Origin of the sequence: Streptomyces sp. NPDC008238 (genome assembly GCF_042956445.1) — a bacterium.
Taxonomy (GTDB): Bacteria; Actinomycetota; Actinomycetes; order Streptomycetales; family Streptomycetaceae; genus Actinacidiphila.
Genome location: NZ_JBIBGK010000027.1, coordinates 57,333 through 103,600 on the forward strand (window position 1 = coordinate 57,333; position 46,268 = coordinate 103,600).

General features: G+C 74.6%; 37 protein-coding genes and 1 pseudogene (1 of these 38 only partly in view). 16 read left to right on the forward strand and 22 right to left on the reverse strand.

What is annotated here, in order from left to right:
* A protein-coding gene (locus tag ACFZAU_RS34610; protein ID WP_500555456.1) for a GNAT family N-acetyltransferase crosses the window boundary here: on the reverse strand, positions 1 to 68 show its 5' end (the start). It extends 775 nt beyond the left edge of the window; only the first 68 of its 843 coding nucleotides appear in the window; the start codon lies at positions 66 to 68; its stop codon lies off the left edge, out of view.
* Between the two features lie 148 nt (positions 69 to 216).
* On the opposite strand from ACFZAU_RS34610, the gene ACFZAU_RS34615 reads away from it, so the two are divergent.
* Entirely contained in the window at positions 217 to 1,332 is a 1,116-nt protein-coding gene (locus tag ACFZAU_RS34615) for a S1 family peptidase (protein ID WP_500555457.1), read from the forward strand.
* Between the two features lie 103 nt (positions 1,333 to 1,435).
* On the opposite strand, the gene ACFZAU_RS34620 is transcribed toward ACFZAU_RS34615, so the two are convergent.
* Positions 1,436 to 1,726 carry a hypothetical protein gene (locus ACFZAU_RS34620; RefSeq protein WP_500555458.1) on the reverse strand — a complete coding sequence of 97 codons (291 nt, stop codon included), beginning with the start codon at positions 1,724 to 1,726 and terminating at the stop codon, positions 1,436 to 1,438.
* A 274-nt stretch (positions 1,727 to 2,000) separates the two neighbouring features.
* Here ACFZAU_RS34620 and ACFZAU_RS34625 point away from each other — a divergent pair, with 274 nt between their 5' ends.
* Positions 2,001 to 3,227 carry an amidase gene (locus ACFZAU_RS34625; RefSeq protein WP_500555459.1) on the forward strand — a complete coding sequence of 409 codons (1,227 nt, stop codon included), beginning with the start codon at positions 2,001 to 2,003 and terminating at the stop codon, positions 3,225 to 3,227.
* Between the two features lie 338 nt (positions 3,228 to 3,565).
* Here ACFZAU_RS34625 and ACFZAU_RS34630 read toward each other — a convergent pair.
* Positions 3,566 to 4,138, reverse strand: a pseudogene (locus ACFZAU_RS34630) (nuclease); the annotation flags it as partial.
* A 125-nt stretch (positions 4,139 to 4,263) separates the two neighbouring features.
* Here ACFZAU_RS34630 and ACFZAU_RS34635 point away from each other — a divergent pair.
* From ACFZAU_RS34635 to ACFZAU_RS34645, 3 genes are all read left to right on the forward strand, one after another.
* Positions 4,264 to 7,734 carry a DNA polymerase III subunit alpha gene (locus ACFZAU_RS34635; protein ID WP_500555460.1) on the forward strand — a complete coding sequence of 1,157 codons (3,471 nt, stop codon included), beginning with the start codon at positions 4,264 to 4,266 and terminating at the stop codon, positions 7,732 to 7,734.
* The gene (locus ACFZAU_RS34640) at positions 7,731 to 8,771 is read left to right on the forward strand and encodes a DNA polymerase Y family protein (RefSeq protein ID WP_500555461.1); all 1,041 of its coding nucleotides are present in this window, start codon (positions 7,731 to 7,733) and stop codon (positions 8,769 to 8,771) included. Before ACFZAU_RS34635 ends, ACFZAU_RS34640 begins: the two co-directional genes overlap by 4 nt.
* A 169-nt stretch (positions 8,772 to 8,940) precedes the next feature.
* Positions 8,941 to 9,885 (forward strand): esterase/lipase family protein, encoded by a 945-nt coding sequence (locus tag ACFZAU_RS34645; RefSeq protein ID WP_500555462.1) that lies wholly within the window; start codon positions 8,941 to 8,943, stop codon positions 9,883 to 9,885.
* Positions 9,886 to 9,894: 9 nt separating this feature from the next.
* Here the strand turns inward: ACFZAU_RS34645 and ACFZAU_RS34650 are convergent, their stop codons facing one another.
* The 3 genes from ACFZAU_RS34650 to ACFZAU_RS34660 form a co-directional block, all read right to left on the reverse strand.
* Complete coding sequence (locus ACFZAU_RS34650) at positions 9,895 to 10,908, reverse strand: lytic polysaccharide monooxygenase auxiliary activity family 9 protein (RefSeq protein WP_500555463.1); 1,014 nt, start codon at positions 10,906 to 10,908, stop codon at positions 9,895 to 9,897.
* 339 nt (positions 10,909 to 11,247) lie between these two features.
* A complete protein-coding gene (locus ACFZAU_RS34655) occupies positions 11,248 to 12,003 on the reverse strand; it encodes a DUF2637 domain-containing protein (protein WP_499603768.1) in 756 nt (251 codons plus the stop codon).
* Between the two features lie 54 nt (positions 12,004 to 12,057).
* Entirely contained in the window at positions 12,058 to 12,372 is a 315-nt protein-coding gene (locus ACFZAU_RS34660; RefSeq protein WP_499603767.1) for a hypothetical protein, read from the reverse strand.
* Positions 12,373 to 12,490: 118 nt separating this feature from the next.
* Here ACFZAU_RS34660 and ACFZAU_RS34665 point away from each other — a divergent pair, with 118 nt between their 5' ends.
* The 3 genes from ACFZAU_RS34665 to ACFZAU_RS34675 all read left to right on the forward strand — a co-directional run bounded on the left by ACFZAU_RS34665 (position 12,491) and on the right by ACFZAU_RS34675 (position 15,824).
* Positions 12,491 to 14,020, forward strand: coding sequence for a carboxyl transferase domain-containing protein (locus tag ACFZAU_RS34665; RefSeq protein ID WP_500555464.1), 1,530 nt, complete (start codon positions 12,491 to 12,493; stop codon positions 14,018 to 14,020).
* Positions 14,021 to 14,286: 266 nt separating this feature from the next.
* Entirely contained in the window at positions 14,287 to 15,453 is a 1,167-nt protein-coding gene (locus ACFZAU_RS34670; protein WP_500555465.1) for a methyltransferase domain-containing protein, read from the forward strand.
* Positions 15,450 to 15,824: a GntR family transcriptional regulator gene (locus tag ACFZAU_RS34675; RefSeq protein ID WP_500464503.1), complete on the forward strand. Its 375-nt coding sequence runs from the start codon at positions 15,450 to 15,452 to the stop codon at positions 15,822 to 15,824. Before ACFZAU_RS34670 ends, ACFZAU_RS34675 begins: the two co-directional genes overlap by 4 nt.
* Before the next feature lie 16 nt (positions 15,825 to 15,840).
* Here the strand turns inward: ACFZAU_RS34675 and ACFZAU_RS34680 are convergent, their stop codons facing one another.
* The gene (locus tag ACFZAU_RS34680) at positions 15,841 to 16,383 is read right to left on the reverse strand and encodes a TrmH family RNA methyltransferase (RefSeq protein ID WP_500555466.1); all 543 of its coding nucleotides are present in this window, start codon (positions 16,381 to 16,383) and stop codon (positions 15,841 to 15,843) included.
* Positions 16,383 to 17,498, reverse strand: coding sequence for a DUF5925 domain-containing protein (locus ACFZAU_RS34685; RefSeq protein WP_499603759.1), 1,116 nt, complete (start codon positions 17,496 to 17,498; stop codon positions 16,383 to 16,385). The genes ACFZAU_RS34680 and ACFZAU_RS34685 overlap by 1 nt, the downstream gene beginning before the upstream one ends.
* 130 nt (positions 17,499 to 17,628) lie before the next feature.
* On the opposite strand from ACFZAU_RS34685, the gene ACFZAU_RS34690 reads away from it, so the two are divergent.
* On the forward strand, positions 17,629 to 19,050 hold the full coding sequence (locus ACFZAU_RS34690; protein ID WP_500555467.1) for a GH39 family glycosyl hydrolase: 1,422 nt from the start codon (positions 17,629 to 17,631) through the stop codon (positions 19,048 to 19,050).
* Between the two features lie 169 nt (positions 19,051 to 19,219).
* On the opposite strand, the gene ACFZAU_RS34695 is transcribed toward ACFZAU_RS34690, so the two are convergent.
* The 7 genes from ACFZAU_RS34695 to ACFZAU_RS34725 form a co-directional block, all read right to left on the reverse strand.
* Entirely contained in the window at positions 19,220 to 19,423 is a 204-nt protein-coding gene (locus tag ACFZAU_RS34695; protein WP_499603755.1) for a hypothetical protein, read from the reverse strand.
* Positions 19,424 to 19,540: 117 nt separating this feature from the next.
* Positions 19,541 to 23,299 (reverse strand): lipopolysaccharide biosynthesis protein, encoded by a 3,759-nt coding sequence (locus tag ACFZAU_RS34700; RefSeq protein WP_500555468.1) that lies wholly within the window; start codon positions 23,297 to 23,299, stop codon positions 19,541 to 19,543.
* The gene (locus ACFZAU_RS34705; protein ID WP_500555469.1) at positions 23,292 to 24,116 is read right to left on the reverse strand and encodes a polysaccharide deacetylase family protein; all 825 of its coding nucleotides are present in this window, start codon (positions 24,114 to 24,116) and stop codon (positions 23,292 to 23,294) included. Before ACFZAU_RS34705 ends, ACFZAU_RS34700 begins: the two co-directional genes overlap by 8 nt.
* 52 nt (positions 24,117 to 24,168) lie before the next feature.
* On the reverse strand, positions 24,169 to 25,131 hold the full coding sequence (locus ACFZAU_RS34710; RefSeq protein ID WP_500555470.1) for a glycosyltransferase family 2 protein: 963 nt from the start codon (positions 25,129 to 25,131) through the stop codon (positions 24,169 to 24,171).
* Positions 25,128 to 25,925: a glycosyltransferase family 2 protein gene (locus ACFZAU_RS34715; RefSeq protein ID WP_500555471.1), complete on the reverse strand. Its 798-nt coding sequence runs from the start codon at positions 25,923 to 25,925 to the stop codon at positions 25,128 to 25,130. The genes ACFZAU_RS34710 and ACFZAU_RS34715 overlap by 4 nt, the downstream gene beginning before the upstream one ends.
* Positions 25,926 to 26,338: 413 nt before the next feature.
* Positions 26,339 to 27,436: a GNAT family N-acetyltransferase gene (locus tag ACFZAU_RS34720; protein ID WP_500555472.1), complete on the reverse strand. Its 1,098-nt coding sequence runs from the start codon at positions 27,434 to 27,436 to the stop codon at positions 26,339 to 26,341.
* Between the two features lies 1 nt (position 27,437).
* Positions 27,438 to 27,764 carry a hypothetical protein gene (locus tag ACFZAU_RS34725; protein WP_499603746.1) on the reverse strand — a complete coding sequence of 109 codons (327 nt, stop codon included), beginning with the start codon at positions 27,762 to 27,764 and terminating at the stop codon, positions 27,438 to 27,440.
* 460 nt (positions 27,765 to 28,224) lie between these two features.
* Between ACFZAU_RS34725 and ACFZAU_RS34730 the strand changes: the two genes are divergently transcribed.
* Positions 28,225 to 29,016: an SGNH/GDSL hydrolase family protein gene (locus ACFZAU_RS34730; protein WP_500555473.1), complete on the forward strand. Its 792-nt coding sequence runs from the start codon at positions 28,225 to 28,227 to the stop codon at positions 29,014 to 29,016.
* Positions 29,017 to 29,121: 105 nt separating this feature from the next.
* On the opposite strand, the gene ACFZAU_RS34735 is transcribed toward ACFZAU_RS34730, so the two are convergent.
* The 4 genes from ACFZAU_RS34735 to ACFZAU_RS34750 all read right to left on the reverse strand — a co-directional run bounded on the left by ACFZAU_RS34735 (position 29,122) and on the right by ACFZAU_RS34750 (position 35,621).
* On the reverse strand, positions 29,122 to 30,765 hold the full coding sequence (locus ACFZAU_RS34735) for a serine/threonine-protein kinase (protein ID WP_500555474.1): 1,644 nt from the start codon (positions 30,763 to 30,765) through the stop codon (positions 29,122 to 29,124).
* 83 nt (positions 30,766 to 30,848) lie between these two features.
* The gene (locus tag ACFZAU_RS34740; RefSeq protein WP_500555475.1) at positions 30,849 to 32,519 is read right to left on the reverse strand and encodes a nickel transporter; all 1,671 of its coding nucleotides are present in this window, start codon (positions 32,517 to 32,519) and stop codon (positions 30,849 to 30,851) included.
* The gene (locus tag ACFZAU_RS34745) at positions 32,516 to 33,871 is read right to left on the reverse strand and encodes a tetratricopeptide repeat protein (RefSeq protein WP_500555476.1); all 1,356 of its coding nucleotides are present in this window, start codon (positions 33,869 to 33,871) and stop codon (positions 32,516 to 32,518) included. Before ACFZAU_RS34745 ends, ACFZAU_RS34740 begins: the two co-directional genes overlap by 4 nt.
* 178 nt (positions 33,872 to 34,049) lie before the next feature.
* Positions 34,050 to 35,621 (reverse strand): DUF4331 domain-containing protein, encoded by a 1,572-nt coding sequence (locus tag ACFZAU_RS34750; RefSeq protein WP_500555477.1) that lies wholly within the window; start codon positions 35,619 to 35,621, stop codon positions 34,050 to 34,052.
* A 175-nt stretch (positions 35,622 to 35,796) separates the two neighbouring features.
* Between ACFZAU_RS34750 and ACFZAU_RS34755 the strand changes: the two genes are divergently transcribed.
* Both ACFZAU_RS34755 and ACFZAU_RS34760 read left to right on the forward strand, forming a co-directional pair.
* On the forward strand, positions 35,797 to 36,615 hold the full coding sequence (locus ACFZAU_RS34755; protein ID WP_500555478.1) for an anti-sigma factor: 819 nt from the start codon (positions 35,797 to 35,799) through the stop codon (positions 36,613 to 36,615).
* Positions 36,616 to 36,730: 115 nt separating this feature from the next.
* Complete coding sequence (locus ACFZAU_RS34760) at positions 36,731 to 36,994, forward strand: hypothetical protein (RefSeq protein WP_500555479.1); 264 nt, start codon at positions 36,731 to 36,733, stop codon at positions 36,992 to 36,994.
* A 125-nt stretch (positions 36,995 to 37,119) separates the two neighbouring features.
* Here ACFZAU_RS34760 and ACFZAU_RS34765 read toward each other — a convergent pair whose 3' ends face one another.
* From ACFZAU_RS34765 to hmgA, 3 genes are read right to left on the reverse strand one after another with little or no spacing between them, the layout of a single operon-like run.
* Positions 37,120 to 38,352, reverse strand: a complete 1,233-nt coding sequence (locus ACFZAU_RS34765; protein ID WP_500555480.1) for a type ISP restriction/modification enzyme — start codon at positions 38,350 to 38,352, stop codon at positions 37,120 to 37,122.
* Positions 38,353 to 38,366: 14 nt separating this feature from the next.
* On the reverse strand, positions 38,367 to 39,128 hold the full coding sequence (locus tag ACFZAU_RS34770; protein ID WP_500555481.1) for a GntR family transcriptional regulator: 762 nt from the start codon (positions 39,126 to 39,128) through the stop codon (positions 38,367 to 38,369).
* Positions 39,125 to 40,450: a homogentisate 1,2-dioxygenase gene (hmgA, locus tag ACFZAU_RS34775; protein ID WP_500555482.1), complete on the reverse strand. Its 1,326-nt coding sequence runs from the start codon at positions 40,448 to 40,450 to the stop codon at positions 39,125 to 39,127. The genes ACFZAU_RS34770 and hmgA overlap by 4 nt, the downstream gene beginning before the upstream one ends.
* A 66-nt stretch (positions 40,451 to 40,516) precedes the next feature.
* On the opposite strand from hmgA, the gene ACFZAU_RS34780 reads away from it, so the two are divergent.
* The 4 genes from ACFZAU_RS34780 (at position 40,517) to ACFZAU_RS34795 (ending at position 46,113) form a co-directional block, all read left to right on the forward strand.
* The gene (locus ACFZAU_RS34780) at positions 40,517 to 41,173 is read left to right on the forward strand and encodes a TetR/AcrR family transcriptional regulator (RefSeq protein ID WP_500465534.1); all 657 of its coding nucleotides are present in this window, start codon (positions 40,517 to 40,519) and stop codon (positions 41,171 to 41,173) included.
* A 121-nt stretch (positions 41,174 to 41,294) separates the two neighbouring features.
* A complete protein-coding gene (locus tag ACFZAU_RS34785) occupies positions 41,295 to 43,529 on the forward strand; it encodes a molybdopterin oxidoreductase family protein (RefSeq protein WP_500555483.1) in 2,235 nt (744 codons plus the stop codon).
* Between the two features lie 88 nt (positions 43,530 to 43,617).
* Positions 43,618 to 45,012 carry an aldehyde dehydrogenase family protein gene (locus tag ACFZAU_RS34790; protein WP_500555484.1) on the forward strand — a complete coding sequence of 465 codons (1,395 nt, stop codon included), beginning with the start codon at positions 43,618 to 43,620 and terminating at the stop codon, positions 45,010 to 45,012.
* A gap of 18 nt (positions 45,013 to 45,030) precedes the next feature.
* Positions 45,031 to 46,113 (forward strand): zinc-binding dehydrogenase, encoded by a 1,083-nt coding sequence (locus ACFZAU_RS34795; RefSeq protein WP_500555485.1) that lies wholly within the window; start codon positions 45,031 to 45,033, stop codon positions 46,111 to 46,113.
* Positions 46,114 to 46,268: the final 155 nt, after the last annotated feature.

A 46,268-nucleotide genomic window follows, 5' to 3' on the forward strand; every position in this document is an offset into this window, starting at 1 on the left:
GCGCGCAACTGCCGGTCGTAGGCGGCGCGGTACTCCAGCGCCACGGGGGAGGGGTCGAAAGTGCTCATCGGGCGGATTCCACCACAACCGCGAACGCGGACGCGAGCGGATCGGCGGTGGTGAACGCAACGGGGCGGGCCTGCGTATGTGGGACGGAACGACGCTTCCCCCTGCGCCCGACGATCCGGCCTGTATCCCCCCACAGGAGGTCACGAGTTGCAGCACAAACAGATAGCCAAGAGGAAGATCGTGTTCGTCACGGCCGGTGCCGCCGCCATCGCGGCAGCGGCCGTGCTGCTGCCCAACGCCAACGCCTCGCAGTCCCCGTCGCAGGACCGTGAGGCCACCGCGCCGAAGAAGTTCAGTGCCGCGTCCGCCGCGGAACTCGCCTCCCGGCTGGGCGCGGAGTTCGGCCCGTCCGTCGCCGGGGCGTACTACGACAAGGCGAGCGGGCGGCTCGTCGTGAACGTGGTCGCCGGGGACAACGGCGACGTGATCGCACAGGCACAGCGGGCGGGCGCCGAGACCCGGACGGTCGAGAACAGCGCCGCCGAACTGACCTCCGCCGCGCGGATCTTGAAGCAGCGCGCCACGATCCCCGGCACCGCCTGGGCCGTCGACCCCCGGACCAACCGGATCCTGGTCACCGCGGACCGCACCGTCACCGGCGGCAAGTGGGACACCCTGGAGTCCACCGTGCGGTCCCTGGGCGGCGGCATGGCCCGGATCCGGAAGTCCGCGGGCGAGTTCAAGCCCCTGCTGGCCGGCGGGGACGCCGTCTTCGCCGACGGGGCGCGCTGTTCGCTGGGCTTCAACGTCGTCAAGGACGGCGCTCCGGCCTTCCTCACCGCGGGCCACTGCGGGGTCGCCTTCCCGAACTGGTCGGACAGCCAGGGCGGGGCGCCCGTCGCGACCGTGCGGCAGGCGGTCTTCCCGGGGGACGGCGACTTCGCCCTCGTGACGTACGACGACCCGGGCACCCAGGCGCCCAGCCAGGTGAACCTCGGCAACGGCCGGGCCCTGGCGGTGGGCGGGGCCGCGGAGGCGGCCGTGGGCCAGGAGGTGTTCCGGATGGGCAGCACCACGGGGCTGCACGGGGGCACGGTCCTCGGGCTCGACGCGACGGTCAACTACCCGGAGGGCACCGTCACCGGGCTGATCCAGACCGACGTCTGCGCGGAGCCGGGCGACAGCGGGGGCGCACTGTTCACCCGTGACGGCAGCGCGATCGGCCTCACCTCCGGCGGCAGTGGGGACTGCCAGGCGGGCGGGGAGACCTTCTTCCAGCCGGTGACCACGGCGCTGGCCGCGGTCGGGGCGCAACTCGGCTGACGCCCACGTGATCCGGCGGGCCCCGGGCTGCGGCGGAGTCCGGGGCCCGGCCGTGCGCGGCCGGGGGAGCCGCACCGGGTGCCGGGCGGCCGGGATCGGGGGGTCAGTGGAACCGGCGGTGCAGGGGGAAGGCCATGACCGTCGCGCCGACGTGCACGGCCCGGTGCGCCGGGCGCGGCGCCTTGGCGTCCTCGTGCAGGCCGACCAGCAGCGCCGCGAGCCGGTGCCGGAAGTCGTCCCAGACCTCGGCGTCCTCGTCCTCCGGGTACCGCGGGGGCCGTGCGCCGCACGGCGGCTCCACCAGGCCGGCGGCCGCGAGGCGGCGCAGGCGGCTCACCATGCGCAGCCGGCCGGGGTGCGCCACGGGTCTGGAGAGGATGTCGGTCGCCGTCATGGCGGTCAGTAAATCGTGCCGTCCCCTTGCCTTCGCAACCCCTGAGTAGCCACTGGGGTGACGTGCGCGTGACGCGGGTTGACGGATGGGGCGAGGGAGCATCCACGTGACATCGGGACGTGACGAATCTCGCACCGACGCGGTGTTTGGGGCGCCCGGGAGGGCGCGTACCCTCGCCCCCTTCCGGGCCGGGCCGCCGGTCCCGCCCCGCGGGGGCCCGCGGGGCGGGGCGATGACGCCGTGTCCGGGGAAGGCCGGGGCTTTTCGGCGTAGCGTGGCGGCCGTGACGGATCTGGTGGCACGGACTTGTGACCGCATCGACCGGCTCGACGCCCGGATCAAGGCGTTCGTACGGGAACCGGACCGGCGGGGCCGGCTGGCGGCGGAGGCGGCCGCGGCGCCACCGGGTGCGCTGTCCGGGGTGATGGTGGGCGTCAAGGACATCGTCCGGATCGACGGGATGGAGACCAGGGCCGGGTCCGCGGTGCCGCCGGAGGCGCTGGCCGGGCTGCAGGCACCGCTGGTGGACCGGCTGCGGGCGGCCGGGGCGCTGGTCGCGGGGAAGACGGTGACGGCCGAGTTCGCGGTGACCGCCCCGGGGCCGACCCGTAATCCGCACAACACCGCCCACACGCCGGGTGGTTCGAGCAGCGGTTCGGCGGCCGCGGTGGCGGCGGGCATGGTGCCGCTGGCGGTCGGGACGCAGACCGTCGGCTCGGTGGTCCGGCCCGCGGCCTACTGCGGGGTGGTGGGCTTCAAGCCGACCTTCGGACGCGTACCGGTGGACGGGGTGATCGCCAACGCCCCGAGCTTCGACACGGTCGGCGTGCTCGCCGTCGACGTGGCCACGGCGGCGCGCGGCGCGTCCGTCCTGTGCGACGACTGGCGGGAGCCGCCGGCCGGCGAGGGCCGGCCGGTGCTCGGCGTCCCCGTCGGCCCCTACCTGGACCGGGCCGGGGCGGAGGCCCGGGAGGCCTTCGCGGCCCAGGTCAAGCGGCTGGAGGCGGCGGGCTGGACGGTCCGCGAGGTGCCGGTGATGGCGGGCCCGGGCGAGTTCGACGCGGTCGTACGGCAGTTGTACGTCATGAACCGCTACGAGGCGGCCCGTACGCACGCCGACTGGTTCCCCCGGTACGGCCACCTGTACCGGGAGCAGACGGTCGCCGCCATCCGCGAGGGCCACGCCGTCGGCCGCGACGACTACGAGCGGGCCGAGGGCGAGCGCCGGGTCTTCCGCGAGCGGCTGCTGGCGGCCATGGGGGAGGTCGACGTCTGGCTGGCGCCGTCCGCCACCGGCCCCGCCCCCTTCGGGCTGGGCAGCACCGGCGACTCGGTGATGTGCCTGCCGTGGAGCAACGCCGGCTTCCCCGCGGTGAGCCTGCCCGCCGGGTTCGCCGCGAACGGCCTGCCGCTCGGTCTGCAGGCCGTCGGACGCCCCGGCGAGGACGAGGAACTGCTGCGGTGGGCGGCCGGGTTCGCCCCGGTCGTCAGGCCTCGGTGAAGACCAGGTCCTCGATCGGGACGGTCATCCGCACGGTGTGGTCGCCGGTCACCTCGACGACCCGGTGCAGTCCCCGCACCTGCGTGCGGGGGGTGTCCGAGGACAGGATCCGGTAGCTGTCCGCCGCCCCGTAGATAGGCGCGGAAGGCGGCGAGGGAGGGCTCGCCGAGCGCGAGGTAGTCGAAGAGCCGCCGGAACAGCTTGGGGACGAGCACCGCGTCGTCGGTGAGCGAGGAGAGCCCGGTGATCTTCGCCCCGGTGGTGCTCACGTCGCCGGGCCACAGCCCCTTGCCCGCGTCCCGGGCCTGCCGGGCGACCTCGGTCAGCTCCTGGCGCAGGTCCTCGTAGAGGTTGCTGTAGAAGGTGGGATAGGCCAGGCCCTCCGCGATCAGGTGGTGGTTGACGGTCTCGCGCAGCAGCGGCACGCCGACGGTGACCTCCTGCCCGCTCTTCGTGCCCTCCGGCAGCGGGCCGCGGCCGGCCAGGGCGACGCAGCGGCCGTGCACGTCGACCCCGCCGGTCAGGATCCAGCCGGGGACGCTCTCGGGGGCGGACGCGACGACGCGCTCGTCGCCGGGCTCGCGCTCCACGGCGGTGAAGCCGAGCCGGCGCAGCAGCTCGTCCCGGGCCGTGTGGGCGAAGGGCAGCGGCTGGTGGGCCGGGGCGGAGGTGGGTCCGTAGTGGGTCTCCAGCGCGTCGACGGCGTCCAGGCGCAGCTTGCCCCAGCAGGAGTCGGTGAGGTCGAGCCCGAGCCCGCCCCTGACCCGGTTCCAGTCGGGGTGGCGGGTGGGGGTGAAGCCGACGGTGTCCCCGTCCGGTTCGGTGTTCTTTATCTGGAAAGAGCCCTTGACCAGCAGCATCGGCATGGCGACTCCCCGTCGGGGTGCGAGCGTCGGTGACGTCGTGTGCATGAAACCACGCGGAGGGTGGCGGAGGGCAGGGATCCGGCGCGTCTTCGTACATACGTTCGACAAGTGGTCTATGGTGGGTGGCAGAGGGTTCGGAAGGGGGGAGACGTGAGCGGTCGGAGGTGCGTATGGCGGGATTCACGCACCTGCACACCGTCTCCGGCTTCTCGCTGCGGTACGGGGCCTCGCACCCCGAGCGGCTCGCCGAGCGCGCCGCCGAACGGGGGATGGATGCGCTGGCACTGACCGACCGGGACACCGTGGCCGGTGTGGTGCGCTTCGCCAAGGCGTGCGTGCGGGCCGGGGTGCGGCCGCTGTTCGGCGCCTCTCTGGCGGTGCCGGCGGCGTACGCCGGAGGGGGCGCCGCCCCGCAGACCGGCTCCCGGACCGCCCCGCCGGCCGCCCGGCGGCGCACCCCGGTGCGCGGCGGGGCCTTCGTGCCGGAGGCGACCGACCGGGCGGTGTTCCTCGCCCGCGACCGCCGCGGCTGGGGCACGCTGTGCCGGCTGGTCAGCGCCGCCCACACCGACGGCGGCATCGGCTGGGAGGACCTGGGACGGGAGGGGCTGTACGTGCTGCTCGGCGCGGACTCCGAGGTCGGCCGCGCGCTGGCGGCCGGACGCCCCGACCGGGCCGCCCGGCTGCTGCGCCCCTGGCGCGAGGTGTACGGGGACGCGCTGCGCCTGGAGGCCGTGCACCACGGCCGCACCGGCACCGGGTACGGCTCGCTGCGGCTCGCCGCCCGCACCGTCGGCTTCGCCGTCGAGCAGGGCGTCGTCCCGGTGCTGAGCAACGCCGTCCGCTACGCCGACCCCGGGCAGGGGGAAGTTGCAGACGTCCTGGACTCGGCGCGCCGCCTGGTGCCCGTCGACGTGCGCGACACCGGGAGCCTGGACAGCGGCGAGCGCTGGCTGAAGGACTCCGGGGACATGGCGCGCACCGCCGAAAGGGTCATGGAGGCGGCCGGGTTCACCCGCGGCGACGCCCGCCGGCTGCTGCGGTCCACCGAGGAGACCGCCGCGGGCTGCGCCGTCGACCCCGAGGAGGACCTGGGGCTCGGGCAGGTGCACTTCCCCGAGCCGGAGGTCGTCGGCGCGGGCGCCCGCACCGCCGACCGCGTGCTGCGCTCCCACTGCGCCGCCGGGATGGTCCGCGAGGGCCACGACCGGGACCCGGAGTACTGGACGCGGCTCGACCACGAACTGCGGATCATCGAGCGGCTCGGGTTCGCCTCGTACTTCCTCACCGTCGGCCAGGTGGTCGCCGACGTGCGGGAGATGGGCATCCGGGTCGCGGCGCGCGGCTCGGGCGCCGGCTCGCTCGTCAACCACCTGCTGGGCATCGCCGCCGCCGACCCCGTCGAGCACGACCTGCTCATGGAGCGCTTCCTGTCCGGCCGGCGCGCCTCCCTGCCCGACATCGACATCGACGTGGAGTCCGCCCGCCGGCTGGAGGTCTACCGGCGCATCCTGGACCGCTTCGGCGGCGAGCGGGTCGCCACCGTCGCCATGCCCGAGACCTACCGCGTCCGGCACGCGGTCCGCGACGTGGGCGCGGCCCTCGGGATGGACCCGGAGCAGACCGACCGGCTGGCCAAGGCCTTCCCGCACATCCGGGCCCGCGACGCGCGGGCCGCCCTCGCCGAACTGCCCGAGCTACGGCAGGTGGCCGGGGAGGACCACGGCCGGCTGTGGGAGCTGGTCGAGGCACTGGACGCACTGCCGCGCGGGGTCGCCATGCACCCCTGCGGGGTGCTGCTCTCGGACGCCGGGCTGCTGGACCGTACGCCGGTGATGCCGACCAGCGGCGAGGGCTTCCCCATGTCGCAGTTCGACAAGGACGACGTCGAGGACCTCGGGCTGCTCAAGCTCGACGTGCTCGGGGTGCGCATGCAGTCCGCGATGGCGCACACCCTGGACGAGGTGGAACGGACCGGCGGCGGCCGGATCGACCTGGACCGCATCCCGCAGGGCGACCCCGCCACGTACGAACTGGTCCGCTCCGCCGAGACGCTGGGCTGCTTCCAGATCGAGTCCCCCGGCCAGCGCGACCTGGTGGGACGGCTGCAGCCGGCCACCTTCCACGACCTGGTCGTGGACATCTCCCTCTTCCGTCCCGGGCCGGTCGCCGCCGACATGGTGCGGCCCTTCATCGAGGCCCGGCACGGCCGCACGCCCGTCCACTACCCGCACCCCGACCTGGAGCCCGTGCTGCGCGAGACCCACGGGGTCGTCGTCTTCCACGAGCAGCTCATCGGCATCATGTGCGTCATGACCGGCTGCGACCGGGGCTTCGCCGACGAGGCCCGGCGGGCGCTGTCGGACGAGACCCGGCAGGGGCGGCTGCGGGCCTGGTTCGCGGACGAGGCCCGGGAGCGCGGCTACTCCCGCGAGGTCATCCGGCGCACCTGGGAGATCGTCTCGGCCTTCGGCGCGTACGGCTTCTGCAAGGCGCACGCCGTCGCCTTCGCCGTGCCGACCTACCAGTCCGCCTGGCTCAAGGCGCACCACCCGGCGGCCTTCTACGCCGGGGTGCTCACCCACGACCCCGGGATGTACCCCAAGCGGCTGCTGCTCGCGGACGCCCGGCGGCGCGGGGTGCCGGTGCTGCCGCTGGACGTCAACCGGTCGGGCGCGGCCTACCGGATCGAGCCGGTGCCCGGCGAGGGGGCCGAGGAGGTGTGGGGGCTGCGGCTCGCGCTCTCCGAGGTGCACGGCATCAGCGAGGCCGAGGTCGCCCGGATCACCGCCGGACAGCCCTACTCCTCCCTCCAGGACCTGTGGGAGCGCGCCCGGCCGGGCCGTGCCGCCGCCGAACGCCTCGTCCAGGTCGGCGCGCTGGACTCCTTCGGGGGCAACCGCCGCGACATGCTGCTCCAGGTCGCCGAGGTGCACCGGCAGGGCCGGGCCTCCGCCTACGACGGCCAGCTCACCCTGACCGGAGGGGAGGGAGAGCCGGCGTTCGCGCCGGTCGGCCTGCCCGACATGGACGACGGCGAACGGCTCGGCGCCGAACTCGGCGTCCTCGGCATGGACGCCTCCCGCCACCTGATGGACGACCACCTCGCCTTCCTGGAGGAGCTGGGCGCGATCCCGGCGAACCGGCTGCGCGAGGTGCGGCACGGCGAGACCGTGCTGGTCGCCGGGGCCAAGGCGGCCACCCAGACGCCGCCCATCCGCTCCGGGCGCCGGGTCGTCTTCACCACCCTCGACGACGGCACCGGCCTGGTCGACCTCGCCTTCTTCGACGACAGCCACGAGGCCTGCGCCCACACCGTCTTCCACTCCTGGCTGCTGCTGGTCCGCGGGGTGGTCCAGCGCCGCGGCCCGCAGAGCCTGTCCGTCGTCGGCGCCGCCGCCTGGAACCTGGCCGAACTGGTCGAACTGCGCAAGGAGGGCGGCCTGGAGGCGGTCGCGGCACGCCTGGCCGAGACCCCGGGCGAACCCGCCGGCCTCCCGGCGCCCCCGCCCGCGGGCCGCCGGGTCCGCATGTCCACCGGTTACGAGATGCACCCCTGGGCCGATCTGCGGCCCGCGGGCGAGGGCGTTCCGACCGGCCGCAAGCTGTGGCACTCCAGCCCGGGGAGCGCGGGACGATGAGCGCCGACCTGACGCGGGGCCCGCGGGCCGGACGGAGCCCGCAGCCGCCGGGGACCCCGCCCGCACCGTACGTGCTGTACGTGCACTTCCACGCCGCCGAGGAGCGGTACGAGCCGCTGCTCGCGCTGCTCGGCGGCTTCACCCCCGTCGTCCAGGCACTGCCGCCCGACGCCGCGCTCGCCGACGTCCGCGGGGCGCTGCGCTACTTCGGGCGCGACGCCGCGGAACTGGCCACGCTGCTGCGGGTGCGGCTGCTCGCGCTCCACGGCGTGGACTGCACGATCGGCGTCGGCCCGAACCCGCTGCTCGCCCGGATGGCGGCACAGGACGGACCGGAGGGCGCGGTGCGCGTCGCTCCCACCGACCCCGCCGCCGTCGCGGCCTTCCTCGCCGAGCGCCCGGTGGCGGCGCTGCACGGCGTCGGCCCGGCGACGGCACGGCAGTTGGCCACGTACGGCCTGGACACGGTGGGACGGGTGGCGGCCGCGCCCCTGGGCACCCTGCAGCGGATCCTGGGCGCCGCGGCGGGCCGCAGGACGCACGAGCGGGCCCGCGGCATCGACCCGGCCCCGGTCGTCCCGAACGCCCCCGCCCGCTCGGCCGGGGCCGAACGCCGCTTCGGCCACGACGAGCTGGACCCGGTGCGGCACCGCCGTGCCCTGCTGTCGCTCACCGAGGAACTGGGCTCCTCGCTGCGCGCGTCGGGCCGGGTCGCGCGCTCACTGACCCTCACCGTCCGCTACGCCGACCGCTCCACGACCACCCGCACCCGCGCGCTGCCCGAGCCGAGCGGCCACGGCACCGCCCTCGCCGAGGCCGCGTACCGGCTCTACGAGGGGCTGGGACTGCAGCGGGCCCGGGTACGCGGACTCGCGCTGCGCGCCGAGGGGCTGACGGACGCCGGACTCGCGACGCTGCAGCTCAGCCTGGACCCGGGGGACGAGAAGGCGCGCCGCATCGAGGCGGTCGCGGACCGGGCGCGGGCCCGCTTCGGCCCGCGGGCGCTGATGCCCGCGGCGCTGTCGGGCGCCGCCTGACGCCCCATTATCACATCGACGTGAAGCCGACGTGATGAATTCTTTACCGACCGGTAGCTGGCGACGTTTGTTACTCACTCGTAAATTGACGGAAGCTCAGCACTCTGGTGATCCGGATCACAGGCTGCACGGGAGCCAGTCCTTCCCCCACCTGCGAGGAGATCGCTCGATGCTGCCCATCAGACCGCGATCAGCGCTCCGGCTCCTCTCCGCGCTGACTCTCACCGCCGCCCTCTTCGCCACCCCCGTCCTGGCGGACACCACCACCGCCGCACTGGCGAAGGCCCCCGCGTCCGGTACCAAGGCCACCACGACCGTCAACGCCGCGGCCACCGCCGCCGGCGCCACCGCGAGCAGCGGCTGGAACAACTGGTCCTGCAAGCCGTCCGCCGCCCACCCGCGGCCCGTCGTCCTCGTCCACGGCACCCTCGGCAACTCCATCGACAACTGGCTCGGGCTCGCGCCCTACCTGGTCAAGCGGGGCTACTGCGTCTACTCCCTCGACTACGGCCGGCTGCCCGGTGTGCCCCTCTTCCACGGGCTCGGCCCCATCGCCGCGTCCGCCCAGCAGCTCGCCGACCACGTCGACCGGGTCCTCGCGGCCACCGGCGCGGGCAAGGTCGACGTCGTCGGGCACTCCCAGGGCGGCATGATGCCGCGCTACTACATGAAGTTCCTGGGCGGTGCCCCCAAGGTGAACGCCCTGGTCGGCATCGCGCCCAGCAACCACGGCACCGACCTGGGCGGGCTGCTCAAGCTGCTGCCCTACTTCCCCGGCGCGGCCGAGGCCATCGCGCACCTCACCCCGCAGGGACTGACCGACCAGATGGCCGGATCGGCCTTCCTCACCCAGCTGAACGCCGGCGGCGACACCCTGCCCGGCGTCCGCTACACGGTGATCGCGACCAAGTACGACGAGGTCGTCACGCCGTACACCTCGCAGTTCCTGTCCGGCCCCGACGTGCGCAACGTGGTGCTGCAGGACCTGTGCCCGCTCGACCTGTCCGAGCACGTCCTCGCCGGGCTGACCGACCGCATCGTGTTCCACGAGACGGCCAACGCCCTTGACCCGGCGCACGCCAAGGCGACCGACTGCGGGGACGTCTTCAGCTGACGGTCCGCCTCAGCCGGCGTTCCCCGCCCGGCGCCTGCGGGCGACCAGCAGCAGCGCCGACGCACCGAGCGTCACGGCGGCGGCCCCCGCCGCCATCAGCGAGGTCGTGCCGGTGCTGCTGCTCCCGGTCTGCGCGAGGTCCGCGCCGGCCGGGGAGGTCTCCGCCGTCGTGGACGGCTCCGCGAGCGGGCTCGCGGAGCCCTCCGCGGCGGTCTGCGCGTGATGGCGGTGGCGCACCGCCGACCGGTCCGCCCCGGCGGAGACCTGCGCGTCGTCCGGCACGGAGGCGGTGGGCGCGGGGGCGGTCGTGGCCGCGGCCGGGGCGCCCCCGGTCGTGGCGGGGGCCGAGGTGGCGGGCGCGGCGGGTGCCTCCGGGGCCTTGCCGGTGTCCGCGCCGAAGACCACGTCCGAGCAGGAGTAGAAGGCCTCCGGGCTGTCCGAGCGCTGCCAGATCGCGTAGACCAGCTGGCGCCCCGACCGGGCCGGCACGTCGACCGGCAGGACGTAACTGCCGTCCCGCACCTGGGGGTCGGTGACCTTCGCGAAGGGCCGCGCGTCCAGGTCCGACCACGTCAGCGGCCTCGACGGGTCGTACCCCGCCTTCGTCATGTACAGCTCGAACGCACCCTTGTGGCGGGCCGTCACGCGGTACGTCAGCTCCTGTCGTCCCGGTGCCATCCGCGTCGCCGGCCAGTCGGCCCGCGCCAGGTCCAGCGCCTTGAACTCCTCGTTGCCGGCGCTGCACAGCCTGCCGTCCGCTATCAACTGCCGGTGGCGCCCGGCCGCGTCGCCGATGCGCACCCCGTTCCAGTCGTAGAAGGCCTGCGTGCCGCCCGCCGCGACCGCCGCCCGGCACGCCGCCGACGACGGGTGCTCGGGGTTCTCCGCGTAGCAGGTCAGCACCCGGCTGACCGGGCCGCCCATGGTGCCGTGGGCGTTCGCCGGTCCCGCCGCCAGGCCGGTCAGCGCGAGCGGTCCGATCCCGAGGGCGGCGGCCAGGGCGGCCGTTCTGCGTGCGGTCATGGTGGGGTTCTCCTTCGGCGGTGGCCCGGGGTGCGCGGGGTGCCGGGACCCCGTCGGCGCCGCCCCCGTGCGCGGCGCCGACGGGCATCGGCGAACCAGCACGCTAGCCGCGCCGCAGGGGCGGAACCCCTGTTCGGGGGACCTGCGGACGATCTTTATGGCGGCGTTAAGGCATCGCTAAGCGGGGGCTGAGGATGCGGGACGCGCCCGGACCGCGACCTCACCGCCCCCGAGGGCGGCCGGCTGCCGTTCGGAGGATCGGCCGGAGGCACCGGCTGAGCGGTCCGGCCGGCCCGCCGCGGCCCCGGCCCGCTCGACGGGCCGGGGAGGGGCGCCGTGTCAGGAGGAGTGCCGGCTGCGGGAGGTGCGGCGCGGCGGGTGGGTGAGGGTGATCTGCCGTACGAGCTGGTGGAAGCAGGACAGCGCGGCGATGGCGGGCAGGCTGGCGACGGTCCAGTCGGTGATCGTCCGGGGGGCGGAGGCGACGCAGAACAGGATCGCGAAGGCCGAGAAGAGCAGTACGACCGCCCAGGAGTGCGGTGCGCGGCGCTGGTGCAGCGCGGCCCGCAGGATCGACAGCGAGGCCACCATCCAGGGGCCGTAGACCAGCAGCGGCCACCAGTCGGCCAGCCCCGACGCCCCGTTGGTGGCGGCGATGTGCCGCAGCGGGTCGTGGGCGACCATCCCGCCGAGCACGCTCACCATGGCCACGATCGTGGCGGCGACCGCCGCGACGACGAAGCTGAGCGTCTGGGTCCTGGTCACCTTCTGCCGCAGCGCCGCCCCGCGGATCCTGCGGTGCCGGTGCCGGGTGAGCGGCAGTTCGTGGGTCGCGGCCTCCGGGGAGGGCGCGGCGAAGACGTCGTCCTCGTCGTCCTCGTCCACGTCGTCCAGCAAAGGGGGTTCGAGGAGCTGGGCCAGTTCCTCCTCGGACGTCCACACCCCGTTCAGGACGTCGTAGTCAGGGGCGGAGAAGACGCCGTTCCCCGAGGTGTCGTCCGGGGCCTGGCGGGGACTGTAAATGGTGTGGCCGTTGAGGTCGTCCTCGTACGGCACGTCGTTCTCGAAGCGGAAACGGTCCTGCAAAGGCGGCATGTAGGAATTCCTGTCGGGGCCGGGCGTGTGCGGGGGATACGGGGAATGCACGCCCTAATACCGCCCGTCCAGATCGATGCCGGAGCAGCGGCGGGTGAAATCACCCTCGATCCCGACCATTTCGTTGGCGAACTGTTCCAGTTCCGAAGAGCAGTACACGAGGGGAATGTGCTCCTCGCCGCGCTCGATGTAGGCGTCCGAACTCTGCCCGAAGAATCCCGCCGTCCCCGGGACGAAGACCCATTCCCCGAGGGGGAGGCCTTCCGGCGGGCGGTACGGACGGCTGCGGCGGATGGGCGCCGGGACCGTCCGGGGGACCTCACTCCCGGACGGCGCACCCGGCGCGTTCTGGGGATCGACTGTGACCACATCCCCACAACGACCTTCGGCCCGTGATGGAGTTGCGCCGTTCGAGTGACCTCCGCCCCGTGTTCCGTGAGGTGTTGGCCCTGGCCACCGCCTCCGTCGGGCACCCTAGGGTGACCCCATGACCGAACCGACGCGCCGCCGCGCGGCCGCCCTCGAGCTCATCGACGCCGTCGTCGACCGCGGCACCTGGCACGGCTGGGACGAGCCCGTGACCGCCCTGCCCGGGTACCTCGACGACCCCGGCTACCGCGCCGACCTCGCCCGGGCCCGGGAGCGCACGGGGCTCGACGAGTCGGTCGTCACCGGCGAGGGGCGCATCCGCGGCCGCCTGGTCGCCGTCGTGGCGGGCGAGTTCCGCTTCCTGGGTGGCTCGATCGGCGTCGCCGCGGGTGAACGCCTCGTACGGGCCGTCGAACGGGCCACCCGCGAACGGCTGCCGCTGCTGGCCTCGCCCGCCTCGGGCGGGACGCGGATGCAGGAGGGCACCATCGCGTTCCTGCAGATGGTCAAGGTCGCGGCGGCCATCACCGACCACAAGGCGGCCGGTCTGCCGTACCTGGTCCACCTGCGGCACCCGACCACGGGCGGGGTCTTCGCGTCCTGGGGCTCCCTCGGGCACGTCACCGCCGCCGAACCCGGTGCGCTCATCGGCTTCCTCGGCCCGCGGGTCCACGAGGCCCTGTACGGGGAGGAGTTCCCGGCCGGCGTCCAGGTCGCGGAGAACCTGCTGGCCAACGGCATCGTCGACGCGGTCCTGCCCTCCGGGGGGCTCGCGGACGCCGCGGCCCGGGTCCTCGGGGTGCTGAGCGGCGACTCGTCGGCCGCCCCCGACCCCGGCGGGACCGGACCCGAGCCCGCCGCGCCCGTCCCCGTTCCCACCGCCGAGGAGTCCATCCGGCGCTCGCGGCGGCCCGAACGGCCGGGGCTGCGCGCCCTGCTGGGGGTGGCCGCCCGGGACGTGACCCCGCTCAGCGGCACCGGCGCGGGGGAGCGGGACCCCGGACTGCTGCTGGCGCTCGCCCGCATCGGCGGCACGCCCTGCGTCGTCCTCGGCCACGACCGGCGCGAGACGGGCGACGGCCGGCCGCCCGCACTGGGCCCCGGCGGCCTGCGGGTCGCCCGCCGCGGCATGGGCATCGCCGCGGAACTGGACCTGCCGCTGCTGTCCGTCGTCGACACCGCGGGCGCCGCCCTCTCCCGGGAGGCCGAAGAGGGCGGGCTGGCGGGCGAGATCGCCCGCTCCCTCGCCGACCTGATGACCGTGCCCGCGCCCACGCTGTGCCTCCTGCTCGGGCAGGGCGCCGGCGGGGGCGCGCTCGCGCTGCTGCCCGCGGACCGGGTGGTCGCGGCCCGCCACGCCTGGCTCTCCCCGCTGCCGCCCGAAGGGGCCTCCGCGATCCTCCACCGGACGACGGAGCGGGCGTACGAGGTGGCCGGGCGCCAGGGCGTGCGCTCGGCGGACCTGGCCGCGCACGGCATCGTCGACCGTGTGGTGGAGGAGGCCCCCGACGCGGCGGACGAGCCCGAGGCGTTCCTCGTCCGCCTAGGCGCGGTCCTGGGAGCGGAACTCGCTGCCCTCCGGACCCGGCCGCGCGCCGTCCGCCTCGCGGCCCGCCGCACCCGCTACCGGAACCTTGGCCTGAGCTGACACCCCTCCGCGGCCCGCGCCCCGCCGGGGGAATCCGCAGGGGGTGGCTCCGCGGGATCGCCCGGCCGTTGTCCGGCCGGGGAGCGGTCGTTGACGCCGCGCAGTCGCGGGGCCGGCGACGCCCGCCGGCCCACGGACGCCGGGTCTGATGCGGGTGGCCGCCACCGCGTCCTGCCGGTGCGCCGGACGGCGGCCTCCGCGCCTGCGGCGGCGGGGGCGGCCCCCGGTCATCGGGCGTTGTCAGTGGCGGGTGGAAGGATCACGGGGTGGGCGAACCGAGCAAGGACACGTACTGGGACACCGTGGCGGACCGCTTCGACGAGGAGCCGGACCACGGTCTGCGGGACCCCGCGGTGCGGGAGGCATGGGCGGCGCGGCTGCGGGGATGGCTGCCCGGCGCCCCGGCGGACGTGCTCGACCTCGGCTGCGGCACGGGCAGCCTCGCGCGGCTCGCCGCCGAGCAGGGGCACCGGGTGACGGGCGTCGACCGTTCACCGCGGATGGCCGCGCTGGCCCGGGCGAAGCTGGCCGGCACCGGGGCCCGGGTCCTGGTCGGGGACGCGGCCGGACCGCCCGTCGCGGACGGCCGGTTCGACGTGGTGCTCGTCCGCCACGTGCTGTGGGCGCTGCCCGACCCCGTGGCGGCGCTGCGCCGCTGGGCCCGGCTGCTACGCCGCGGCGGGCGCCTGGTGCTGGTCGAGGGCTGCTGGGGGGAGGTCGAGCCCGCGGGCATCCGCGCCGCCGAACTGGCCGCGATGGTCCGGCCGCTGGCCGAGCACACCCAGGTCGAGCAGCTCGCCCACGACACCGCGCTGTGGGGCCGCCCGGTCCACGACGAGCGCTACGCCGCGGTCGTGCGGATCAAGCAGCCCCGCAGGCACACGGAGATCGTCGACGTGCACCTCTTCCTGCGCCGCGGCGACGAGGTCCTGCTCGGCCGCCGGGTCAACACCGGTTACGCCGACGGACTGCTGCACGCCCCCTCCGGTCACGTCGAGGACGGCGAGGACGTCCTGACCGCCATGATCCGCGAGGCCCATGAGGAGGTGGGCGTCGTGCTGCGCCCCGAGGACGTCTCCGTCGCCCTCGTCATGCAGCACCGCGCGCCCGGCGGCGGCGAGCGCATCGGCTGGTTCTTCGCGGCGGACGGCGACGCCCACGAACCGGTCAACCGCGAGCCGGAGAAGTGCTCGGAGCTCGGCTGGTTCCCCCTGGACGCGCTGCCGGACGACATGGTGGCGTACTGCAGGGCCGGCCTGGAGGCGTACCGCGCGGGCGAGCGCTTCCTGCTGCACCTGCACGAGCCGGGCGACTCCATCGCCCACGACCCGGCGGGTCCAGGCCGTGCCGTCCTCCTCGCGGACGGCGTGTGCAGCACAATGGCCGCGACAAACAGCGCCGATCCGTCCCGCCGGGAGGACGACACACCGTGAGCCTCAAGATCACCGTCAGGCCGGACGCGGCCACCGCCCCCTACGAGCAACTGCGCGAGCAGATCGCCGACCAGGCCCGTTCCGGCGCCCTGCCGGTCGGCTACCGGCTGCCGACCGTCCGCGGCCTCGCCGACGACCTCGGGCTGGCGGCCAACACCGTGGCCAAGGCCTACCGGGCCCTGGAGGCGGACGGTGTGATCGAGACCCGCGGCCGCAACGGCACCTTCGTCGCCGCCGCGGGCGACGCCGCCGCCCGGGAGGCCGCGTCCGCCGCGTCCGCCTACGCCCAGCGCGCCCGGCGCCTCGGACTGGACCGGGCCGCCGCGGAGACCGCCGTGCGGGACGCGCTGCGCGCCGCGTACGAGGCGTAGCCCGCGCCACCACCGGTCACAGCAGCCCGGCCAGCTTGTAGAGCGCCAGCGAGCCGGCGACCGCGACGTTGAGGCCGGCGCCCGTGCCCACCATCGGGATCTCCACGGCGAGGTCGAGCAGGTCGAGTGCCTCCGGCGGTATGCCGTGCTGCTCGTGCCCCAGCACGACGACGGTGGTGCGCCGCGCGGCCGGCAGGTCCGCCAGCCGTACGGCCTCCTCGGCGAGTTCCACCCCGACGACGTGCGCCCCCCGGTCGCGCTGCCGCTGCAGCCAGCCCAGGGGGTCACCGGTCCAGTGCACGCAGGCGGGCCGCCGCAGGGTGTTGCCGCGGGCGAGCGCCTCCGGCACCCAGGGGAAGCGCGGGACGACCAGGCACGCGCCGACCGCGTCGCAGGTGCGCAGCAGCGTCCCCAGGTTCACGCCGTGCAGCGGCCACAGCGGCGCCGCGTACAGGTGGTCCCAGCAGCCGTGCGACCGCGGACGGCGTTCGCGGCGCAGTTCCGCCGGGGTACGGGTCCGGATCCGTCCCCGCGCCCCGGCGGGGGGACCCCCGGACATCAGAGGTAGAGGCCTCCGGAGGCGGAGGCCGGGGTCGTCTGGTGGGGGAGCGCGGTGCCGCCGGAGGAGGACGCGGCACGGCGCAGCGCGTACAGCTCCGCGAGCGTGGCGCCGTCCCGACCGACGCCCTCGGACGTACCGAGCCAGCCGGTCGCCTCGGCGCGGGTCAGCGGGCCCACCTCTATCCGGGCCAGGCAGCGGCCGGGACGGACCACCGCCGGGTGCAGACGCTCCAGGTCCTCGTTGGTGGTGATGCCGACCAGGACGTTGCGGCCCTGGCCGAGCAGGCCGTCCGTGAGGTTGAGCAGCCGCGACAGGGCCTGCCCGGTCTGGTGCTTGGCCTGGCCGCGGATGAGCTCGTCGCAGTCCTCCAGGAGCAGCAGCCGCCAGCGGCCCGGCCCTTCGGAGTCGTCCTCGCCGATGGCGATCTCCATCAGGTAGCCGACGTCGTTGAAGAGCACCTCGGGGTCGAGGACGCAGTCCACCTGGCACCAGTCGCGCCACGACCGGGCCAGCGTGCGCAGCGCGGAGGTCTTGCCGGTGCCCGGCGGACCGTGCAGGAGCAGCAGCCGGCCGCTGACGTCGTCGGCAGTGAGCTTCATCAGCCCGTCCATGGCCTCGGCCACGGGCGCCGTGTAGTTGCCCCGCACGTCGTCCCAGGGGGCGGCGCTGATCTGCCGGGTGATGCGGTGCGGGCCGCGGCGCGGTGCGACGTACCAGAAGCCCATGGTCACGTCGTCGGGCTGCGGTTCCGGCTGGTCCTCGGCGTCCTCGACGGCCTCGGCCAGGACGCGCCGCGCCAGCTCCTCGCTGACCGCCGTCACCGTCACGTCGGCCCGGCGGTGCCAGCGCGAGACGAGGATCGTCCAGCCGTCGCCCTCGGCGAGGGTCGCGCCGCGGTCCTTGTCCCGCGCGGAGCGCAGCACCGACCCGCCGCCCGGCAGGAGCGTCAGCCCCGACTTGACCCGGTCCAGGGACGTGCCGCAGGAGTAGGGCTGCTCGCCGGTGACGAAGCGGCTCAGGAACAGGGCGTCGATGGCGTCGGACGGCGAGTCGTCGTCGTTCATGCCGAGACGGATGGACAGGGCGCGATGCGGGGGCGTTGCGTCGGGCATGCCGCACATGATCCGGCACAAGGTCCTCATTCGCACCGGGTTTTTGCGGAGTGGCGGAATACCCCTGAATCCCTGAACGGCCGGTGAAACCGGCCCGATCCGGGCATCGCGGCGGTTACCCTGACGGGTGATGGGACGTCATGCGAACGTGCGTGTGGGGTTGCCGGGGGCCGGGCGGCGAGGCGTCACCCTGCTCCTGGGCATCGGAGTGGCCGCGCTGGTCCTCCTGTTGGCGATGTGCGATCTCGGGGGCGGCGCGGGCAGCACCGCGCGCGGCAACGGCGGCGCGGGAGGCGGGGTGCACGGCCCGTCGACCGCGCCCACCGGAAGTCCCAAGACCGGGCTGGGCTTCGGCCTGACCCACACCGAGTACAGCGCGGACCACGGCGGTCAGACGGCCAAGCGGTCCGCGGAGCGGCTGCTGTCGGAGCGTGCGCTGCCGCAGAACCAGGCGATCATGGGCTGGGGCGCCGACAACCCCGAACCCTCGCCCGGCACCTACGACTTCGGGGAACTCGACGACCGGGTCGACCTGGTCCGCGCCAGCGGCGGCACGCCTGTCATCACGCTGTGCTGCGCCCCGGACTGGATGAAGGGCGGCAAGGCCGGGACGACCGACTGGTCACGGCTCGAGGTCGCCCCCGACCGCGCGCACTTCGACGACTTCGCCGCGCTCGCCGCCACCGTGGCCCGGCGCTACCCGGACGTGCGGCACTTCATCGTCTGGAACGAGTTCAAGGGCTTCTGGAACGACGGCCGGCAGCGCTGGGACTACGAGGGCTACACCGACCTCTACGACCGGGTGTACCGGGCCCTGAAGGAGGTGAACCCCGGCAACCTCGTCGGCGGCCCCTACCTCGTCATGGACAGCTTCGCCCCGGGCGACGACGGCAACGGGGACGCCTCCGCGACCCTCAAGGGCCCCTGGGGCGCCGCGGACCGGCGGGCCCTGGACGCCGTCGACTACTGGCTGGAGCACAAGGCCGGTGCCGACTTCATCGTCGCCGACGGCTCCAGCACCAGCCGCGACGACCGCATGCGGCCCGACGAGTTCTCCGCCACCGAGAAGTTCGCGGCGGTCGGCCGCTGGCTCAAGGAACGCAGCGGCGGGCTGCCCCTGTGGTGGGCCGAGTGGTACGTGGAGCCCGACGACGGCAGTGCCGGCTGGGACGAGCGCCACCGCACCGCCGTGCAGGCCGCCGCGATGATGGAACTCGCCCGCGGCGGCGCCGACGCCGCCTTCTACTGGAACCCCCAGGAACGCGGCCGTTCCTGCCCCGGCTGCCTGTGGACCAGCACCGAGCTCTCCTCGGGCGGCGGGGAGCAACTGCCCATGATGGACCTGCTCCGGCGCTTCGCCGCCGCCTTCCCGCCGGGCACCCGGTTCCGTGACGTGTCCGTCGCGGAGGACGACCGGCCCAACGTGCGCGTCCTCGCGGACGACCGCGCCGTCCTGGTCGTCAACACGCTCGGCCGCACCATCCGGGCGACGGTCGACGGCCGTTCCTTCGACCTCCCCGCGTACGGCGTCCGCTGGCTGCGCCGGGGGTAGCCGAGCCGGGTGCGGGTGGGTGGTTCGGCTTTCCCGCCGTGTCGCGCCCTGCGGGCGCAAAGATGCCGGCCCCCCACCCTCCCCCTCCGCAGCCGGCGCTGTGCGCCCGAAGGGCGCGAGACGAACCCGCACCCACCCGTCCACCGAACCTCCGGCAGGACGCAGTCGGTCAGCCCACGGTGCGGATCAGCCACTCGTCCGGGTTGTAGGTGTCCCTGGCGGGCTGCGGGGCCGTGGCCGGGGTCTCCACGAAGGTGTCCTCCGGGCGTATGCGGTCCGGCAGCTTCCCGAAGCGGGCGCGCCGCGACTGCGCGGCCTCGTCCTCCACGGCCGGGTCCGCCACGGTCCTCCGGGGGCTCTGGTCCTCGGTCATCGGGCCACCTCCTTCACTCCTGCCACGACAACGCGGAGGCTCGGACGGGTGTTCCCCCGGGTGCCCACCCGACGAACCCCGGTGCCCCCCGCCGGTACGGGCGGGGGGCCCGGCCGGTCACCGCAGGGTGAGGAACCGCTCGACCGTGGCCGCCAGGAACACCAGCAGCAGCGGCGCGGCCGCCGGCAGCGAGATCCGCATGCCGCGCCGCCGCCGCGCCTCGGGCAGCGTGACCCGGGCCAGTTCGCGGGCGCCGAGCAGCACCAGCAGCGCCACCCCGGCCAGCACGCCCGCCGCCGTCCAGGCGTTCCAGGTCACGACCGGGAAGACGCGGCCGGGCCGTGGCTCCGGTACCGGCCAGTCGGCGGGCTGCTCCCGCAGCTCGTACAGCGTCGCGTCCTCGTCCCGCAGCACCGGCCGCAGCTCGGGGCGTCCGTCGAGGGAGCGCAGCAGCTTGTCCGGCCAGGTCGCCGAGAAGCCGGCGTCCAGCTGCAGGTAGGTGTTCTGCCCGCGCGACACCATCAGGTACGAGTTGGGCCCGGCGTCGCGCAGTGCCTCGACCAGGGGACCGACCAGCACCGGGTCGCGCGGGGCGAGTACCGGCACGTACGTCACGCGTTCCATGTCGCGGGCGTTCCACGGCAGGCTGGGCGTGACGTCCTCCACGGGGTCGGTGCTGAGCCAGACCACCCGCGCGGTGGGCCGGTCGTGCTCGTAGACGTACTCCATGGCCGCGACCTCGCCCGTGCGGACCCGCTCGAAGGACTCGTTGCCCCAGCGCGCCACGAGGAAGCCCGCGATGAGCACCCAGCCGGCGAGCAGCGCCGCGACCGGCCCGCGCCACCCCCGGTCCGACGAGCTGCGCGGGAAGATCGCCAGCGCGCCGAGCACACAGGCGCCGGGCAGGGCGAAGAGGAACACCCGCAGCGCCATCTCGCCGCCGTAGGACTGCATGCCGAAGCCGAGGAAGGGCACGAACAGCAGCACCAGCAGCGTCCGGTCGGTGAACCCCGCCCAGCGGCGGCGCAGCCAGCCCAGGACCGCGAGCGCCATGACCGATCCCGCCAGCGCCACCCGCACGTAGAGCACCAGCTTGTGGACGGTGCTGCCGCCCTCAATGCGCCCGGAGACGCTGGAGGAGACGTTGCCGCCCAGCGAGCCCATGCCGCCGAACAACTCGTCGAAGTGACCCGACCAGTACGGCTCGGCGACGAAGCAGATCCACCCGACCAGCAGCACCCCGCACAGCAGGGGCAGCCCGGCCGGCGTGGAACGGCGGACGAGGACCAGCACGGTCAGCACGCCGAGCATGACGAACGGGGTCAGCTGATGGCTGACGACCGAGGCGGCGAACAGCCCGACCAGCAGCGCCAGCAGCAGCGCCCGGTCGCCCCGGCCCACCGTCGGCACGTCGGCCTCGCCCGGGATCAGCTTGCCCGCGGGCGGGCCGGCGGCGCGGAACCACACCAGGAGCACCGCGGCGAACATCAGGTACAGGAGGTGGTTGAGGGACTGCGGGGAGAAGTAGTCCTGCCCGACCCAGCCGCACAGCGCGAACAACCACGCCGCGCACCACTTGGCCCGCCGGCCGGCCCGTACCGCGCGCAGCAGCAGCGCCAGCGGGGCCAGGGAGAGCAACTGGACGGCCGGCGGCCACCAGCGCAGCACCTCGGTGAGGTCGGTGACCCCGCAGGCCGAGGCGACGAGCGTGATCACCGCGAAGAAGCCGGGCCACGAGAACCGGGCGTCCATGTCGGGCGCCGCGTCCCCGGTCCGGCCGATGTAGTCGATGAAGCCCGCGTGCTGCCAGGCCGTCGCGAACCGCGGTTGTTCCTCCAGGACCGCCGGGACCGCGTGCAGCGACACCACGGTCGCCAGCAGGACGGCGGCCAGGAGCCACGGCCGGCGGCCGGGCAGCCACAGTCCGCAGACGAACGCCAGGACGAGCAGCGCCGCGCCGGCCAGCGTCGCGGGCGGCAGGACGGAGACCAGGCCGAGCCCGTTCATCGCGTCCAGCGAGGCGTCGTCCATGCCGCGCAGGGGCAGCCAGTACAGCCCGAGCGCGCACAGCAGCAGTCCCCACACACCGAGTTCGAGCAGCAGGGTGTGCCCGCGCCGCCCTTCCTCCGGAGGCGGCTGCGCGGGCGGGCCCGGTCTCCCCGGCCCGGCGGTCGAGGGCTCCGCGGTCCTCCGTGCCGGGGACGCGGGGAGCGCCGGGAGCGCTCGGGACGCCGTCGCGGACGCGGACGCCGGCGCCGGCACGGCGGTGCCCTGCGGGGGCGTCACATAGGGGCGCCGCTCCGGGTGGTCGAAGTCCATGCGCACGCCGAGCTGGAGCGTGTCGCTGTCCAGCGCCGCGGCGCGCGCCCAGCGGGTGCCGTAGACGATCTCCAGGTCCTCACCGGCGGCCGTGGTCTCCGCCGCGCGCGCCGCGTCCGCCGTGTCCGCGGCCTCGGTCGCACCCGCCGTCTCCGCGGCTGCGGCTGGCTCCGCCGCGGGGGCGGTGGACGCCGTGTCGGAGACCAGCCGCCGCAGCCCGACCAGCGAGACCAGCGCGATGACGACGAGGCTGCCCAGTTCGGCCCAGCCCGCGCCGGTGATGCCCAGCGGGCCCAGCAGCGCGAGGGTGAACCCCAGTACCAGGACGCACAGCAGCCCCTGGAGCACGGCGAGGAGGCCGGTCCGGCTCTGGGCGCGCAGGATGCCGAAGTACACCTCGATCAGTACCCGGGTCAGCGAGCAGAGCGCCAGCAGCCGCAGCAGCGGCGCACCCTCGCGTGCGTAGCCTTCGCCGAAGACGCCGAGTATCTGCGGTGCGAAGACGACCATGAACAGGGCGATCGGGACCATGATCCTGGCCATCCGGCGCAGGGCGGCCCGGCAGTTCTCGGCGATCCGCGACGGGTCGTGCGCGCCCTCGACGGTCAGCGAGGCGCCCATGTTGATCGCCAGCAGGTCGATCGTGCCGCCGATCGTCATCGTGATGTAGAAGTACGCGTTGTCCTCGGAGCTGATCTGCGAGGCCACGATCACCGGCACGAGGTAGACCACGGCGAGGGCGAAGAAGGAGCCGGTCGCGTCCCCCGCGACGAAGCGCCGCATCTCGCGCGGCCGGGGCGCGGCCGTGGTGCCCTCCGTCGCCTTGACGTGCCGGGGCACCAGCCGCCGGAAGACCAGCCAGCCGAGCGGGACGACCGACAGCGCGATCGCGGCGACCCACGAGACGAAGACGCCCGCGGTCGGCACGGCCGCGGCGATGCCCACCAGCAGCGCCAGCTTGGCCGCGGAGAAGACGGTGTTGCCCACCGGCACCCACACCGCGCTGCGCAGCCCGGTCAGCACCCCGTCCTGGAGGGTCAGCAGCGACCAGCCGACGACCGCCGCGAGGAAGCCGAGCCCGTTGACGGGGCCGTGCAGGAAGCGGTACGAGGGGCCCCAGAAGTCCAGGGTCAGCAGGAAGACCGCCGCGGCGAGCGCCACGACGGCCGAACTCCCCGCGTACGTACCGAAGATCAGCCGCCCGGTACGGCGCCCCGAGACGGGGATGAACCGGGCCAGCGCCCCGGTGAGCGTCACGGCGGTGAGCCCCGCGAGGAACTTCATCGCGGCGATCGCCGCCGAGCCCTGGCCGACCGCGTCCTCGGTGTAGTAGCGCGCGGCGACCAGCCAGTAGCCGAGGCCCAGCACCGCGGAGACGCCGGTGTTGAGCATCAGCGCGTACGCGTTGCGGAACAGCTGGTTGCCGCCGCGCTGGGCGGTCGTCCCCCCGTCCTCGCCCCCTTCGAGGGGGCCGCCGCCCGTGGCGGCGGGCGGCGGCGCGGCGGTGGCCCCGGGATCCGTGGTGGTCGTGCTCGTGGTGGCCGTCGTCTCAGACACGGGTCTCGTGCACCTTCCGCAGGCACCGCCGGGCTCTGCGGACCAGGGCGTACCCCTTGGTCAGCGCCCGGTCCTTGGCGAAGTCGCGGGCGACGGAGCGGCCCCCGACCAGCCGCTCGAACTCCTCGGTCCCCGTGCTCCGGCGCACGGTCACCCGGGCCAGCGCGTACGGCCCCTGGCGCCGGCGGTCCGCGAGGGCGTTGCCGACGGCGAGGGCGGAGGTGAACCCCGCGGAGCGCACGGCACTCCGTACGCGGCGGCTGGAGTAGCCGTACGGGTACGCGAAGGAGAGCGGGGGAGCGCCCAGTTCGTCGCGCAGGACCTCCTTGCAGCGCAGCACCTCGGACCGCAGGCGTTCGTCGTCGAGCTGGTCCAGTTGGGGATGGGTGTGGCTGTGGCCGCCGATCTCCACACCGGCGGCGTGCAGTTCGCGCACCTGCTCCCAGTCGAGCATGGTGTCGAGGGCGGTGCCCGGCACCTCGTACGGCCCGCGCAGCCAGCCGGTCGAGACGAAGAGGGTCGCCGGGAAGCCGAGGCCCTTCAGCACGGGGAGGGCGTGCCGGTGCACGCCCTCGTAGCCGTCGTCGAAGGTGATCAGCACGGGGCGGGGCGGCAGCGGCCGCCCCGCGCGCCACGCGTCCGCCAGCGCCGTGCTGCCGAGCGGGGTGAAGCCCCGCGCGGCGAGCAGCGCCATCTGCCCGGCGAAGGCGCCGGGCGTGACCGACAGCCCGCGCGTGGCGGGCGCGGGCGTGTCGGTGACGGCGTGGTACATCAGGATCGGCACGGGACCGGTCCCCTGCCCGGCCGGCTCGGTCATACGACGGCACCTCCCGGTGCGTTGTGGTCGGACGGGGACACGGCGGGCGGTCTCATGCCGGGCCGGCCTCCCCTCGGGTGCGGAACCGGGCGACGGCGTAGCCCGCCGCCGTGGTCGCGACGCCGGCGACGATGGCGCCGGCCCGGCCCGCGCCGCCCGGACGTCCGCGCAGGGCGTCGCGCAGCCCGCGGGCCGCGCCGGCGGGCAGGACGCGGGTGGCGTACCGCCGTTCGGTCGCGAGCCCGGCGTCCGTGCCGACGCTGCGGGTGACCAGGGCCTTGGACAGGCCCTCGGCGTAGCAGCGGGTGCGGAAGTAGCCGAAACGCTCCCGGGCGGCGGGGACGCGGTGCCAGATCACGGCGCGGTCGTCGATGAGCAGCAGGCTGCCCGGCTTGGCCTGGGTGAGCCGGATGCAGAACTCGGTCTCCTCGCAGCCCAGTGGGCGCCGGTCGCCGTCCCGGCCGATGCCGGTGGCGAAGCCCCCGGCGATGTCGAAGGCGATCCGCCGGAACGAGGCGTTGCCGCCGAGCACGTTGCGCACCCGGGCGCGCCCGGCGGGCTGCCCGCGGTAGGAGGCGCCGACCACCCAGTCGAACTCCTCGGGGAACCAGTGCGGCCGGCGCCCCGAGGCCCACACCGGGCGGGTGCGCCCTCCGACGCCCATGACGGCCGGGTCCCGGTAGGCGTCGGCGAACCAGTGCAGCCAGTCGCGTTCGGCGACGGCGTCGTCGTCCAGGAAGGCGACGACCTCGCCCCTCGACGCGGCGATGCCGGTGTTGCGGCCGGCGGACAGGCCGCGCGGCCCGGCGTTGGGCAGCACCCGCACGGCCGTGCCCGCGTAGCGGCGGGTCAGCCGGGCCAGCAGGACGGGGTTGTGGTCGACCACCAGCAGCACCTCGTGGGCCGGGAGGCGTTGCGCGTGCACCGAGGCCACCGCGGCGAGGACGTCCTCCCAGCGGTCCTCGGTGTACGCGCAGACGACCACGGACACCCGGAGGAGGTCCTCGTGGGTCACCGGGCCCCCTCGCGGCGGGCCGCCCGACGCTCGTTCTTCTCCTTGAGGATGACCTTGAGGACGCGTAACCCGTCGCGGACCGCCCGCAGGTTGCTGGCGCCGTGGATGCGCACGTACTCGTGACTGGGGATCTCCTGGACCTTCAGGCCGGCCGTGACCACTCTGATGTTCATCAGGGTCTCCACCTCGAAGCCGGTGCAGTCCAGGGTGATCTTGTCCAGGCAGTGCCGCCAGAAGGCGTTGTACCCGTAGCACAGATCGGTGTAACGGGCCCCGAACTTGGCGTTGACGGCGGCGCACAGCACGCGGTTGCCCAGCTTGCGGATGGGGGTCATGTCGTCGGTGCCCCCGCCGTTGGCGAAGCGCGAGCCCTTGGCGAAGTCGGCCCCGGCGACCAGGGCGGAGACATAGGAGACGATCTCGGAGCCGTCCGCCGACCCGTCGGCGTCGACCATGACGATGATCTCGCCGGTGCAGGCGGTGAAGCCGGCGATCAGCGCGTCGCCCTTGCCCTTGCCGGTCTGCGGGACGATCCGCACGTCGGGCCGCAGCTCGCGGGCGACGCGGACGGTGTCGTCGGTGGAGTTGCCGTCGACCAGGACCACTTCGTGGATCCAGGACGGCAGGGTGGCGAACACGTGCGGCAGGTTCTCCGCCTCGTTCATCGCCGGGATGACCACGCTGACCAGCGGAGCGATGGCCAGGTGCGTGGAGACCGGCGTGAAATGGTCCGGCGCCAGGAGCGCGGCGGTCTGCGCCTGCCCGGTGGCTGCCGGGCGCAGGAAGGAGCTCATGAGTCGTGTTTCCCTCTCGTCCGGTGGGCCGCCCGTGCGGGCGGCTCTGTGGCGTGTCCGGTTCGAAAGGGGGGTTGGTCTCACCCCGCCCGGGACCCCGCGCATGGCGGGCATGTCGGTGTCCCGTGCGCAGGCCGGCCGGGTGAGCGGGCATGCGTGACCGGCCGCGCGGTTCGCGGCTCGGCACACGTGTGACGGTGACCGAGCACGGCACCCCCCTACCGCGCCCCGCGGTTGTCCTGTCGCGACTCTCTGGCCCTCCCCTTGAGCCGCTGTGCATGACAGGTCGCCGCGGGTGGATGTACGACAATATTGAGGATTGAGACCCTATGGCAATACCTGACAGAGTGAATGCCGTTTTAAGAAATTGCCATGGACTCGTCTGATTGATCATGCCTGTACGGCAATGTCCGTTATTGCGCGCCGGCGCGCAACCGTCCCACACGCTTGAGGAATCGGTCCGCCGGCTCGCGCAGCGCGGGCCGGGCCGTCACCGCGTTGCGCAGCGCGCGCACCGGCGCACGCCGGGCGCGGTGCCCGAGCGCGACCGGATGACGGCGGGTCACCCATCCCTCGGAGACCGTCAGGTCCCGCGTCTTGAGCGACTCCTTGTACTCCTTGTGCCCCCGCCCCAGGTCGAGTTGGGCCACCCCCTCGGCGGCCGCCCCCTCCGCCATCCGCAGGTGCAGCACCAGGCCCGGGGAGAACTTGGAGAACTCCGTGTCGTACGCCGGGAACCAGCAGGCGAGCACGGCGGGCGTGCGCATCCCGAAGTGCGCCGCGACCGGCCGGTCCCCCGCGTACAGCACCGACAGCCGCCCGGCGAAGCCCTCGGTGCGGGTGTGGAAGAGGTGCTCCACCAACTCGACGATCCACGGCCGTGCGAAGCGGTCGCTGCGCCCGGTTCTTCGGTACTGCGCCGACTTCCAGGCCATCAGCCGCCGCAGCGCGGCCACGTCGCGCTCGTCGTGGACGTAGCGCACCTCGCCCGCGTCCCGGCCGAGCTTGCGCTCCTTGGCGAGCGTGGTCCGCAGGAACTTGGGCGAGTGCGCCCGAAGATGGCCGAGATACGCCTCGTACCCGTGTTCCACGTCCATGACGGGCGAGGGGTACGTGCCGGTCGCGCCCTCCTCGAAGGGCTTCTGGCCCTCCATCAGGTGGTCGAACTCCCACAGGGCCAGGCCGCAGGCGCGCAGCAGCTCCCGCGCGTCCCACTGGAAGCCCGGCCGGTGCACGAGCCCCTGGCAGTCCGACAGCCCGAGCCCGACGGCCCGGCCCACGCCGGCCGCCGAGCGCTGGTACGGGAAGAAGGCCACCGGGACGCCGTCCTCGCGGACCACGGCGACGCGCACCCCCCGGTGGTGGTGGGCCACGGCCAGCGTGAACTCCGGTGACAGGAAGGGATTCCCCAGTTGCGGGCTGCCCGAGGCCACGGCCTGGTCCTGCACGCGGGTCCACTCCGCCCGGTCGGCGGCGGTGAGCTCGCCGGGGCGGTACACGGTGATGTCCACTTTACGGAGTCCGCCTTCTCTCGGCCCGGGCAAGGGAGCGCCGCAGCAGCGGCAGCAGGAACAGCGCGGCGCTCAGCGCCGCGACCACCGCGACACCACCGCGGACCGACCACATGTGCAGGGCGAGCATGCCCTGCGCCACCAGTAGGTCGATCACGATCGTGCCGCCGGCCGCCACCACTGCCCGGCTCAGCGGGTCGAGGGAGCGCAGTGCCCCGGCGAGCGCGGCCGCCGGGGCGGCCAGCAGGAAGAAGAAGGTGAACGGTGCCCTGACGGGCGAGGCGATGTCCGCGAGCGCGAGCACCGCGCCGACCCCGCCGACTCCCACGGCGGCGCCCGCGAGCAGGGGAAGTGATTCGTTGCCGGTCGGGTGACCGGATGCGTTGTCTCTACGCGTTGGTTGCATTGGCGACTTTGCCCCCCAAAACGCCGGATGCAGAAGTTCAATGTCGCTCAATTCGGGCGCGTGCGTCAAGGAAGGGGCGAACAGAAGCGGCCGCCGCGCCCGATGGGGTGACGGGCGCTCATGACGTGGGCGATTTACGTCGAACAGTTCGGACGGCCGGGGTGTTGTGTTCGATTGGCGTCGCGTCGGCGGCGCCCTTCGGGGGCGGGCCGACCGGGGGAGTGGGGTGCGGCGCCGGATGCGGCGTCACCTCCGGTGCGCGCAGGGGCGATCACGACGTGCTTAGGGATGTTCATGTCAATGAATCTTGGCATGGACACTTCCCGAAGGTGTTACTGCGCGGTACGAAAGACGCGGCAGAGATCCTGCTAAGGGAGGTTCCATGAGACTGTCCCGTTTCGTGTCAGCCGCATCCGCATTTCTCCTTACCGCCACGATCGCCCTGTTCGGTACCGGTTCCGCCCACGCCGCCGGCCCCGTCTACGTGGCCCTGGGCGACTCCTACTCCGCCGGAGTCGGTTCCGGCAGCTACGACAGCTCGAGCGGCAGCTGCTACCGCAGCAGCAAGGCGTTCCCCCGGCTGTGGGCCAACACCCATAGCCCGTCCGGGTTCTCTTTCACCGCGTGTTCGGGAGCGACCACGACCGACGTGCTCAACAACCAGCTCGGTCCGCTCAACTCCTCGACGACCCTGGTCAGCATCAGCATCGGCGGCAACGACGCCGGCTTCGCCGACGTGATGACCACCTGCGTCCTCAGCTCCGACAGCACCTGCCTCAGCCGGATCAACCAGGCCAGGGACTTCGCCAACAACCAGCTGCCCGCGCGCCTCGACTCGGTCTACAACGCCATCAGCTCCCGTGCCCCCTCGGCGCGTGTGGTCGTCCTCGGCTACCCGCGCTTCTACAAGGTGGGCACCACCTGCATCGGCCTCAGCGAGACCAAGCGCAGGGCCATCAACGACGCGGCCGACCTCCTGGACACCGTCACCGCCAAGCGCGCCGCCGACCACGGCCACACCTTCGCCGACGTCCGCGGCACCTTCACGGGGCACGAGCTCTGCTCGGGCTCGGCGTGGCTGCACAGCCTCACCCTCCCCGTCTACGAGTCCTACCACCCCACCGCCTCCGGCCAGTCCGGCGGCTACCTGCCGGTGTTCACCTCCGCCGCGTGACCCGCCGCACAGCGGCGCGCAGCACCCGGACGGCATGAGACGAGGGGTGCCGGGCTCATCGCCCGGCACCCCTCGGCCGTGCCGCGGCGGTTCGGGGCGCCGGCCTCAGGGGGTCGGCGCCGTGCCGTCCGAACCGCTCGGCGACGGGCTCGGTGCCCGGCACGTGACCGTGAACGGGACGTGCCCGGACTCCGATTCCACCGGGTGCCGCACGGCGAACGCGACCCAGCCCTCGATCGTGCCGTCCGGCTCGTAGGACGGCACCGTGTACGTGACCGTACGGCTCTTCGCGCCCCCCGCGGGGAAGTCCAGGGTCTGCTCGCCGTGGTCGGAACCGCCGGCGCTCGACGTCCAGCGGTAGGTGACCGTCACCGGAGTGCGGTCGACGGTGACGACCGCCGAGAAGGACGGCGCCTGCTCCGCGGGCGGCGGACAGCTCCCGGTGTAGGTGTCGCGCACGGCCGACACCGTGACGTGGACGTTCACTCGGGTCGGTGTGGCGGTCGGCGCCGAGGAGTGCGGCGAGCCAGAACCGCCGCCGGCCGTCGCCTCGTAGCCGCTGGCCTCCGCGTCGTCCTCGTCCTCCGGCGAGCCGGTGGCGGACGGGGACGACCCGCCGCCCGGGGTCTCGCCGGCGGTGGTCGAGGGGCCGGAACCGCCCGGGTCCTCGTCGAACAGGGCGTAGGCCACGCCCCCGACGCCCAGCGCGAGGGCGAGCACGCCCGCCGTCATCGCCACCACCGCACGGCGCGGCCGGGCCCGCGGACCGTCCGCGGGCGGGGGACCGTACCCGGGGCCGACGGGCGTCGTCGGCCCGAGCGGTGTGGAGGAGACCGGGGTCGAGGAGACCGGGGCCGAGCGGACCGGTGTGCCGCCCGGCGCCGGCAGCGGGACGGCGGCCCGCGTGGTGGCGTACGCCGTTCCGGCCCCCGGTGGGGTGCGCCCGGCGGCGAGGGCGTCCAGCAGCCGCTGCGTCTCGTCGCCCGGGAGCCGGGCGGCCGGGTCCTTCTGCAGCAGCCCCGTGATCACCGGGGCGAGCGCTCCCGCCCGGCGGGGCGCGGGCAGTTCCTCGTCCACCACCGCGCGCATGGTGCTCAGCGCCGTCTCGCGGCGGAACGGCGAACCGCCCTCCACCGCCACGTACAGCAGCACCCCCAGCGACCACAGGTCCGACGCCGGGCCGGGACGGCGGCCCAGCGCCCGCTCGGGCGCCAGGTACTCGGGCGAGCCGACCAGTTCGCCGGTGCGGGTGATCGCCGAGGACCCCTCGATCATCGCGATGCCGAAGTCGGTGAGCACGACCCGCCCGTCGTTGCCGATGAGCACGTTGCCCGGCTTCACGTCGCGGTGCAGCACCCCGGCGGCATGACCGGCGCGCAGCGCCTGCAGCACCTTGCCGCCGACGCCCGCGGCGCGCCGGGGGTCCATGGGGCCCTCCGCGTCGAGGACGTCGTCGAGCGTCACGCCCCGCACGAGCTCCATGACGATCCACGGGCTGCCCTCGGCCATGGCCACGTCGTACACCTTGATGACGTTGGGGTGCTCGACCCGCGCCGCCGCGATCCCCTCCTGCTGCAGCCGGGCGTACAGCCGCTCGACCTCCCGGTCCTCCAGGCCCGGCGGGGCCTTGACCTCCTTGACGGCCACCTCGCGGCCCAGCAGTTCGTCCCGGGCCAGCCACACCACACCCATGCCGCCCCGGCCCAGCTCGCTGATCAGCCGGTAGCGCCCCGCCACGAGCCGTGTCATCGGCGTGTCCCCCCTTCGCTCCGCCCGCAGCCCAGCATGACCGAACTTCCCCCCCCAACGGACCCTTTCGGCGGAAAGCTCCCTCAACCGGCCATCGCCAGCGCCGCCCTGAGCACCAGGCCGCAGCCCAGCACCAGCACCACGGACGCCGTGACCAGCGGCGCGAGCCGCCGCGCCGCCGCGAACGACCGCCCTCGGGCCCGCAGTACGGACGCCTTCCCGGCCAGCCGCCCGAGCCGGACGACGGCGAAACCGGCGGCCGTGAGCGTGACCGCCAGGCCCGCGCCGTACGCGAGGACCAGCAGGAAGCCGAACCAGGCCTGGCCCAGCGCGGCGGCGCCCACCAGGACGACGACCGCGGAGGGGCTGGGGACGAGACCGCCCGCGAAGCCCAGCAGGACGGTGCCCCGCAGGGTGGGCCGCGGCTCGTGCGGGTGGACGTGGACGTGGACGTGCGGATGCGGGTGGACGTGCACGGGGTGGACGGGGGCGGGGCGTTCGGCGGTGAGGACGGTGGCGGGAACGGCTTCCGCGGCGGGCGCGGTCCCGGGCGCGGACGCGGGCGCGGAGGTGGGCGGGGCGTGATGCGGGCGGCCGTGGTGGGGATGCCCGTGGCCGTGGTGAAGGTGCCCGTGCCCGTGCCCGTGGTCGTGACCGTGCCCGTGGTCGTGGTCGTGCCCGTGGGTCCGTCCCCGCAGCCGCCACGCGCGGCGGAGCAGCACCGCCCCTGCGCCGGTGACGAGCACGCCGCTCGCCACCCCCAGCCAGCCGATGACCGAGGGCGCCGCTGCCGAACCGGTCGTCACCAGCAGCCCGAGCGCGAACACCCCCATGGTGTGGGTGACCGTCACGGAGGCGCCCAGCGCGACCATGTCGCGGCGCGACCGCCGGCCCCCCGCCGCGGCCGCCGCGGCCATCAGCGTCTTGCCGTGCCCGGGCGCCAGCGCGTGCATCGCGCCGAGCGCCAGCGCCGTCAGGAGCGCCAGGGCGGCGAAGCCCGGGGTGAGCGCGTGCCGCGACACCAGGTCGGTGAGGGCCCGCGTCCAGCGGTCCGCGCCGCGCGGCAGCACACCGGCCGTGGCGGGGCCGTCGTCCTCCGCCGCGAGCGCGGGGCCGCCGGGGGTCACCCGGAAAGCGGCCGCGCGGTCGTCGGCGGGCGAGGAGAGCAGGTCCTTCGGGTACGCGGTGAGCCGCCGCGACACCGACTCCGCCGGCACGCCGGCGCCGTGGAGCGTCATGCGGTCCCCGCGCGCGGTGACCTCCCGCCAGCCCGGCCCCGTGGCGACGTCCGCCGGACGGTAGTCCAGGGACGCCGGCTCCCCGGACGGCAGCCGCGCCGTCATCCGGCACTCGACGCGCAGCGTCGTCAGTCCCGCCTGCCCCGGGCGCGCGGCCGCCGTCGCCCCGCGCACCGCGACCGGCTCGCGCCGGCCGTCGACGGTCGCCCGCGCGCCCTTCGCGGCGGCGTCGCAGCGCCGCGCCGCCCAGTCCGCCAACTCGGTGCGGCCCAGCGCACGGTCGCCGTCCCGGTCGATCACGGGTACGGCCTGCGCCGCCGGGATCTCGGCGAGGTCCTCGACGTGGTCGATCCGCAGCACACCGGGGGCGGCGACCAGGCCGTCGTAGCGGTTGACGGTGAAGTTGCCGAGCGGATGCGCCTGCGCCTGCCCCGCGGGCAGCAGCGCGAGGGCCGCTCCGGCCGCCGCCGTGACCGCCGCGGCGGCCGTCCTGTGCCGGATCCTGTGCCGGATCATGACGGGTCTCCTTCGATGCGGGCCAGCGCACGGCGGGCGGCGGGGGCTGCGGTGGGCGAGAAGCCGGGGTTGAGCCGGAGTGCCGCGGTGAGGGAGGTCCTGGCCGCCTCGCGCCTGCCGAGGGCCGCCTCGATGACACCGCGGTGGTAGAGGAAGGCCGCGTTGCGGTAACCCGGCGCCGAGGAGCGCTCGGCGTACGGCAGGGCCTCGCGGTCGCGGCCGTTGACGTGCAGGGCCCAGGCGAGCGCGTCGGCGGTGTGGACCGTACGCCGGTGCGACCATTCGGCCCGTGCCGCCCGCAGCGCCTCCGCGGCGTCCCCGTGGTCGGCGGCGACCAGCGCCGCGTCCAGGTCGGTGGCGACGCCGTTCGCCCTGGCGAGGGCGATCCAGGTGCCGACGACCGCGTACTGCCGCGCCGCACGCTCCTTCCGCCCCGCGGCCTCGTACAGCTCGCCCAGGGCGGCCAGTTGCGCCGGCAGCGGGTAGCGGTCGACGACCGTGCCCAGGTCGCGCAGGGCCTTCTCCCGGTCGCCGAGGGCCTCGTGGGTTCGGCCGCGGCCCTCGACCGCCGGCAGGTATCCGGGGTCGGCGCGCAGCGCGGTGGCGAAGTGCCGCAGCGCGTCCGGGTAGTGGCCTTGGCTCCAGGCGAGCTGGCCGAGCGCGGTGGCGACGTAGGCGGTGTCGCCCGGGGTCGCGGCCGAGTCCAGGGCGCGGGTCAGGATGCGGCGGGCACCGGCGGTGTCGCCGCGCAGTTCGTGGACGTAGGCGAGACGGGTGAAGACCGGGATGCCGGGGCGCACCGCGTCGGCGTGCTCGGCGGCGCGCAGCGCCTCGTCGTAGCGGCCGAGTTCGACCAGGGCGTCGACCCGTACGGCGAGGGCCCGCTCGGCGTAGGGGTTCACCTTCAGCGCCCGGTCCGCCTCGGCGAGGGCGGTACGGAAGTCGTGGCGGGCGGCGGCGAGCGCGGCACGCCCGGCGAGCGCGGCGTCGTTGCCGTGCGGGGAGATCCGCAGCGAGCGGCTGAAGGCCGCCTGGGCCTGCGGGTAGCGGGTCGGGTCGCCGCTGGTCCTGGCCTGCTCGACGTATGCGGCGCCGAGCGCGGCCCACCCCGCGGCGTCCTTGGGCTGGGCCCGCAGGTGCGTCTGCAGGGCCGCGATGCCGCCCGCGAGGTCGCCCTCGGCGAGGCGGTCCAGCGGGGCGTCGGCGGCGGGCGCCGCGGCCCGCGCGCCGTCCCGCGGGGCGGAGGGCCCGCCGAGGACCAGCGCGCCGGCGGTGAGCGCCAGCGCGAGGCCCAGCACCAGCGCCGCGTACAGGGCGGCGGCGCGCAGTCGGCCCGGGGCCGGTACGTCCATGGCTGCTGCCTTTCGGGAGGATGGGGTGGAGCCCGGCCGGGGCGCTTGCGGTACGCCCCGGCCGGGTGCCGTGCGGTGTGCTTCCGCCGGGTTCGCCGGGTTCAGCGGGCCCGCCGGGTTCACCGGGCCCGGCGGATCGACGGGCCGGTGTGCCTTCGGACCGGCGGCGGACCGGGCCTCAGGCCCGGCCGTGCGCCCCGCGGCCGGCGGGGCGGCGGCGCGTCCGCCACCACAGCAGCGCCGCCCCGACCAGCAGCACGCCCGCGCCGCCGGAGGCCGCGGAGGCGATCAGCACGGTCTTGTCTTCGTCACCGCCGCCGGAGAGCAGGCCGCTCCCATTGAGTTGTGTGACCCCGTTGGACTGCGCCGAGTTGGTGGCCGGCTTGGCCAGCGGGCCGTCCGAGCCCGAGGCGGGCAGGGCCACGTACGGGAAGCCGGCGCCGAAGGCCTGGTCGTTGGCGTTGACGGCGTCGCCCAGGTCGTTCTTCGACCCGACCAGTTCGCCCTCCACCACCTGCAGTGCGATGTCGACGACGTCGTCACCGAGCCTGCGGCCGTTCGGGAAGCCCGCGTTGTCGCCGTCCAGGACGCCGAGCCGCTTGGGCGCGGCGGCCGGCGGGACGGCTGTGTTGAGCCGCAGCATCTCCGACGGGCGGACGTGCGGCGGCTGGTTCAGTCCGGGCACCCCCGTCAGGAACACCTGGACGAGGTCGTCGCGCGGGGTGGCCGGGGCCTTGATCTTGTAGATGCCCTCGATGAGCTTCGGCAGTTCGGGGTGCGTCACGTTCTTCAGGAACTGGGCGTCGTTCCAGGGCGAGGAGGCGTTGAACCGGTCCTTGTCCTTGAGCGGGTTGACCACCTCGTTGACCAGCGGCATGCCGAGCCGGGACACCTGCGCCCAGTCGCCGTTCGCGGTCCGCCGCTGCGTGGTGGACCAGATGCCGACGACGGGCTGCTTCGCCGACTTGCGGATCGCGGCCGTCGGGACCTGCAGGGCTATGGTGTTGACGTTGTAGCCCTTGAGGGTGTCGTCGCCGACCTCGGAGAGGTTGCCGCCGTAGAGCAGGTCGAAGACCCGCAGGTCCAGGAAGAACGGGTCGTCGGCCTGGCCGGCGAAGGCCTTGGTGCCGCGGCCGAGGTCCTTGACGGCCTGCCGGCGCAGCACGTCGTAGTCGGGCATGGAGGCCTTGCCGACGTTCGACGGCGCGACCGGCACGTCGTTCGCGACCTTGTAGCGGCCGGTGACCTGCTGGTCGTGCAGCCGGAACAGGTCGATGTCGTAGGTCTGGCGGAAGTTCAGGTCCGGGTCGTCGAGGCTGGTGACCGGGCCGGTGTTGTAGAGGAACGTCTTCTTGTTGCGGACGTGGTCCTGGAACGTCCACCGGTAGAGGTAGTCGCCCTGGGCGTCGCCGTCGTTGTCGATGTGGATGTCGTACTGGGCGTCGTCGGCGAACTTGTAGAAGTTCGGGCCGCCGGCCGGGTCCTGGAACGGGATCCAGTTGGCCACCAGGGTGGTGGTGTCCGGGCGGTCGGGGCTGACGAACGCGTAGACGTCCGTGGTGTCGTACTGCGGCTGCCCCGAGATCAGCGGTGCCTCCCGGTGGCTGGACGCCTGCGCCGTCCCCGGTTCCAGTCCGGTGACGCCCACGGTGGCGAGTCCCCCCGCGGCCACGGCGCCCGCGGCGAGCAGGGCGATCGTGCGTGATCGCCCGAACCGGGCCCTGAGCCTGCTCCTGCTGTGTGCGGTCATCGCGTCGGTCCTTCGCGAGTCTGGCCCCTCCCCCTTGGAAGAGGTCCTGCGTGGGTTGTTCGGGGCCGTTCGGACGGCGGATTGGCGGACCGGGGTGAATTTGTGTCACAGGGTTGTAACGTGATAAAGGCCCGGCCGGTCGGTGCGCGCACCGCGGAGGGAAGCGGGGCGACCCATGAGAGGTTCCGTGCACGAACTGGCCGCGGCGTACGCGCTCGACACCCTCGCGCCGCGGGAACTGCGCCGTTTCGAACGGCACCTGATGCGCTGCGACGCGTGCGCGGACCGGGTGCGGCGGCTCGCCGGGGACACCGTCCGGCTCGGCGCCGGGGGCTCCGCCGTGTCGGCGCCGCTGCCCTTGGCGCGCCTGACGGCGCCGCGGACGGCGCCGCCAGCGGTGCCGTCCGCGGAGGTCCCGCCGCCGATCAGCGCCGGGCCGGACGGCGCGGACGCCCCGGAGGAAGCGCCGCCGGGACCGTGGTGGAAGGCGTGGCGCCGGCCGCCCACGACCCGTCCGGCCGTGGCGGGCGCCGGGGCGGTCCTCCTCGTCTGTGCGGTGCTGGGCGGCCTGCTGGTGTGGACGGCCGCGCAGTTGGACCGCGTACGGGGTGACACACGCGCGGTGAACGAGGTCCTGACGGCCGCCGACGCCCGCCCCGTCTACTCCAGCGACGACCACGGGCGGGGGGTGTCCGCCGTCGTCTCACGGGACCTGCGCCGCGCCGTGGTGACCGTCCACGGGCTGCCGCCGCTGGAGGGGCGCGAGGTCTACCAGTTGTGGCTGGTGAGTGAACGCCCGGCGTCCTTCCGCTCCCTCGCGGTGCTGGGCGCCGATCCGGCGGCGGGCGGCACGCCCGGCCCGTTCGTCACCGACGGGCTCGACGAGTGGTCGTACGCCTTCACCGTGACGGTTGAGCCGACTGGCGGATCTGCGGTTCCGACCTCGGACGCCGTCGTCCAACTGCCGCTGCTCGCACTGGGTATCGGCTCGTGACGTCAACCCCCTTGACGGGAAGGTGAATCCGGGAACGCGGATGCATAGGTGACGCCGCAGGACGATAGGGTTACCCTGCCCGGTGCCGGGTGCCCTCGAACGGGTGGGGAGTGTCATGGATCAGATAGCAATGCGGAGCAGGCCGCGAGTGCCTGCCATCACGTGTGGGAGCAGTGCGTCCAGTGCGCGCCTCGACCGTCATCTCTCGGTGCTGGCCGGCCCTGCCGCGCCGCAGCAGGAGGCGGAGGAGGCCACGCTGTTGATGCGCGAGCTGACCTCGCGCGACCACGTGCGCGCGAACGCCAACCGCGGGGCGCGTGTATCGCTGTTCGCGCCACTGCGGCGACTGCGTCGTTCCCTCTTCGGCAGCCGCGGCTGACCGGAGGCGTTCTCGGCGTTCCTTCAGCGGACAGGCTCGGGCGCAGTACACCGTCCCGGCACCGCGCTGCGTCAAGCGGCGCGTCGGTGTACTCCGTCCGGGCCTGTTGTCATGTCGACTTGTGGTCACAGCAGGGCGAATTGCCCGTCCGGTCCCTCTTCGTGGTGATCCAGCACAGAGGCCGGGCGGCGCGCGGACTCCGGCACCGGAAGGACACGCGCCGCGCGCAGCTCGGCGGCGCCGATCCGCGGGCCGGCCGCCACCCGGGCGGCGAGCGCACGGCGTGACGGCCGCGCCTCGGCCAGCAGCGCCAGCACACTGATCAGCTCCAGCAGCTCGGTCGTCCTCGCCCGCGGCCAGGCGGCGGGCCGGATCGCGTCGAGGCCCTCCGCCGGCCCGTCGGGGATCCGCCGCTCGAACCAGGTCTCCAGCACCCGCGTCCCCCCGGCGTGGAACTCCCACACCGCCTCCGGCACCGGCGACACCCGCCCGCTCCCCAGCAGCAGCGCCTCTTCCCGCGGGTCGTACGACGGCGCCTCCCGCGGCACGTCGGGCAGCGCCGCCCGTACGTAGGGGCGTCGGCCGCCCGGCAGCCGGGGATGCCCGGCGGGGCGCTCCCGCGCCGGATCGGAGCAGCGGGCGCCCCGGGTGTGCAGCCACAGCAGACGGCGGCCCAGCGCGACCCCCTCCGCCCACAGCGCCGGATCCGCGGTGAGCGGGACCTCGACGGGCGAGCTCGTGGCGAGCGCCGCGATCCAGGCGAGCGCGTCCTGCGCGGCGACCGGGGTGCCCAGCCGTTCGGAGAGGCGGTCCAGCAGACCCGGCGCCAGATTGGGGTCCGCGCCGCCGGGGCGGCGGAACAACGGCCGTACGCGGCCCGGCCGGCCGGCGGGGGAGTGGCCGTCCGGAAGCAGCGCGGAGAAGCCCAGCGGCGGCCCGGGGACCTGGGGCAGCCGCGCCAGCTCCACCGCGTACAGCTGGTGGTCCTCGTCGGCGACCCGCCACAGCTCGGGGCGGGCGGCGTCGATCAGCCGCTGGTCGGGGATGAGCCACTGCTGGTCGTAGGGCCCGTGCAGCACCCGCACCGGCTCCGCGCACGGGCCCTCCGCCCGCTCCAGGCGGGTGGTGGGCGCCGGGTGGCCCGGCAGTTGGGCGACGGCGGTGTGCGGAGTGCGTGCCCGCGTCGGGTGGAACAGCCGCTCGCGCTCGGCGGCTCCGGCCTCCAGCAGCCGGTCCCAGCGCGCGGTGAGGGTCGCCGCCTCGGGGGCCATGACCCAGCTCCGCCCCAGGCGCAGGGGCGGTACGGACCACGGCATCAGGTCGGCCAGCGTCGGCGATTCATCGCTCACCGTGAGCATGCTACTGAGGCCCCTCAGGGTGCCTCCATGGTCACCGTGAAGGAGAAGCGGTCGCCCCGGTAGTGGATGCGGACCACGTCGACCGTGCGGCCGGTGTCGTCGTAGGTCACCCCCGTGTAGTGCAGGATCGGGCTGAGCAGGGGCACCTGCAGCAGCCGGGCGGTGTCCGGGTCGGCCAGCCGCGCCTCGACGGTGTCGGTGATGCGGCTGATCCGGACCCCGAGGGCGTCCCGGAGCACCTTCGTCATCGGCCAGCGCGCCAGGTCCGCCAGGTCTATCCGGGCCGCCAGTTCCGGCAGGACGAAGTTCTCCGCCCAGTTGGTGGGCTTCCCCGACTCGTCGCAGCGCAGCCGGCGGTAGGCGACGGTGTCCGCCAGCCCGGGGAAGTACTCGGCGTACTCCGGCGGCACGGGCGACGGGCCGTGGCTGAGCACGCTGGTGCGCTCCCCGGACTGCTGGGCCACGATCGCGTCGACCGAGCCCAGCAGCCGCACCGGCGCCCCGCGCAGCGCGGCGGGCTCGATGAACGTGCCGCGCCGCCGGTGGCGGCTGATCAGCCCCTCCTCCTCCAGCTCCTTCAGCGCCTGCCGCATCGTGAGCACGCTGACGCCGTAGTGGCCCGCCAGCGCGTCCTCCGTCGGCAGCCGCAGCGGGGCGTCCGGACGACGGCCGAGTATGGAGGCGCGCAGGGACTGCGAGACCTGGTACCACAGCGGGAGCTTGCGGTTCAGGACCAGCGAGTCGGGGGCGAAGGTGCTGCTCGGGCTCGGCGTCATGGCCTGAAGTGTCGCTCAAGCCCCCGCCACACGCCGTCGTAGTCCCGCTGCAGGTGCCCGGCCGCCATGGCCTCCGGTGTCGCCACCACCGGCCAGCGCGTCTCGAACATGAAGGCGAGGCCGTCGTCCACCTTCTGCGGGACCAGTTCGGCGGCGCTCGCCCGGTCGAAGGTCGTCCGGTCCGGGCCGTGCGCCGACATCATGTTGTGCAGCGAGGCCCCGCCGGGCACGAAGCCCTCCGCCTTGGCGTCGTACGCGCCCTCGACGAGTCCCATGAACTCGCTCATCACGTTCCGGTGGAAGTACGGCGGACGGAAGGTGTCCTCGCCGACCAGCCAGCGCGGGGCGAAGACCACGAAGTCGGCGTTGGCCAGGCCCGGGGTGTCGGAGGGCGAGGTCAGCACGGTGTAGATCGACGGGTCCGGGTGGTCGTAGCTCACGCTGCCCAGCACGTTGAAACGCCTGAGGTCGTACACGTACGGCACCAGGTTGCCGTGCCAGCCGACGACGTCGAGGGGGGAGTGGCCGTACTCGGCGGCCCACAGGTTGCCGCCGAACTTGTTCACCACCTCCACCGGCTCCTCGCGGTCCTCGTACGCCGCGACCGGCGCCATGAAGTCCCGCGCGTTGGCCAGGCCGTTGGCGCCGATCGGGCCGAGGTCGGGCAGCCGGAAGTGCTGGCCGTAGTTCTCGCACACGTAGCCGCGCGCCTCGCCGTCCGGCAGCTCGACGCGGAAGCGCACCCCGCGTGGGACCAGCGCGACGTGGCCCGGAGCGGCCGCCAGGACGCCGAACTCCGTGCGCAGCAGCAGCCGGCCGCGCTCCGGCACGATCAGCAACTCGCCGTCGGAGGAGGAGAACACCCGGCCGTCCATGGAGCGGTTGGCCGCGTACCAGTGGATGCCGATGCCCTCGCGGCGCAGCACGTCACCGTTGCCGCCGACGGTGACCAGGCCGTCCACGAAGTCGGCCGGCTCCTGCGGCAGCGGCAGCGGGCTCCAGCGCAGCCGGTTGGGATCGGGCTCGGCCGTGAAGGGGGCGCTGCGCAGCCGCCCGTTGTCGATCCGGCGGAACGGCGGGTGGGCCGCCGAGGGGCGGATGCGGTACAGCCACGAGCGGCGGTTGTGATGCCGCGGCTCGGTGAAGGCCGTGCCGCTGAGCTGCTCCGCGTACAGGCCGAGCGGGGCGCGCTGCGGCGAGTTGCGGCCGGCCGGAACCGCTCCGGGGACGGCCTCGCTCGTGTGCTCGTTGCCGAATCCGGGGAGGTAGGCGAGGTCCTTGCCGTCCTGGATCTCTGTGCTGGCGATCTCTGTGCTGGTCACGATTCCTATGGTTGTCCATAGGAATCAACCCCGCAAGGGATCGGCCGGTCCCTGTGGAAAACCGGCATGATGGACCCCGTGCACAGCAGCGGCAACGGTCTCCGGCGCGTCCCCGTCCAGCAGCGCAGCGCCGAACGCTTCGCCCGGATCCTCGACGCGGCCGCGGCGATCCTCGACGAGGGCGGTTACGACGAGCTGAGCACGCGGGCCGTGGCCGCCCGCGCGGGTGTGCCGATCGGCTCGGTCTACCGCTTCTTCTCCAACAAACGCGCGATGGCCGACGCCCTCGCCCGCCGCAATCTCGACAAGTACCTCGCCGGGGTCACGGACCGCCTCGACGCCCTCGGCGCGGCCGACGGCGGCGCGGCCGACTGGCGCCTGCTGATCGACGTCGTCGTCGACCAGTACGTCGCGATGCGCCGCACCGTGCCGGGCTTCGCCCTCGTCAGCTTCGCCGGCCCGGCACCCGGCCCCGCCGTGAACGACCTGGCCAACCACCTCGTGGCCGACCGGCTGAGGTCGCTGCTCATCGCCCCGCTCGGCGCGGCGGGCGTGGCCGTCACCGACGACCGGCGGTTGCGCACCGCCTTCGTGGTGGGCGTGGAGGCCGCGGACGCGCTGCTCAAGATGGCCTTCCGCGCCGACCCGCAGGGCGAGGCAGCGCTCATCGCGGAGACGAAGGAACTGCTCCGCGCCTACCTGGCCGGGGTCCTGGAGCCGTAGGCCGTGTCGCGTTCCCGCGGCAGCCCTCCCGCGAGGGCCGTCCCCGCGAACGCTATCCCGACATGCATACCGGTCGGTATGGTGACCGCACACGAGGAAGCGCCCTGCCCCGGGAGGCCCGATGGCCAGCAGTCGTACCGCCCTGCGTATCTGTCCGCTGTGCGAGGCAACCTGCGGACTGACCCTGACCATCGACGGAGACCGGGTCACCGGCGCCCGCGGCGACCGTGACGACGTCTTCAGCGCGGGCTTCGTCTGCCCCAAGGGCGCCTCCTTCGGCGAGGTCGACGGCGACCCCGACCGGCTCACCCGCCCGCTCGTACGCCGTGACGGCGTGCTCGCCGAGGCGACCTGGGCCGAGGCGTACGCCGCCGTCGCCGAGGGCGCCGCCCGCATCCGCGAGACCCACGGCGCCCACGCGACCGGCGTCTACCTGGGCAACCCCAACGTCCACACCATCGCCGGCGGCCTCTACCCGCCGGCCGTCGTCCGCGCCCTCGGCACCCGCGCGCTGTTCTCGGCCAGCACCCTGGACCAGATGCCCAAACAGGCGGCGTGCGGCCACCTCTACGGGGACGCGCTCGCCGTCCCCGTGCCCGACCTGGACCGCACCGACCACCTGGTCGTCATCGGCGGCAACCCGCTGGTCTCCAACGGCAGCCTCGCCACCGCCGCCGACTTCCCCGGCAAGCTCAAGGCGCTGCGTCGCCGCGGCGGCCGGCTGACCGTCATCGACCCCAAGCGCACCCGCACCGCCGAACTCGCCGACCTCCACATCGCCTCGCGCCCCGGCACCGACGCCGCGCTGCTCTTCGCCGTCGTCCACGTGCTGTTCGAGGAGGGGTTGACCGGCCTCGGCCACCTCGAAGGGCACGTCACCGGCGTCGACGAGGTCCGCGCCCTGGCCCGCGACTTCGGCCCCGAGACCGTCGCCCCGTACTGCGACGTCCCCGCCGAGCGGATCCGCACCCTCGCCCGCGACCTGGCCGCCGCCCCCAGTGCCGCCGTCTACGGGCGCCTGGGCAGCACCGCCGTACGCTTCGGCACCCTCGCCAGCTGGCTGATCGACGTCCTCAACATCCTCACCGGCAACCTCGACCGGCCAGGCGGCGCGATGTTCCCGCTGCCCGCCACCGCCCGCGCCCCGCGACCGGCCGGCCCCGGCCGCGGCTTCACCACCGGCCGCTGGCGCAGCCGGGTCTCCGGCCACCCCGAGGTCGCCTCCGAACTGCCCGCCGCCGCCCTCGCCGAGGAGATCGACACCCCCGGCGAAGGCCGGATCCGCGCCCTGGTCACGATCGCGGGCAACCCCGTGCTGTCCGCCCCCGACGGCGCCCGCCTCGACCGGGCCCTGGCGGGCCTGGACTTCATGGTCAGCGTCGACCCGTACCTCAACGAGACCACCCGCCACGCGCACGTCGTCCTGCCGCCGCCCCCGCCCTCCCGCAGCGCGCACTACGACCTCGCGTTCGGCAACTTCTCCGTGCGCAACAACGCCCGCTACAGCCCGCCCGCCATCCCGCTGGAGGACGGCAGGCCCGGCGAACCCGAGATCCTCGCCCGGCTCGCCCTCGTCCTCGGCGGCTCCGCCCCGGACGCCGACCCCGCGACCGTCGACGAACAGGCCGTCGCCCACCGCCTGGCCAAGGAGACCACCGACCCGCACTCCGCCGTCCACGGCCGCGACCCCGCGGAACTGGCCGCGACGCTCACCGGGGCCACCGGCTACGAGCGGCGGCTCGACATGATGCTGCGGCTCGGCCCGTACGGCGACGGATTCGGCGCCGCCCCCGGCGGCCTCAGCCTGCGCCGCCTCCTCGACCACCCCCACGGCATCGACCTCGGGCCGCTGCGCCCGCGCGTCCCCGAGGTGCTGCGCACCGTCTCCGGCACGATCGAACTCGCGCCCGCGCCGCTCACCGCCGACGTGCCCCGGCTGCTGGCGGCGGTCGCCGGCCGGTCCGCGGACGGGCTGGTCCTCATCGGCCGCCGCCACCTGCGCTCCAACAACAGCTGGATGCACAACGTGCCCGCGCTCACCGGCGGGAGCAACCGCTGCACCCTCCAGGTGCACCCCGAGGACGCCACCCGGCTCGGCCTCACCGACGCGGCGCGCGCCCGCATCAGGGGCGACGGCGGCGAGATCGAGGCCCCGGTCGAGGTCACGGACGCGGTGCGGCCGGGCGTGGTGAGCCTGCCGCACGGCTGGGGCCACGACCGCGCCGGCACCCGGCTGACGGTCGCGACCCGCGAACCGGGGGCCAACCTCAACCAGTTGCTCGACGGCACCCTGCTCGACCCGCTGTCGGGCACGGCCGTCCTCAACGGATTCCCCGTCCAGGTCGCCCCGGCGTGACCCACCGCACGGGGCACCGGCCTGGAAACAGAAAACTATCGGCGCTAGTTTGGGCGTGCCACGGCAGGGCCGCCCGGGAGGACAAGGGATGAAGCCGCACGACGGGATGTACATCGACGGTGACTGGCGGCCCGCCGCCGGCCCGGGGACGATCGAGGTCGTCAACCCCGCGGACGAGCAGGTGTTCGCCACCGTGCCCGCCGGCAGCGCCGAGGACGTGGACGCCGCGGTCCGCGCCGCCCGCGCGGCCTTCCGCGGCTGGGCGGCCACCCCGCCCGCCGAGCGCGCCGCCCGCATCGCCGCGCTGCGCGACGTCCTCGCCGCCCGCGGCGAGGAGATCGCCGAGACCGTCTCCGCCGAACTGGGTGCGCCGCTGGCCTTCAGCCGGACCGTCCACGCGGGGCTTCCGGTCGCGGTCGCGGGCTCGTACGCCGAACTCGCCGCCACCCACCCCTTCGAGGAGCGGATCGGCAACTCCACGGTCCTCCACGAGCCCGTCGGCGTGGTCGGCGCGATCACCCCCTGGAACTACCCGCTCCACCAGATCGTCGCCAAGGTCGCCCCCGCGCTCGCCGCCGGCTGCACGGTCGTCCTCAAGCCCGCCGAGGACACCCCGCTGGTCGCCCAGCTCTTCGCCGAGGCTGTCCACGAGGCGGGCCTGCCGGCGGGCGTGTTCAACCTCGTCACCGGCCTCGGCCCGGTCGCCGGACAGGCCCTGGCCGCGCACGAGGACGTCGACCTGGTCTCCTTCACCGGGTCCACCGCCGTCGGCCGGCAGATCGCCGCGACCGCGGGCGCCGCCGTCAAGCGCGTCGCGCTGGAACTCGGCGGCAAGTCCGCCAACGTCATCCTCCCCGGCGCGGACCTGGCCAAGGCCGTGGGCGTCGGCGTCGCCAACGTCATGTCCAACACCGGCCAGACGTGCAGCGCCTGGACCCGCATGCTCGTCCACCGCGACGTGTACGAGGAGGCCGTGGCCCTCGCCGCGACGGCCGCCGCCAAGTACGTGCCCGGCGAGCGCATCGGCCCCGTCGTCAACGCCCGGCAGCACGAGCGCGTCCGCGGCTACATCGCCAAGGGCGTCGAGGAGGGGGCCCGCCTCGTCGCCGGCGGCACCGACGTGCCGCGGGCACGGGGCTACTGGGTCAGCCCCACCGTCTTCGCGGACGTCACCCCGGAGATGACGATCGCCCAGGAGGAGATCTTCGGCCCCGTCCTGTCGATCCTGGCGTACGAGGACGAGGAGGACGCGCTGCGCATCGCCAACGGCACCGTCTACGGCCTCGCCGGGGCGGTCTGGGCGGGCGACGAGGCCACGGCCGTCGCCTTCGCCCGGCGCATGGACACCGGTCAGGTCGACATCAACGGCGGCCGCTTCAACCCGCTGGCGCCGTTCGGCGGGTACAAGAAGTCCGGGGTCGGACGCGAGCTCGGCCCGCACGGCCTCACCGAGTACCTCCAGACCAAGTCCCTCCAGTTCTGACCGCCAGGAGAAAACACCGTGGTCCGCGCCGCCGTACTGCCCGCCGTCAACGCGCCCCTCACCCTCGCCGACATCGACCTGCCCGAGCCCGGGCCGGGCCAGGTGCGGGTCAGGCTCGCCGCGGCGGGGGTGTGCCACTCCGACCTGTCCCTGTCCAACGGGACGCTGCGGCAGCCCGCGCCCGCCGTCCTCGGGCACGAGGGCGCCGGCACGGTCGTCTCCGTGGGCGAGGGCGTCACGGACGTGACCCCCGGCGACCGGGTCGTCCTCAACTGGGCGCCCGCCTGCGGCACCTGCCACTACTGCGGGCTCGGCGAGCCGTGGCTGTGCGCCGGCGCGGGCGCGGCGGCGGGCGTGCCCTACGCCAAGCTCGCGGACGGCGGGACCGAGCTCTACCCGGGGCTCGGGACGGCCGCGTTCGCCGAGGAGACCGTGGTCGCGGCGGGCGCCGTCCTGCCGCTCCCGGACGGGATCCCCCTGACGGAGGCCGCGCTCCTGGGGTGCGCCGTGCTCACCGGGTACGGCGCGGTCCACCGCAGCGCCGCGGTACGCCCCGGGGAGTCCGTGGCCGTCTTCGGCGTCGGGGGCGTCGGGCTCGCCGTCCTCCAGTCCGCCCGCATCGCGGGGGCGGGCACCGTCGTGGCCGTCGACGTCTCCCCGGAGAAGGAGGCCCTGGCCCGGGCCGCGGGCGCCACGGAGTTCCTGCCGGCGGGTGAGGACGTCGCGAAGCGGATCCGCGCACTGACGGGCGGGCACGGGGCGGACGTCGCCATCGAGTGCGTCGGGCGCGGCGAGACGATCCGCTCCGCGTGGTCCTCGACGCGGCGGGGCGGGCGCACGACGGTCGTCGGCATCGGCGGCAAGGCGGACCTGGTCTCCTTCTCCGCGCTGGAGCTCTTCCACTTCGGGCGGACGCTGTCCGGCTGCGTGTACGGCAACAGCGACCCGGGGCGGGACCTGCCGGTTCTGGCGGAGCACGTGCGGGCGGGGCGGCTGGACCTCTCCGCGATGGTGACGGAGCGGATCGGGCTGGAGGGGATCCCGGGGGCGTTCGCGGCGATGCGACAGGGGCGGGGCGGGCGGTCGCTGGTCGTCTTCTGACGGCTGGTTGTCGTGTGCGGGTGCGTTGTGGGTTCTGTTGGGGGTTCTCCCACCCTCCCGCCCGATTGCCCGGCGCGATTGGTGCGGGCCTGCGCACTGTGCATGGGTGGGCCGGGGGCGGGGCCTCCGGGGTGGGCATTCTGTACCGCATATTT

Excerpts from the sequence above, each read along its gene's own strand:
- ACFZAU_RS34620 (WP_500555458.1), bottom strand. The coding sequence starts at position 1,726 with ATGACGGCGACCGACATCCTCTCCAGACCCGTGGCGCACCCCGGCCGG.
- ACFZAU_RS34635 (WP_500555460.1), top strand. The coding sequence starts at position 4,264 with ATGGCGGGATTCACGCACCTGCACACCGTCTCCGGCTTCTCGCTGCGG.
- ACFZAU_RS34640 (WP_500555461.1), top strand. The coding sequence starts at position 7,731 with ATGAGCGCCGACCTGACGCGGGGCCCGCGGGCCGGACGGAGCCCGCAG.
- ACFZAU_RS34645 (WP_500555462.1), top strand. The coding sequence starts at position 8,941 with ATGCTGCCCATCAGACCGCGATCAGCGCTCCGGCTCCTCTCCGCGCTG.
- ACFZAU_RS34650 (WP_500555463.1), bottom strand. The coding sequence starts at position 10,908 with ATGACCGCACGCAGAACGGCCGCCCTGGCCGCCGCCCTCGGGATCGGA.
- ACFZAU_RS34655 (WP_499603768.1), bottom strand. The coding sequence starts at position 12,003 with ATGCCGCCTTTGCAGGACCGTTTCCGCTTCGAGAACGACGTGCCGTAC.
- ACFZAU_RS34665 (WP_500555464.1), top strand. The coding sequence starts at position 12,491 with ATGACCGAACCGACGCGCCGCCGCGCGGCCGCCCTCGAGCTCATCGAC.
- ACFZAU_RS34680 (WP_500555466.1), bottom strand. The coding sequence starts at position 16,383 with ATGTCCGGGGGTCCCCCCGCCGGGGCGCGGGGACGGATCCGGACCCGT.
- ACFZAU_RS34685 (WP_499603759.1), bottom strand. The coding sequence starts at position 17,498 with ATGCCCGACGCAACGCCCCCGCATCGCGCCCTGTCCATCCGTCTCGGC.
- ACFZAU_RS34690 (WP_500555467.1), top strand. The coding sequence starts at position 17,629 with ATGGGACGTCATGCGAACGTGCGTGTGGGGTTGCCGGGGGCCGGGCGG.
- ACFZAU_RS34695 (WP_499603755.1), bottom strand. The coding sequence starts at position 19,423 with ATGACCGAGGACCAGAGCCCCCGGAGGACCGTGGCGGACCCGGCCGTG.
- ACFZAU_RS34705 (WP_500555469.1), bottom strand. The coding sequence starts at position 24,116 with ATGACCGAGCCGGCCGGGCAGGGGACCGGTCCCGTGCCGATCCTGATG.
- ACFZAU_RS34715 (WP_500555471.1), bottom strand. The coding sequence starts at position 25,925 with ATGAGCTCCTTCCTGCGCCCGGCAGCCACCGGGCAGGCGCAGACCGCC.
- ACFZAU_RS34730 (WP_500555473.1), top strand. The coding sequence starts at position 28,225 with ATGAGACTGTCCCGTTTCGTGTCAGCCGCATCCGCATTTCTCCTTACC.
- ACFZAU_RS34735 (WP_500555474.1), bottom strand. The coding sequence starts at position 30,765 with ATGACACGGCTCGTGGCGGGGCGCTACCGGCTGATCAGCGAGCTGGGC.
- ACFZAU_RS34740 (WP_500555475.1), bottom strand. The coding sequence starts at position 32,519 with ATGATCCGGCACAGGATCCGGCACAGGACGGCCGCCGCGGCGGTCACG.
- ACFZAU_RS34745 (WP_500555476.1), bottom strand. The coding sequence starts at position 33,871 with ATGGACGTACCGGCCCCGGGCCGACTGCGCGCCGCCGCCCTGTACGCG.
- ACFZAU_RS34750 (WP_500555477.1), bottom strand. The coding sequence starts at position 35,621 with ATGACCGCACACAGCAGGAGCAGGCTCAGGGCCCGGTTCGGGCGATCA.
- ACFZAU_RS34755 (WP_500555478.1), top strand. The coding sequence starts at position 35,797 with ATGAGAGGTTCCGTGCACGAACTGGCCGCGGCGTACGCGCTCGACACC.
- ACFZAU_RS34760 (WP_500555479.1), top strand. The coding sequence starts at position 36,731 with ATGGATCAGATAGCAATGCGGAGCAGGCCGCGAGTGCCTGCCATCACG.
- ACFZAU_RS34765 (WP_500555480.1), bottom strand. The coding sequence starts at position 38,352 with ATGCTCACGGTGAGCGATGAATCGCCGACGCTGGCCGACCTGATGCCG.
- ACFZAU_RS34770 (WP_500555481.1), bottom strand. The coding sequence starts at position 39,128 with ATGACGCCGAGCCCGAGCAGCACCTTCGCCCCCGACTCGCTGGTCCTG.
- ACFZAU_RS34780 (WP_500465534.1), top strand. The coding sequence starts at position 40,517 with ATGATGGACCCCGTGCACAGCAGCGGCAACGGTCTCCGGCGCGTCCCC.
- ACFZAU_RS34785 (WP_500555483.1), top strand. The coding sequence starts at position 41,295 with ATGGCCAGCAGTCGTACCGCCCTGCGTATCTGTCCGCTGTGCGAGGCA.
- ACFZAU_RS34790 (WP_500555484.1), top strand. The coding sequence starts at position 43,618 with ATGAAGCCGCACGACGGGATGTACATCGACGGTGACTGGCGGCCCGCC.